37 protein-coding genes, 12 tRNA genes and 3 pseudogenes are annotated in these 42,348 nt (G+C 41.9%); 16 read left to right on the plus strand and 36 right to left on the minus strand.

What is annotated here, in order from left to right; all coding sequences use genetic code 11:
- Positions 1-244: 244 nt before the first annotated feature.
- Complete coding sequence (locus tag TOL9009_RS0136835) at positions 245-487, minus strand: hypothetical protein (RefSeq protein WP_029638706.1); 243 nt, start codon at positions 485-487, stop codon at positions 245-247.
- Between the two features lie 96 nt (positions 488-583).
- Here TOL9009_RS0136835 and TOL9009_RS46680 point away from each other — a divergent pair.
- Positions 584-745 (plus strand): annotated as a pseudogene (locus TOL9009_RS46680) (ROK family protein); the annotation flags it as partial.
- Positions 746-1,220: 475 nt separating this feature from the next.
- Here TOL9009_RS46680 and TOL9009_RS0136845 read toward each other — a convergent pair.
- The gene (locus tag TOL9009_RS0136845; protein WP_029638708.1) at positions 1,221-1,904 is read right to left on the minus strand and encodes an HAD family hydrolase; all 684 of its coding nucleotides are present in this window, start codon (positions 1,902-1,904) and stop codon (positions 1,221-1,223) included.
- Between the two features lie 179 nt (positions 1,905-2,083).
- Here TOL9009_RS0136845 and TOL9009_RS0136850 point away from each other — a divergent pair, with 179 nt between their 5' ends.
- Positions 2,084-2,863 (plus strand): glucosamine-6-phosphate deaminase, encoded by a 780-nt coding sequence (locus TOL9009_RS0136850; RefSeq protein WP_029638710.1) that lies wholly within the window; start codon positions 2,084-2,086, stop codon positions 2,861-2,863.
- Between the two features lie 69 nt (positions 2,864-2,932).
- Here TOL9009_RS0136850 and TOL9009_RS50270 read toward each other — a convergent pair whose 3' ends face one another.
- The 15 genes from TOL9009_RS50270 to TOL9009_RS0136925 all read right to left on the minus strand — a co-directional run bounded on the left by TOL9009_RS50270 (position 2,933) and on the right by TOL9009_RS0136925 (position 11,183).
- Entirely contained in the window at positions 2,933-3,778 is an 846-nt protein-coding gene (locus TOL9009_RS50270; RefSeq protein ID WP_029638712.1) for a WGxxGxxG-CTERM domain-containing protein, read from the minus strand.
- A gap of 357 nt (positions 3,779-4,135) precedes the next feature.
- A complete protein-coding gene (locus tag TOL9009_RS0136860) occupies positions 4,136-4,357 on the minus strand; it encodes a hypothetical protein (protein ID WP_313770090.1) in 222 nt (73 codons plus the stop codon).
- 382 nt (positions 4,358-4,739) lie between these two features.
- Entirely contained in the window at positions 4,740-5,183 is a 444-nt protein-coding gene (locus tag TOL9009_RS0136865; protein WP_029638716.1) for a hypothetical protein, read from the minus strand.
- Between the two features lie 736 nt (positions 5,184-5,919).
- Positions 5,920-8,973, minus strand: coding sequence for a valine--tRNA ligase (locus TOL9009_RS0136870; protein ID WP_029638718.1), 3,054 nt, complete (start codon positions 8,971-8,973; stop codon positions 5,920-5,922).
- 580 nt (positions 8,974-9,553) lie between these two features.
- A tRNA-Asn gene (locus TOL9009_RS0136880) sits at positions 9,554-9,628 on the minus strand.
- A 6-nt stretch (positions 9,629-9,634) separates the two neighbouring features.
- Positions 9,635-9,708, minus strand: a tRNA-Phe gene (locus tag TOL9009_RS0136885).
- An 84-nt stretch (positions 9,709-9,792) separates the two neighbouring features.
- Positions 9,793-9,866 (minus strand) — tRNA-Arg (locus TOL9009_RS0136890).
- Positions 9,867-10,291: 425 nt separating this feature from the next.
- A tRNA-Ser gene (locus tag TOL9009_RS0136895) sits at positions 10,292-10,381 on the minus strand.
- Positions 10,382-10,385: 4 nt separating this feature from the next.
- Positions 10,386-10,466, minus strand: a tRNA-Tyr gene (locus TOL9009_RS48250).
- 6 nt (positions 10,467-10,472) lie between these two features.
- Positions 10,473-10,545, minus strand: a tRNA-Glu gene (locus TOL9009_RS0136900).
- An 8-nt stretch (positions 10,546-10,553) separates the two neighbouring features.
- Positions 10,554-10,624 (minus strand) — tRNA-Trp (locus TOL9009_RS0136905).
- Positions 10,625-10,628: 4 nt separating this feature from the next.
- Positions 10,629-10,699, minus strand: a tRNA-Met gene (locus TOL9009_RS0136910).
- 7 nt (positions 10,700-10,706) lie between these two features.
- Positions 10,707-10,780 (minus strand) — tRNA-Cys (locus TOL9009_RS0136915).
- A gap of 26 nt (positions 10,781-10,806) precedes the next feature.
- A tRNA-Asp gene (locus tag TOL9009_RS0136920) sits at positions 10,807-10,879 on the minus strand.
- 109 nt (positions 10,880-10,988) lie between these two features.
- Positions 10,989-11,183 (minus strand): hypothetical protein, encoded by a 195-nt coding sequence (locus TOL9009_RS0136925; RefSeq protein WP_029638720.1) that lies wholly within the window; start codon positions 11,181-11,183, stop codon positions 10,989-10,991.
- 304 nt (positions 11,184-11,487) lie between these two features.
- Here TOL9009_RS0136925 and TOL9009_RS0136930 point away from each other — a divergent pair.
- Positions 11,488-11,742: pseudogene (locus tag TOL9009_RS0136930) on the plus strand (polysaccharide deacetylase family protein); the annotation flags it as partial.
- A gap of 87 nt (positions 11,743-11,829) precedes the next feature.
- Here TOL9009_RS0136930 and TOL9009_RS0136935 read toward each other — a convergent pair.
- The 3 genes from TOL9009_RS0136935 to TOL9009_RS0136945 all read right to left on the minus strand — a co-directional run bounded on the left by TOL9009_RS0136935 (position 11,830) and on the right by TOL9009_RS0136945 (position 13,075).
- On the minus strand, positions 11,830-12,219 hold the full coding sequence (locus tag TOL9009_RS0136935) for an alr0857 family protein (protein WP_029638723.1): 390 nt from the start codon (positions 12,217-12,219) through the stop codon (positions 11,830-11,832).
- A 16-nt stretch (positions 12,220-12,235) separates the two neighbouring features.
- Positions 12,236-12,757, minus strand: coding sequence for an HNH endonuclease (locus tag TOL9009_RS0136940; RefSeq protein ID WP_029638725.1), 522 nt, complete (start codon positions 12,755-12,757; stop codon positions 12,236-12,238).
- A gap of 102 nt (positions 12,758-12,859) precedes the next feature.
- Positions 12,860-13,075, minus strand: coding sequence for a hypothetical protein (locus TOL9009_RS0136945; protein WP_199341517.1), 216 nt, complete (start codon positions 13,073-13,075; stop codon positions 12,860-12,862).
- A gap of 83 nt (positions 13,076-13,158) precedes the next feature.
- On the opposite strand from TOL9009_RS0136945, the gene TOL9009_RS0136950 reads away from it, so the two are divergent.
- From TOL9009_RS0136950 to TOL9009_RS41785, 5 genes are all read left to right on the plus strand, one after another.
- On the plus strand, positions 13,159-13,494 hold the full coding sequence (locus TOL9009_RS0136950) for a ribbon-helix-helix domain-containing protein (RefSeq protein WP_029638729.1): 336 nt from the start codon (positions 13,159-13,161) through the stop codon (positions 13,492-13,494).
- Positions 13,495-14,492: 998 nt separating this feature from the next.
- Positions 14,493-16,475, plus strand: a complete 1,983-nt coding sequence (locus tag TOL9009_RS0136955) for a GAF domain-containing sensor histidine kinase (protein WP_038298642.1) — start codon at positions 14,493-14,495, stop codon at positions 16,473-16,475.
- A 19-nt stretch (positions 16,476-16,494) separates the two neighbouring features.
- On the plus strand, positions 16,495-17,067 hold the full coding sequence (locus TOL9009_RS0136960) for an SRPBCC family protein (protein WP_029638733.1): 573 nt from the start codon (positions 16,495-16,497) through the stop codon (positions 17,065-17,067).
- Between the two features lie 347 nt (positions 17,068-17,414).
- A complete protein-coding gene (locus tag TOL9009_RS0136965; protein ID WP_029638735.1) occupies positions 17,415-18,050 on the plus strand; it encodes a Uma2 family endonuclease in 636 nt (211 codons plus the stop codon).
- A 523-nt stretch (positions 18,051-18,573) separates the two neighbouring features.
- A complete protein-coding gene (locus TOL9009_RS41785; protein WP_038298352.1) occupies positions 18,574-18,822 on the plus strand; it encodes a hypothetical protein in 249 nt (82 codons plus the stop codon).
- A 140-nt stretch (positions 18,823-18,962) separates the two neighbouring features.
- On the opposite strand, the gene TOL9009_RS0136975 is transcribed toward TOL9009_RS41785, so the two are convergent.
- A tRNA-Glu gene (locus tag TOL9009_RS0136975) sits at positions 18,963-19,035 on the minus strand.
- Between the two features lie 512 nt (positions 19,036-19,547).
- Between TOL9009_RS0136975 and TOL9009_RS0136980 the strand changes: the two genes are divergently transcribed.
- The gene (locus TOL9009_RS0136980; protein ID WP_029638738.1) at positions 19,548-21,467 is read left to right on the plus strand and encodes a cation:proton antiporter; all 1,920 of its coding nucleotides are present in this window, start codon (positions 19,548-19,550) and stop codon (positions 21,465-21,467) included.
- 136 nt (positions 21,468-21,603) lie between these two features.
- Here the strand turns inward: TOL9009_RS0136980 and TOL9009_RS0136990 are convergent, their stop codons facing one another.
- Together TOL9009_RS0136990 and TOL9009_RS0136995 are read right to left on the minus strand one after the other, a co-directional pair.
- On the minus strand, positions 21,604-22,239 hold the full coding sequence (locus TOL9009_RS0136990; RefSeq protein WP_029638740.1) for a cytochrome b N-terminal domain-containing protein: 636 nt from the start codon (positions 22,237-22,239) through the stop codon (positions 21,604-21,606).
- 282 nt (positions 22,240-22,521) lie between these two features.
- The gene (locus tag TOL9009_RS0136995) at positions 22,522-23,217 is read right to left on the minus strand and encodes a PGAP1-like alpha/beta domain-containing protein (protein WP_029638742.1); all 696 of its coding nucleotides are present in this window, start codon (positions 23,215-23,217) and stop codon (positions 22,522-22,524) included.
- 666 nt (positions 23,218-23,883) lie between these two features.
- Here TOL9009_RS0136995 and TOL9009_RS41790 point away from each other — a divergent pair.
- Positions 23,884-25,608: a hypothetical protein gene (locus TOL9009_RS41790; protein ID WP_051503225.1), complete on the plus strand. Its 1,725-nt coding sequence runs from the start codon at positions 23,884-23,886 to the stop codon at positions 25,606-25,608.
- 63 nt (positions 25,609-25,671) lie between these two features.
- Here TOL9009_RS41790 and petJ read toward each other — a convergent pair whose 3' ends face one another.
- From petJ to TOL9009_RS0137030, 5 genes are all read right to left on the minus strand, one after another.
- The gene (gene petJ / locus TOL9009_RS0137005) at positions 25,672-26,025 is read right to left on the minus strand and encodes a cytochrome c6 PetJ (RefSeq protein WP_029638744.1); all 354 of its coding nucleotides are present in this window, start codon (positions 26,023-26,025) and stop codon (positions 25,672-25,674) included.
- Positions 26,026-26,390: 365 nt separating this feature from the next.
- Positions 26,391-26,810, minus strand: a complete 420-nt coding sequence (petE, locus tag TOL9009_RS0137010; protein WP_029638746.1) for a plastocyanin — start codon at positions 26,808-26,810, stop codon at positions 26,391-26,393.
- Between the two features lie 324 nt (positions 26,811-27,134).
- Positions 27,135-27,626: a photosystem II cytochrome c-550 gene (gene psbV, locus TOL9009_RS0137015; RefSeq protein ID WP_029638748.1), complete on the minus strand. Its 492-nt coding sequence runs from the start codon at positions 27,624-27,626 to the stop codon at positions 27,135-27,137.
- Between the two features lie 376 nt (positions 27,627-28,002).
- Positions 28,003-28,839: a carbohydrate ABC transporter permease gene (locus TOL9009_RS0137025; RefSeq protein ID WP_029638750.1), complete on the minus strand. Its 837-nt coding sequence runs from the start codon at positions 28,837-28,839 to the stop codon at positions 28,003-28,005.
- Positions 28,836-29,744 carry a carbohydrate ABC transporter permease gene (locus TOL9009_RS0137030; RefSeq protein WP_029638752.1) on the minus strand — a complete coding sequence of 303 codons (909 nt, stop codon included), beginning with the start codon at positions 29,742-29,744 and terminating at the stop codon, positions 28,836-28,838. The genes TOL9009_RS0137025 and TOL9009_RS0137030 overlap by 4 nt, the downstream gene beginning before the upstream one ends.
- A gap of 143 nt (positions 29,745-29,887) precedes the next feature.
- Here TOL9009_RS0137030 and TOL9009_RS0137035 point away from each other — a divergent pair, with 143 nt between their 5' ends.
- A complete protein-coding gene (locus TOL9009_RS0137035) occupies positions 29,888-30,520 on the plus strand; it encodes a glutathione S-transferase family protein (RefSeq protein ID WP_029638753.1) in 633 nt (210 codons plus the stop codon).
- Positions 30,521-30,537: 17 nt separating this feature from the next.
- Here TOL9009_RS0137035 and TOL9009_RS0137040 read toward each other — a convergent pair whose 3' ends face one another.
- Positions 30,538-31,818: an ABC transporter substrate-binding protein gene (locus TOL9009_RS0137040; protein ID WP_038298355.1), complete on the minus strand. Its 1,281-nt coding sequence runs from the start codon at positions 31,816-31,818 to the stop codon at positions 30,538-30,540.
- 329 nt (positions 31,819-32,147) lie between these two features.
- Here TOL9009_RS0137040 and TOL9009_RS0137045 point away from each other — a divergent pair, with 329 nt between their 5' ends.
- Both TOL9009_RS0137045 and TOL9009_RS48255 read left to right on the plus strand, forming a co-directional pair.
- Complete coding sequence (locus tag TOL9009_RS0137045; RefSeq protein ID WP_029638755.1) at positions 32,148-33,578, plus strand: MFS transporter; 1,431 nt, start codon at positions 32,148-32,150, stop codon at positions 33,576-33,578.
- Positions 33,579-33,593: 15 nt separating this feature from the next.
- Complete coding sequence (locus TOL9009_RS48255; protein WP_186227783.1) at positions 33,594-33,764, plus strand: hypothetical protein; 171 nt, start codon at positions 33,594-33,596, stop codon at positions 33,762-33,764.
- Here the strand turns inward: TOL9009_RS48255 and accD are convergent.
- The 5 genes from accD to TOL9009_RS0137070 form a co-directional block, all read right to left on the minus strand.
- Entirely contained in the window at positions 33,748-34,698 is a 951-nt protein-coding gene (accD, locus tag TOL9009_RS0137050) for an acetyl-CoA carboxylase, carboxyltransferase subunit beta (RefSeq protein WP_029638757.1), read from the minus strand. The genes TOL9009_RS48255 and accD overlap by 17 nt on opposite strands.
- A 625-nt stretch (positions 34,699-35,323) precedes the next feature.
- Entirely contained in the window at positions 35,324-36,145 is an 822-nt protein-coding gene (locus TOL9009_RS0137055; protein ID WP_029638758.1) for a prepilin peptidase, read from the minus strand.
- Between the two features lie 122 nt (positions 36,146-36,267).
- Positions 36,268-36,531, minus strand: a complete 264-nt coding sequence (locus TOL9009_RS49975; RefSeq protein WP_029638760.1) for a hypothetical protein — start codon at positions 36,529-36,531, stop codon at positions 36,268-36,270.
- A gap of 164 nt (positions 36,532-36,695) precedes the next feature.
- Positions 36,696-37,793 carry a 3-isopropylmalate dehydrogenase gene (gene leuB / locus TOL9009_RS0137065; protein ID WP_029638761.1) on the minus strand — a complete coding sequence of 366 codons (1,098 nt, stop codon included), beginning with the start codon at positions 37,791-37,793 and terminating at the stop codon, positions 36,696-36,698.
- Between the two features lie 158 nt (positions 37,794-37,951).
- Positions 37,952-38,023, minus strand: a tRNA-Thr gene (locus TOL9009_RS0137070).
- Between the two features lie 345 nt (positions 38,024-38,368).
- Between TOL9009_RS0137070 and argF the strand changes: the two genes are divergently transcribed.
- The 3 genes and pseudogenes from argF to TOL9009_RS41795 form a co-directional block, all read left to right on the plus strand.
- Positions 38,369-39,298 carry an ornithine carbamoyltransferase gene (argF, locus tag TOL9009_RS0137075; protein WP_029638762.1) on the plus strand — a complete coding sequence of 310 codons (930 nt, stop codon included), beginning with the start codon at positions 38,369-38,371 and terminating at the stop codon, positions 39,296-39,298.
- 115 nt (positions 39,299-39,413) lie between these two features.
- On the plus strand, positions 39,414-40,019 hold the full coding sequence (gene lexA / locus TOL9009_RS0137080) for a transcriptional repressor LexA (RefSeq protein ID WP_029638764.1): 606 nt from the start codon (positions 39,414-39,416) through the stop codon (positions 40,017-40,019).
- Positions 40,020-40,127: 108 nt separating this feature from the next.
- A pseudogene (locus TOL9009_RS41795) lies at positions 40,128-41,300 on the plus strand (DEAD/DEAH box helicase); the annotation flags it as partial.
- Between the two features lie 171 nt (positions 41,301-41,471).
- Here TOL9009_RS41795 and TOL9009_RS0137090 read toward each other — a convergent pair.
- Positions 41,472-41,828 carry a hypothetical protein gene (locus TOL9009_RS0137090; RefSeq protein ID WP_029638765.1) on the minus strand — a complete coding sequence of 119 codons (357 nt, stop codon included), beginning with the start codon at positions 41,826-41,828 and terminating at the stop codon, positions 41,472-41,474.
- Between the two features lie 53 nt (positions 41,829-41,881).
- Positions 41,882-42,334, minus strand: coding sequence for a hypothetical protein (locus tag TOL9009_RS0137095; RefSeq protein ID WP_029635969.1), 453 nt, complete (start codon positions 42,332-42,334; stop codon positions 41,882-41,884).
- Positions 42,335-42,348 lie beyond the last annotated feature (14 nt).

Genomic DNA, 42,348 nt, shown 5'->3' on the forward strand with positions numbered 1-42,348 from the left:
AGGTGAAACGCTGCTGCGGCGACGATAGTCTAGGGGTAGCCCTACGCCAAAATAGCTCTATGCCAGGTTTGATAATTAAACAAAAGCCTCCTCTAAATAATTAGAGGAGGCTTTTGTTTTTAGTACGATTGTATCCGGAAAATCTGGAGGTTTGACAAATAAACAATATTGATTCATACTCTATTTTTCAACAGTTTATTGGTCAAGTATTTGACTCAAAGACAGGTGATTGAATAAGTGAAGATTATTGATTTTCAGATGGAATAATACCCCCTCCCGGAATATGTGCTGTTATGATTTGATGCTCTCCAACATTTTCTAAGTTTTCTTGTTCATGAATGAAATCGTCAAGGCTTAGCTCTTTTTCGCTTTGTTCACTCACTTGTTTTGCTTCAATTGGATCTGCTTCTTTATCTAGATTGAGAGAGCGAGGAGGTTCTTTGGCACTAGACACATCGAAGAATGGTTTTGCTTTGTCAAAAGTCATAAGTTGCTAAAAAACGCTATTTATTTTAGTGTTTGTCATATCTAGATAACAAACATCTTTCTTGAGAGTGATGGTGTGGGAGGAGCATAAAAGACTGTGACATTAATTTTAGCGCTCGATTTTGGTGGAACTAAATTGGCAGCAGCAGTGGTAAATCTCGGTTCTCAACGATGGTTGCGTTATGAACGTCGCTTTTCACCAACCAATGCGAATGCTAGCAGCGATTTAGAAATGATGCGATCGCTTATCCATTCACTTTGCATATAACCCACATTCCGCACCTCAACTGTCACAAGAGAGAAATAATTAATGCTACTTCTTATCATTAAGCCTCTTCGTTTTTGAATACAACTTAGTTCTGATAACGTTCCTCTTCAACTTTTGTTTTAGTGATCGCTTGTTCGATTGAAGTTGTTGGGATAGCAACCTCTATCACTTTGAATATCTTCGTATTTTGTATCTTAGGAGACACTAACGAGAATTTTTTAAGATGCACCGAACTTGATTTCCGTTTTTGGAAACAATGCCTATTTTACAGCTATTCGAGCCTTAACTGAACCGTATTGGTTAATAACGGTGTGGGAATTGTAGGCGATCGCAATACCTTAGAAAAACTTAGCATCTTGAACTTACATATGGTGCGTTACTGCGTTAACGCACCCTACTGACTAACAGTATAAAAGTCACTCATCTAAAAGGCAAAAATAGTTTCATCTATTTTCACCTTTTATTTTTAAGCTTGCGCGATCGCATTCACATCTTCATCAATCAACGAATTAAGCAATGTCCACAGTTGCAAATCTGTGAAATCGGGAATTGCCATAAATGCGCCAATTTCTTGTAATACTAAGAGATTGTGGGTGGAAGCAATACCAATTGTACAAATTCCTGCACCAACAGCAGAACGAATACCTGAGGGAGAATCTTCCAGAGCGATCGCATCCGTTGCTTGTATCCCCAAATTATTCAAGGCAACTTGATAAGGTGCAGGATCTGGTTTACCTGCTATATCTTCTCCTGCAATCACCACTGTATGAAAAGCTTCTTTAATTCCTAAAACTTTTAGCATAAATTGTACATTTAATCTAGGGGCATTAGTTACTAAAGCTCGTTTTAATTGATGTGTCTTTGTCCATTCTAGAAGTTGACAAAATCCGGCTAGCGGTTGCAAATCTGGGGCAAATTCACGAAAAAGTGCTTCTTTCTCTTCGGCAAGTTTTACCCCATCTTGGGGTGATAATTGTGGCAGAATGTCTTTGATAATTGCAGGGTTAAGCCGCCCACTAATTCTTGATTTGTAGAAGTTTTCATCAATTTCTATACTGTAATTTTTAAGCATTTCCCGCCACGCTATGTAGTGGATAGGGTCAGTATTAACAATAGTTCCATCTAGGTCAAAGAGGATTGCACTCAGCATGGTGTTTTGCTTTAATGTAAAATATTGTAACGTTGATGTAGATAGTTTACATTGTTGTTAACTAAGAAAAATAAATATGATTAATATCATGTCCGATAAATCATATATATTGTATAGACGTTCCGGGGGAACGTCTCTAACGACGATAGGACAATTTTGAACAAATCCCTTGTAATCGAATGTTATCCGTCACAAAATTTTTTCGCATCAATGATCTAATGGTGCAGATTTACAACTCTGAAAGCGAAATGGCACAGGATGCAGCAGAAATCGCACAAAAGTATTTACAAGAGGTTCTGACGTCAAACGATTCTGCAACTATATTATTAGCGACAGGTAACTCTCAACTTAAATTTTTGGATGCTTTGATAAAGTTAGGTGGTGTAGATTGGTCACGAGTGACGATGTTTCATCTAGATGAATATTTAGGAATTGCTGCTAACCATGCTGCGAGTTTTCGGCACTATTTGCAAGAGCGTGTAGAGAAAAAAGTACAGCCTAAGCAATTTCATTATATAGAAGGTGATGCATTACAACCTTTGGCAGAGTGCGATCGCTACACCAATTTACTCAAAGCACAACCAATTGACTTGTGCTGTCTCGGAATTGGTGAAAACGGACACATAGCTTTTAACGATCCATCTGTAGCAAATTTTCACGATTCATATAGCGTGAAATTGGTCAAACTCGATACAGCAAACCGTCAGCAGCAAGTCAACACTGGTTATTTTCCTCATCTGGAAAACGTACCCCAGTACGCTTTTACCCTCACCATCCCAATGATTTGCTCTGCTAAAAAAATCATCTGCCTTGCACCTGAAAAACGTAAAGCTCAGGTAGTAAAGCAGATGTTACAAAGGTCAGTTAACATTAACTGTCCCGCTTCTATATTACGTCAACAACCGCAGGCAACGTTATTTTTAGATGTGAATTCTGGTTCAGCATTTTTAGAGTCATAATTTAATTTACAAGTTAGAAGTTATAACTTCGACTTCTAACTTGTGAGTTCTAATTAAATGCCGACTAAATTAATATCTACGAGAACTTGTGACTTCATTCGGATCGCGGTAAACCGTTTTGTCTTCTTTTTTGCGAGCTAAACCTGCTAAACCAGCAAGACCAAGCAACCCTAGCCAACCCAAGTTAGAATGGCGATCGCGTCTTACTTCAGTGGAAGTCGTGGTAGTAGTACTTATACCCGTTGTACCCGTTGTACCCGTTGTGCTCGTTGTACCACTTCCCGTGCCGTCGGTTGTACCAGTACCTGTTGTTGTTCCTACACCAGTATTATCTGTTCCCGTAGTACCGCTTGTGCCTGTACCTGTAGTGCCTGTTGTCCCTGAACCCGGAATGCCACCAGTACCAGTACCAGTTGTGCCTGTACCAGTACCAGTTATGCCTGTACCAGTTCCAGTACCCGTTGTGCCGGTGCCAGTTCCATAACTTCCAGTACCAGTTGTGCCGGTGCCAGTTCCATAACTTCCAGTACCAGTACCAGTTGTGTCAGTGCCAGTTCCATAACTTCCAGTACCAGTTGTGCCGGTGCCAGTTCCATAACTTCCAGTACCAGTACCAGTTGTGTCAGTGCCAGTTCCATAACTTCCAGTACCAGTACCTGTTGTGTCAGTGCCAGTACCTGTTGTACCAGTGCCAGTTCCATAACTTCCAGTACCAGTACCTGTTGTGTCAGTGCCAGTACCTGTTGTACCAGTGCCAGTACCTGTTGTGCCTGTACCTGTACCTGTTGTACCAGTGCCAGTGCCACTACCTGAACTGCCAGTTTGAGCAGAAACAGAAGCTGGTAAAGATATAGCGGCTAAACTGACGGCAAAGACACTAGCCAAAACGGTTTTAGATAAGTCAAAAGTCTTCATGTTTATTTTTCCTTAAAAGTTTTGGATTTCTTAAGATTATTGATTGGAGAAAACGGCGATATCAATTTAACCAGCTTTATTAAATAATATGAACTTAAGCTAAGTTGAACATCTTACTTAAGTTATGCAAAAAAAAGTTTTAAAATATTTGAATATATAAAAATAAACATTTGCGTAGATATTGTCTTGGCATTCAGACAATTACTTAGTGCATAAATATTAGCAAGCGATCGCGCTCTGGTTACTTGCTGCAACCATCTTTAGGTTGATATTTTATATTATTCATATGCGTGAAAAAGAATTTAGAGACGTAGCACTGCTACATCTCTAGGATTCTGAATAACGCATATTTATTTTCTAAAAGTGTTTAGTGTTTCGATAACTTCCTGCAATTTGAAAACCAGACAAGCAAGCTTCAAGCTCAGGGCACTCTTCACACTTAAGTTCTTTTCCTGGATTAGTACAGCCACAGGGAGGATTTATGAAACATTCAGAAGGATTTTTAGGGGTAGATGGTTTTTGGAAGATAAACTGCAAAGCGGCTTCTTGTAAACAAAAAATAATGTCTCGCGTCATCATAAAATTTCTCCAATTTAAACATAATCGTCTCCCCAGCCAAAGAGAATTTATTAGACTTCTCCGAACAAGATGTAGAGACGTTAAATTTAAGGTCTCTACAAGGGTTCTGGGTAACGCATAATAAGCATAGCGGTCGATGTTTATTGATATTTATACATTTTCTATGGTTTTGCAAATTACAACTTCATACTAAAAGTATGTCTTATATCAAACTTAAGGAGTATTTTTATATTTATTTTTATTAACAGTATTATGTAAATCCTAGAAAAATTCTATACTATTTTACCAAGAAATACCCATATCTGCCTATGGAAAGGTATTTCAAACACCAGAGAAATAGAAAACTGTTATCTTTGTTGTCTAAAATCTATTTCCACTGCGATTAAGAGCCACAATCTTCTTCACGGTGATTACCGTTTTTATCGCGTTTGAGACTTTCTTCTAGAGCCTGAATTTGCTCGCGACGCGCTTCTAACTCTAGGGAACGACGCGCTAGTTCTTGGTTTTGTAAAGTTAAAGATTGCCGCCACTGTTCTGCTCTTTCAGCTTCTTGATGCAAAAATTGCGGAGTGATGCCAGTGGTGAGGTAGGTTTGTACCAAATCCATTACCCAATTGGTGGCGTCTTCGAGTCTTTCGATGTCTCCTGTGGAGGAAAGCTCAACTAAAACGAGCAATTTCTCACTTATGGAGATGCCTTTTCCCAGGAGAATGAAAGCTTCTTCTGGGATTATCGCCCAGAAACTGTCAGCTTCCTGACGTGCCAATAAACGCAACTGATACTGATCGAGAAATTTGTTTTTATGCACCTGAGCTAGATAGAGCATGACCGAAAAAAGGATGAAGGATAAAAGATAAAGGATGAATTTGAGAAAAAGAGAATCATAGTACTGCACCATTATTTATCTAATCATGAAAAAAGATATATGAATAAGACGCATAGCGCTATCTTTATACGGCATCATTTTTTCTGCACCATTATTTATGGGGTCTTACCCTCTGTCTTTCATCAGTTTGCGCTAGAAAGGAAACCGTTAGATAGACAACTGATTCACTTTATCAGGAAAGGCAGTTATGCTGGAGGCAGCTATGCTGAAGGGAATTCTGATTCCTGCCCACAGAAAGTGACAATCATGGAACAGGGGGTTTAAAACCCCGCCGTCTACACGGCGTCTTCGTTCAGTTGGGGTCGCTATTCCCCATCTGAACATACCTTCTGCCCTCTGCATAAGTGCCTTCGTTCATCCTTCTCCTAGAGGGAGACGCTTCTCTACGAGAGGCTTCGCCAACGCGAACATACTTTACACTTCATACTTTAGCTGACTTTTGGTAAAAGTTAAGAGGAGCCAGTTGCGTGCTTTGGTTGCCAAAGTTTAGCAACTGGGCGTTTAGAAGTGAGGAGCAGATAACGCCCTCAGGCGATGAAAGCCTGGGGTATTGCGCGTTCTGAGCTTACCTAGGTGAGCTAATTTTATGCATCTTCATATGAAATCGGTATTAGCTTCGTTTGTTGAGTTTTGAATTAAAAAAATCAACTCATGACTCCTAACTCTGAATGAGTGGTTATGCTAAACCACGCAGGCGATGTCTTGCGACAAGCCGCTCTGCGTCTACGCGCAAAATTTCTGCTTGTTTTTCAGCTTCTGCTAAAGCATCCCGCGTTGCTTGCACTACCTCAGGAGCGGCTTTATCCACAAATTTGGGATTATTTAACCGGGTAGTGAGTGAGTTAATTTCCCCTTCTATTTTGCTGAGGCGTTTTTGTATTTTGCCATTTAATGCCTCTATATCTACGACACCATCCAGAGAAAGTAGCACTTGTACTGTACCAACAACACCAGCGATCGCTTCAGTAGTATCTTGTGGTTGTAGTGATTCTATCACCCGCATGTTAGTTTCAGTAGTGGTTTTGAACCACGTATCCCATAACTTTTGTCTAGCTTTAGCCGGCACTAAATTTTCAGCGACAAACCAACTTGTATAACCTAGACCAAGCATTTGAAAGAAAGTTCCTAAAATAGGAATGTTGTTAATTTGATCTGCAACAACGAAACCCAGTCGAATAAAAACAAACACCACAATGATCAAACCAATTGTCTTCAAGCCTCTGAGAGGGTTTTTTGCAACTACGGTTTGTTGATGAAGTTCGCCAGTTATAGTTAAAGTCTCAACCTTTGCCAAATCTTTAATATAAGACTGTCCAGAGGTAAGAATTTCCCGTTCTTTGGCACTGTCGCTTTGCAAATTCACCGTTACCTTTACCGCTGGTTTAACATCCGCTTCCGCTCGCAAATTCCGAATTGTGCGGATAGTACCAATCAACAATTCAAACTGTTCTTCTAAAGCTGGATCAATTAAACTTGTCTCCACCTGTGGATAACTTTGTAAAGATATCGTTTGCGGTGATTCTTCTGGTTGTTGGGTCAGAGTCTGCCAAATTTCCTCAGTGATGTGAGGCATTAAAGGATGAAGTAGTTTTAAAATGCCTTCGAGAACATACGCTAAGGTTTGCTGTGCGACTTTGCGCGATGCGGGATCGGCAGATGATTGCAAGCGAGATTTCACCAATTCAATATATTGATCGCAGAAATCACCCCAGATAAATTCATAAAGTCCTTTTGCAGCTTCACCTAGTCCGTAGTTTTCGATGCGATCGCGGGTTTGGCTAATAACTTGGTTGTAACGAGAGAGAATCCAGCGATCGCTCAGTTCCAGGGATGGCAAAGACTCTTTCCCAGTCCCTAGTCCCCAGTCCCTAGTCCCCAGCCCATCCAAATTCATCATCACAAACCGTGCTGCATTCCACAACTTGTTAGCAAAGTTGCGAGACGCTTCCACCGATGCTGATTCATCTTTTTGGCGATCGTACTCCAAGCGGATATCTTGACCTGCACCCGCTACTTCCTTAATCATTGCGTAGCGTAGGGCATCAGTGCCATATTTGTCAATCAGTAGCAGGGGATCGATGCCATTACCTTTACTCTTAGACTGCTTCTGCCCATTTTCATCTAATACTAACCCGTGAATGTAAACATCTTTAAACGGTATTTCCCCGGTTAAATGCTTACCCATCATTGTCATTCTAGCTACCCAGAAAAAGATAATATCAAAGCCAGTTACCAAGGTGCTGGTGGGGTAATAAGTCGCTAAATCCTGAGTTTGTTCGGGCCATCCCAAAGTTGAAAAGGGCCACAATCCCGCAGAAAACCAAGTATCCAACACATCTGGATCTTGTTGAAGCTTGACATTTCCCCCAAATTGTGTTCTTGCTTTATCTAATGCTTCAGCTTCTGATTTAGCCACTATAAACGGCGTATTATCCTTAATTTCGCCATCGGTTTCACTGACAGCATACCAAGCGGGGATTTGATGTCCCCACCATAATTGGCGAGAGATACACCAATCTTTCAGCTTCACCAACCAATCACGATAAACCTTAGTCCAGCGTTGGGGGACAAACTCCGGGGAGTCCTTATCGTCGAGAAATTCCAGCGCTTGATCAGCGAGGGGACGAATTTTGACAAACCACTGAGTAGAGAGGAGAGGTTCAACGGGGACTTTTCCGCGATCGCTATAAGGAACCGTATGCTTATAATCCTCAATCTTCACCAAAAAGCCGTCTGTTTGCAAGCGAGAAACCACATTTTTTCTCGCGATAAAACGGTCTTGTCCTTGGAACTCCCCAGCATTTTCGTTGAGAGTGCCGTTTTTATTCATAATATTGATCAACGGCAGATTGTGACGCTTACCCATTTCAAAATCATTTGGGTCATGTGCCGGAGTCACCTTGACGCAACCCGTCCCGAAAGTCGGGTCAACAAACTCATCGCCAACAATGGGAATTTCCCGATTCATAATTGGCAGAGTCACCGTTTTGCCAATTAAATGCTTATATCTGTCATCATTAGGATTAACCGCCACAGCCGTATCACCCAGCATCGTTTCTGGTCGCGTCGTTGCCACCTCCACATCACCAGAACCGTCAGTTAGCGGATAGCGGAAGTGCCAAAGATGACCATTAACCTCTTGATTTTCCACCTCCACATCAGACACCGCCGACTGGGAAGCCGGACACCAGTTTACCAAATACTCACCCCGATAAATCAGCCCTTCTTCGTAAAGGCGGACAAAAGCTTCCAAAACAGCTTTCGATAAACCCTCATCTAAAGTAAACCGTTCCCGCGACCAGTCAACGGAAACACCCAAGCGTCGCAACTGATTAACAATCGCTCCCCCAGATTCCCCCTTCCACTGCCAAGCGCGTTCTAGAAACTTCTCACGTCCTAAATCGTAACGAGTTTTACCTTCAGCCTTAAGTTGATTTTCCAGAATTGCTTGGACGGCAATACTTGCGTGGTCGGTTCCGGGGAGCCATAGGGTGTTGCATCCTTTCATGCGGTGGTAGCGCACCAGGGTATCAATCAGCGCACTTTCAAAGGCGTGACCCATATGTAAACTGCCGGTGACATTCGGCGGAGGAATCATGATGCAGTAGGGTTCACCACCTTTGCTGGGGTCAGCTTTGTAGATTTGGTTTTCTTCCCAAAACTTCTGCCATTTGGCTTCCGTGGAGAATGGATCGTAGAGACTGGGGAGATTTGAATTTGTTGCCGTCATGCTGGGAAAACTAAGGAAGATGGACTTTAATAAATTTTGCCACATGGAAACGAACCGCCAAGATGCCAAAGACGCCAAGAGAAGAGAACCAAGTGAGGAAGTGGATGGGTTAGCGTATGCTGTGATTGGTGCAGCGATCGCACTTGTGATGATGGGGTGATGTGGGCGATCGCACTGGGAAAGATTATGAAAGACTGCTGAGAAATTCATCTAAAGAACTAACAGCGATCGCTCAGGGCTGTTTCATTCCCTAAAAGGCTTTAAAAATCAAGGGTTCAGGAGATGAAAAATAAGCAAGGCATTCAATATTAGGCTTCAATTTGGTCAACAATTCATGACTAAAGCCCAAATATTTATCGCCAATGGTCTTGACAAAATACATACCTTGTCGAATGAAACAGCCCTGCCCCTTTAAGGGGGCTGGTCACAGTTATTACAGTCATATTACACTCCTCAATCGACTATACAAATTTGGCATAGCCGCAGGCAGATGGCGAAATTCTGGGGCTGGTGACAGGAATTGAACCTGCAACCAATCGCAAACATCTTTGCCAATTCGTCCACCCGGCAATTAAATAAATGGCTGCCCCAGTAGGACTCGAACCTACAACCTCGCGGTTAACAGCCGCTTGCTCTACCATTGAGCTATGGGGCAACGAAGCCCCCCAGGTCGGAATCGAACCGACGACCTTCTGTTCTTCAGACAGACGCTACTACCAACTGAGCTACCGGGGGATAAAGAAGGAGAGATAAGTTTTATCTAGTGGACTGGTTTAATTCAACACTAATCAGCCACTACTTCATCTGTCCCATGTAAGGCGATCGCGGAAGGATTTGAACCTTCACTCTTCAGTTTCGTAGACTGAGATGTTATCCAGTTACACCACGCGATCAAGGCGGAGATAGATTAAATCGTCAAATTATTGGAAGACAGTTATTCATGGTTACTCAAAGTGAGAAAGTTGACAGCGTTATAAATTGCTGGTAGTCTTGAATCAGTGCCGAAAACCAAGGCTTAATTATTCGGTTTGTAAACCGCAGTTCTGTCAAAACTGACCAGCCTGTTACAAGGTCGAACGGAAAGTCCACGTTTCGTTAAATTGGTTGAAAATAGTGGGTGACTCATAGCTAAAAGCTTCAACCAATATTTTTGTGTGGTTCAGCAACCATATTTAATCTCGATTAGGCTCGGCTAGAGCCGAATTTACGCCTGTGGACAAGAACTCGCCGACGACCTTGGTTGAAGCAGGAAGCAGACCCTTGAGGAGCAATCTTGATTGAATGGTAAGACTTAGATAAGTTTAACCAAGTTTTGTGTAGCAGAAGACAGGATTTGAACCTGCGACGGGTATTAAACACCCGTTTCTTCTTAGCAGGAAGACGCTTTTAGCCACTCAGCCACTTCTCCACAGTGGGTCGGGCAGGAATTGAACCTGCAATCAATAAAGGGCGCTTTTACAGAGCGCTGCCTACACCAATAGGCGAGCCGACCCAAATCATACCCCCGACGAGATTTGAACTCGCAATCTCCGCTTTGAAAGAGCAGCGACTTAACCATTCGTCTACGAGGGCAGAAGTAACGCAGGGACTAGGATTTGAACCTAGAACAACGCTTTTGGAGAGCGTGATGTTGCCGTTACACTATCCCTGCTTAGTAGCAGTGGCGGGATTTGCACCCGCATCAACCAAGGTATGAGCTTGGGGCTTTGCATTAAGCTACACTGCGACACCAGAGGCTGAGGTGAGATTTGAACTCACGATATTCGCTTTTGCAGAGCGACGCCTTCAACCACTTAGCTACTCAGCCATTTGGGAGTCCCTACAGGACTTCAATCAGGGTGACGGGATTTGAACCCGCAACATTTCCGCAGACAACGGAACGCTCTAGCCATTGAGCTACACCCCGATATTTTTGAAATCTGTGCCTAAAATTTTAGACTTTTAGGCACAGGTTTTTGGTGAATTTGCCCATTTCATATTTAGTTTTCAAGGTTCAGAAAAATTACTTTTAACTGTTAGCAAAACAACCGACGCTCTAAGTAATAAACCTGTTGTGTATTACGTATGTATTCGGTGGTTTTGATGCGTGCAAACTGAGAACTTTTGTGATTTCTTCCTTCTACTTCAGATAATTTGGAAGTAGGAGGAGCTTTGTTTACTGGGGACTTTGGTTTATCCCAGCTTTTTTGTGCTGCTTGTATGCAAAACATTGCTTTTAATCCTATATAAGCTTTGTTTCTCGCTTCATACATGTATACTACAATTATACTACAAAAAATGTCAAGGGGTTTAGGAAAGTTTTTTTTAGATTGTCTAAAAACACTTCTATATGTGACTTTGAACTAATAAACGCATCTAATAAAGTGTGACTACAGCTTATGATTGGGTGAGTTTTTGATAAACTGACGTGACAAACAACCACTCAAAGCGACAAAAGATATTCGGTGTTGTCGCGATCGCCTTTTCTGTAACAGTTTGTAGTATTGCCCCAACTAAGAAAGAGCAATTAACTAGCGGATGGATCAAGCCACGGCAAAGAGTGAAATTGAGCGCATTGCTGATGTCAAAACTTCTTTATTTCGTCCTCCTGGAGGCAATGTATTAAGAGATGCCAAACCAGGTGGAATTGTCTTAATGCACGATGGTGGAGGCGATCGCCAAAGAACTGTGCAAGCCTTACCACAAATCATCACCGGACTCAAACAGCAAGGCTACCGATTTGTCACAGTTCCCGAACTCCTTAAAGAGAGAGGGGGAGACGGGGGATGAGGGAGATGGGGGGAATGAGGGAGATGGGGAAGCAAATTCCTCTTTGTCCCCAAGGAGTCCCCAAGGAGTCCCCAAGGAGTCCCCTCTTCACTCGCTCACGATGGAAGCACTTTTTTGCGCTTCTTGCCAAAGTTTGTGTACAAAGAACTCAGTGCGATCGCTCATCGCTGTGACGAAGACACCCTCCGCATCCTCGGAACCATTTGATATCCAAGAACCCCGCAGAGTAACTTCTAAATACTCGGCATCACAAACTGACAACGCCATGATTTCTGAGACGTTGCGCTTTACCTCAGCTTTTAGCGCTTCTACTCCTGGTAAATCAACAGGAAGCAAAAAGGAAGCGGTACTCGGCTCTACGCACAGACATTGCCCGACTCGCAGTGCCAAAATAACTCGCCCTTGCACCCATTGCTCCAAAGACTGAGTTAGACACTCTAAGTGAAAGCTTTTTTCAGTGTAAATTAATTTCAACATTCCTTATGCTCTCCTGTTATTCCAGGTTTGCTTGTTCCGAGCGCCAGAACTGTTCGGCAAAAGATATAGCCGGATGAACTGGTGCTTTTGGCTTGGTACGCAGTTGCATACCAGTTTCAAACAGAGTGCGATCGCCTTTACGGGAGTTACATTTCTCACAAGCTGTGACTACGTTATCCCAAGTGTGCAAACCACCTTTAGATCGCGGAATCACATGATCCAGCGTTAGATGTTTGCTGCTACCGCAATATTGGCAACTGTGATGGTCTCTTCGCAACACTTCGCGCCGATTTACCGGCGGAATTTTCCATACACGCTCACTAGAAGTGATTTTCAAGCGAATGTGTTTTGGTACATAAAGTACCAAGCTAGGTGAGCGGACTTGCCATCCGCTTTCTGCAATAAAATCTAGCGGTTCAGCTTTATCCGCTACTAACAACACGATCGCCCGCTTGATATTTACTCGACACAGTGGCAAGTAATTTTGCGAAAAAACCACCACGGATTGCTCTAACACTTGCCTAAAAGCGCTCGTCACAGCTTGACTCCTTATTAAAAAACCCCCGCTTCTTCTTTTTGTGAAGCGGGGGTTGGAAATTGACCGGAAAGTGTTCTGGTCTTATATCGGTACAGCATCTTGCTATCTGTACCTCCCGCTTGCTTGGTTTTGTTTTAGTGCTGCATTCAGCCCACTAATTCTCTGAAATCTAAAATCATGATTACCCTCTGTGATTTGCCGTTGATTATGGCGAATTTCACCCATAAATAAATACTCCACTCCCATAGCGGCTGATTCCCAACTGAATCGGCAATTGGCAGCACGCGAAGAAGTAGAGTTTGGGTAAACGGATTTCACAGAAAATTTCACCTATTGAACATTCCTTTAAACATACTACACTTGTATTACTATCCTGTCCATACCTATAAGGAGAAAAAGTGATGCATACGATCGCTCGCACGCCAACCACCGATATGGAAGTTACCAGCATCCGTCTGGAACGCGAACTAAAAGATAAACTCAAAGAATTAGCCGGCAGCCAGGGATATCAGGCATTGATCCGAGATATACTCTGGAATTATGTCCAGCAAAAATCAGGTGAGTGGAAACCCCGATTTTCGCGATCTGATATTCGAGCCAGCATAGCCGCTACTGCTCAACAAGAAGAACGCTGTGTGCTCACAGGTCAATTAATTCAACCCCAACAGCCTATGTTGTTAGGACTGACGAGGAATGGCGATATGGTTCCTCTAAGTGTCGAAAGCTTGGTTGGATAACTCTCGTTTCATGTAAATACAGCTCAGTTACCCATGTATGTTTGGTGGTAACTGGGCTATATTAGAATTAATTTTTATTAATAAAATAAATAAATTTCATAAAATCCAAATGTTTGTGACCAATTTGGCAACAAAAAAATGGTGAGTGCACTCAGCGGTTGCCTGTACCGTCTATTCGTAGTCAGGACTTACGCACGGACTACGTATTTCCGTCCCTATCGACGCAAGGAAGCAATCTCAAAGTCTTGTTTTCTGGTAACGAGTGCGTAAGTCCTAGTAGTGACTCTTTTGTGGAGCAGAAACTAAGTTACCAGATGACAACATGATTGTAGCCAAAAAAATTTTTGCTCTTCAAAACTTTATAACTTCTTTACTATCTGCCTAAGCAATCCGTAAAAACTAGGACTTACGCACGCTCTCAAATTTATTATCTTGTGCAGTGACGTAAAGCTCGCTGGGGAAGCTTCCCCCCAGACTTTACGAAAATACCTCGTTTCAGGCTTTGAGCAATATTGAAACGAATATTACAAAATTACCGAAAAAGCTTCAGTGTTAACTCGTAATAAAATTATGTAGTTTCAGGCTTTGAGCAATATTGAAACAAATATTACAAAATTGCCGAAAAAGCTTCAGTGTTAACTCGTAATAAAATTATGTAGTTTTTGCCTAAATTATAGAGAAATTACTGTTTATGTATACTTGAAGACAGGATATTCTAAATCCAAGTTAGTAAGTTAACTCAATACATAAGAGCTAGAAATTAACTGGTTTCGGAGTTTCACTCTATAAGTGGTATTTTGGAAACTAAGTATAAAATTATTTAATATACCAGTAATTTGGTGATCTGAAATAAAAAGAGGCTATAACAGGTGAGAGAAAGTTTTCATCGCAAGGAAAGCGAATCATTAGGTGCAGCTAGCTACAAAACAAAAAGTAAAAGAAATGCCAGGAGGTTGGGTAAAAAGAGGATGGGGTTATTATCAAACAGTGTGCCAGCAATGAAAAAAACTTTATCATCGCCATCACTGCGCCAAGATGAAGTAGATCGACAACAATACCCAGTCAAGTTGATGCAGCATCCGGAAGACCTAGCCAACGAGTTGGCACGTCATATTCATCAAATCATTACCAAGAGCTTGGCTCCAGCAACGATGCTGCAAGAGATTGCCGAACTATTAGGAACCACGTTTCAAGTTGATTCTTGCTGCTTAGTTCCAGTAACTGGTGAAGGAGTTGATCAGGCAATTACTGCTAATTGGTGTGCGTCAAAATATTTAGGCTTGCCGCATCCAGATGAGATATTGTCAACCGAACAGGTGCAGTGTGCCTCAGAACCAACGATTGAGGACATTTCAACTATTAGAAATAGTCTGAAAATAGGATATCAATATTTACCGTTACCGATTAAAGCGGTTTTGGCAATTCCCACACGCTTTGGTGGCAAAAATAACGGGGTGATAAGTCTGATACAGTTTCATCCCCATGATTGGAGTGAGTCAGAAAAACAACTCCTAAAAGCGGTGGAATCGTCTTGCGCGATCGCTTTTTCCCAAGTAGCACAAGCACAGGTAATTGCTTCTCAAGAAAAATATATAGCTAAAAGCACCCAGCATGAAAGCTTGATCACGCAATTGACAATACTTAGTCGCAGCAACCTGGAGTTAAATCAAATGCTTCAGTTAGCGATCGCCTCCACAGCAGAATGTCTTCAAGCCGATCGCGGTATGCTCATACTGCTAAAATATACAGATCCGCTATTTAAGACTCAACCTAAAAAACAAATTCCCAAAGCAAGAGCAACTGTTGTTGCTGAATGGTCTAGAGACGAAAATTCCCGCACCGCTCAACTAGAAACTTTAGATAAGTCTTTCTCTGTTTCCGAGTGTGGTTTATGCCAGCGCGTCTTCACATCAGGAAAAGCAGTAGTTATAAATGAAAATATAGACCAAAGTGGTATTTCAATTGCTCCGGTGTTTGCTTTGGATCTACTGCCAGCGATCTTATTAGTACCATTGGAGAATCAAGGCAAAATCATCGGGTTTTTAGTGCTTCAGCAAGCAGTGCCTCGCAATTGGGACTTTGCAGAATTAAATATAATGGAAATGATTTGCGCTCAAATGAGCAATGCCATAATTCAATCACAGACACTGCGCCAAGTACAAATGTTGGTAGATGAGCGCACAGCAAAACTACAAAGTAGTCTGGAATTGCAGGGAAAATTGCACGATAAGATGCGCCGTTATGTTGATCAATTGCAAGAATTGAATGAACTCAAAGATGAATTTTTGAGTAATATGAGCGATCGCTTGCGTTATCCCTTGACGAATATGCTGATGTCAATCCGCAATTTACGTCTACCAGGAATAGCACCAGAGCGTCAAGCTAAGTATGTGGATATCTTAGAAAGCGAGTGTACTAAAGAAATTAACTTGATTAATGACTTGTTGACACTTCAAAAGTTAGATACTCATCATGAACGCCCACAATATGAAAATATCGATTTAAATACAAAAATTCAAGATGTAGCAGCATCTTTTGAGCAAAAACTCGCAACTAAAGGATTAAGTATTTCCCTCAATCTACCTATAGAATCACTAACTCTACAAACTGAAGTAGAAAGTTTTAACCGCATTCTGCAAGAGTTGTTCACGAATGCGAGTAAATACTCACAACGGGATTCTGTGGTTCAACTGCAAGTCTATCAACAAGTTGAGCAACAAATCGATCAAGTTATTATTAAAATAACTAACACCGGACTTAGTATCTCCGATGAAGATGCGACTTACATATTTGACAGGTTCCGTCGCGGCAAAGGAGGACGAGGAGGAGGATGGACTCCAGGTACAGGTTTGGGACTTGCTTTAGTCAAGTCTTTAGTAGAGCATTTAAATGGAGCGATCGCTGTTGAGAGCATTCCAATTGAGGACTCTAACTTGAGCAAAATTTGCTTCACCCTAACTCTGCCCCAATTTTCGGAATAAAGCAAACCATATTTTAACAGTGACTGAGCAACACAATACAACAGAAGACTTTGATTTGAACTCTACTAGTGACGACACCAACCTAGAAGAGAATTTAACAACCGATGTGGAAGTCAAAATTGAGAAAATAGCAGAGCGAAAGCGACAAATTACTGCTAAGATCCAAATTCCCCAATCAGTTGAACACGTTTGGAAAGTCCTGACAGATTATGAGGCTTTAGCTGAATTCATTCCTAATCTTGCCAAAAGTCGTCGATTAGCTCATCCTACCGGCGGTATTCGACTAGAGCAAGTTGGCTCTCAGCGCGTGCTAAATTTCAACTTTTGTGCGCGTGTTGTTTTAGATTTGGAAGAATGCTTTCAGCAAAAAATTAATTTCCAAATGGTAGAGGGAGATTTTAAAGACTACTCTGGTAGCTGGTGCTTAGAACCTTACTGCGTTGGTGAAGATATGGGAACTAATCTTTGCTACACAATCAATATTTGGACTAAAGTTATTATGCCAGTCACACTGATTGAGCGTCGGTTAAAAAATGACCTACAGTTAAATCTGCTAGCGATTCGTCAGCGTGTAGAGGAGTTAGCTACTTAGTACAGCGATCGCATTTTTAACGAGCGCGTTTTTTAACGCACTCGTAGCGCGGAGGTAAGCGCAAAGTGACGCAGAGTTTTTGTTATAAATTTTCGTCATGAACTTATGAAATGCTGTACTTAGTTACTATTTGCAAGGCTGGGGAAGATATCCAATTGTTTGTATATAACAAATTATTATATATTATATCTTACGCAATTAGCGCATAATTTCATGTTCGTAGTCAGCACAAAGCGTCCTTATATCATGTCCGGTTAATTAACACTAAGATAGTCAAAATACATTGAATTATCCCAACGGAAATTGTCAATATTTTGATAAAATAAAAGATATCTGGAGGTAAGATTATGACTCAAGCCTTGCCCAAATTACTCACCTTCAATGAATTTAGCGAATGGTATCCCAACGATGGTAAACGCTATGAATTGCACAGGGGAGTAATTGTTGAAATCCCACCCCCAACTGGAGCGCATGAGAAAGTTGTAGGATTTATAGCCCGTAAGCTAACTGTCGAGTTTGATCGCCTGAACCTTCCCTACACTATACCCAAAACCGCATTAGTCAAAACTCCTTCTGCCGAATCCGCTTATTCACCTGATGTGTTGCTGCTAAATCTTGATAATCTCGACAATGAACCGCTTTTTCAAAAACAGTCTACAGTAAGCCAAGCGGCATCAGTTCCAATAGTTATTGAAGTTGTTTCAACTAACTGGCGAGATGATTACTACAATAAATTTAGGGATTATGCTCGCGTAGCGTCTCGAAGAGAAGAAATGGGTATTCCTGAATATTGGATTGCCGATTATGCTGCGTTGGGTGCAAGAAAGTTCATCGGCAATCCCAAACAACCCACTATTTTTGTATGCGAATTAGTTGATGGTGAATATAAAATGACACCGTTTCAAGGCAACACCGCGATTTTATCACCTACTTTTCCCGAATTAAATTTAACCTCACAACAGATTTTTGATGCGGCTAACTAACCCACATCCTGCCATAATTGATTATTAATCTGCACCAAAATCTCTGATAACTTCCCATTAAAAGCTTTATTTAATCTGACAAAACCTCCTTGGGATTTAAATTAACCTTGGTCTAATGCCTCCTGAACCACAATAGTTTTTAGATTAAATATATAATTTTATTCTTAATTTAGATTTTTCCTTCAGTAATTACCGATTGTGACAGTGGGGGTGCGGAATGTGGGATATATCTAATAAGCCTGTCATGCTATTAGATAGCACAAAACATGCTGACTACGAAACGATACTATACAGCATATTTCAGGTAAATGAGGTACATGCATAAAACCCAAAACCCTGTAAAGACTTTCCGCCGGAACGTCTCTACGTGTATTCAATAAAAACGCAATCTGCTGTAGATATCTTTCCAGCTTGAAGGCTCCAAACAACTTTACGGTTTCTTTAAATTAAATGCCGAATATTGACGGATGATTAAAACCGCAACTATCCCGCAAATTGGATTGAGGAACTTTAACTCAATCTTATGGAACCAATACAGCAACCACTACCCGATTTGAAATCGCTGAAATGGACTGGCAACAAAATACCACAACAATCTAGCCAGATATCGATTGACCCTACCAAATTTAAGCAGCTACTAAGTTTAGTTTGCGGTGACAGCGCGATCGCCCTTCGTTTGCTTGACCAACAGCAAAAACTACACCCAGGTAAGACAAGCTGTTGGTATCTGGAGAAAACTATCCACGATGTCAATCGCGATCGCCACTGCTGATGGGTGTGGTTGTGCGATAACATTTCTCAGATGGTGGGAAAGAGCGATCGCATAACTATTTATCTCAATTTCTCAACTAAGCCTCAAAATACAAAGCATTAGATAACTTTTTACTTAGTATTTATTGGTTATACCAAAAATACCCCCAGGGGAATTCGAATCCCCGTTACCTCCGTGAAAGGGAGGTGTCCTAGGCCTCTAGACGATGGGGGCATCACTTGCCAGACTTTTATTAAGATAACGAATTTTTTATCTGATGTCAACAGGTTTGGCAAAAAAATTCTCTACTCACCCAACAATGCCTTGAACAAGAGATTTTTAGAAGAGCGGAAATCTTGTGTGCATAGTGGTTTTAGGGCAGTTATCAAGTCATGCGATCGCCATTAATTATAACAAGTCGTGCTTTTATCGGCTATGATTTGTTTTTAATTCTTTCATTATTTCCTCAACTTAGTCGTCATGGGTTTATCACAAGCTGAATGCTGCCGTACATTAGCCTTTTTCACTTCTAAACGCACAGTGGCAGAATGTTTTCTGTATTTTATGCCCAGATGAGCGATCGCCACTTTTTCATGAATAATTAAGAAATAGCGTATAAAAAAATACTATTCATGAAACCATTGGAGAATTTAGCAAGTCACAATGGATATGGTATTGCGCCTGACAAAGTTAAGATTAACTGTTCTTTACAAAGATTTTGACATATATTACTCAAAATCTAAAACATGGAAGCATCATTTGAAATCACCCAACAGATGGTGATTGCCGTCTTTGCAGGGATTAGCGCTCAAGTGCTGGCTGCATATCTGAAGCTACCCAGCATCGTTTTGTTGTTGGTATTTGGCATTCTCCTTGGTTCGGATGCACTTGGGTTATTGCACCCTCATTTACTAGGCACAGGATTGGAAGTTATTGTCGCCCTAGCAACGGCAATAATTTTGTTTGAAGGTGGACTTAACTTAGATTTGCGCGAGTTGGGCAAAGTTTCCGTTAGTCTGCAATTACTCGTCACTCTGGGAACGCTCATCACTCTGCTTGGTGGTAGCATGGCAGCTCACTGGTTGGGCGAATTTCCCTGGAATATTGCTTTTCTCTACGCTTCCATAGTTGTAGTCACAGGACCAACCGTTGTCGGTCCCCTGCTCAAACAAATCAATGTAGATCGACAAGTCGCAACACTGCTGGAAGGGGAAGGCGTTTTAATTGACCCTGTGGGAGCTATCCTCGCTTTCGTTGTTCTAGATACAATTTTGAACGGCGATGCTGACCCAATCAATGCAATTATCGGTTTGCTGTTGCGTCTGGGAGTCGGTGCAGCAATTGGGGTAGCAGGTGGTTATTTGATGAGTTTGATTTTCAAACGTGCTGATGTTCTCTCATTAGAACTAAAAAATTTAGTGGTGCTAGCGGTGCTCTGGAGTCTGTTTACTTTAGCGCAGATGATTCGCAATGAGTCGGGAGTAATGACAACCGTAATCGCCGGCGCAGTTTTTGCTAACTCCTCGGTGCCAGAAGAACGTTCGTTACGCCGCTTTAAAGGTCAATTGACGATTCTTAGCGTCTCGGTGCTGTTCATCTTGCTAGCGGCTGATTTGTCTATTGCCAGTGTATTTGCCTTGGGTTGGGGCAGTTTATTTACAGTTTTGGTACTAATGTTTATCGTTCGCCCGATTAACATTCTCTGTTGTACTTGGAATAGTGACCTCAACTGGCGGCAAAAATTGTTTTTAAGTTGGGTTGCACCTAGAGGTATTGTTTCTGCTTCAGTGGCTTCTTTATTTGCGATCGCACTCACAAAACGCGGTGTCAACGGTGGTGAAGCGATTAAAGCTTTAGTCTTCCTGACAATTTTGATGACAGTATTCTGTCAGGGGCTAACAGCAGGTACGATCGCTAAATGGTTACAAATCACCTCTAAAGAAGCAACCGGGTTGGTAATTGTTGGCTGTAATCCCCTAAGTCTTTTGGTTGCCCGATTCTTTCAAGAACGGGGAGAAGCGGTGGTCATGATTGATACTGACCCGAAATGTTTTGCAGAAGCGGAAGCACAAAATCTGCGGGTAATTGCTAGCAGCGCCCTAGATACAGGAGTTTTGGAAGAAGCGGGACTGGCTTCGATGGGAACTTTTTTAGCTATGACTAACAATGGTGAGGTAAATTTTGTTTTAGCTCAACGTGCAGCTGAAGAGTTTAACCCCCCCCGTGTTTTAGCGGTTTTTCCTCGCGACCCCCAAGCATCCACATCCGCAGATAATAAAGTTGACCAGGCTTTTGTCCCAGACTTAGGAATTAAGACTTGGAATGAGTATCTCAATAGTGGACGAGTGAAGTTAGGGACAACTACCCTTGATGAAGAGGAATTTTCCAGCCAACAAAATCGCATCCAAGATAAAATTCGGGCTGGCGATTTGGTGCCGTTGTTGGTAGAAAGAGATAAACGTCTACAGATAATCCCGGCTGCTATTGATTGGCAAGCAGGCGATCGCATAATCTATCTATTGCATGACCCCAGATCCAATCTTTTAAAACGCTTATCTGGTGCTAGTCAATCCACCCCCCTATATGCAGAAAAGTTACCAGAAGTCGAACTAGTCCCTGTGGCAAAGTTAGCTGAACTTTCCCCTAGCGATTCCCCCAGTGTTTGAGGGAATGGGGGGACAGGGAGCAGGGGAGGCAGGGGAGGCAGGGGAGGCAGGGGAGGCAGGGGAGGCAGGGGGACAAGGGGGACAAGTATTTCTTTTTTCTTACCCTTTCCCCTTTCCCCTTTCCCCTTTCCCCCTCTTAAATCGGTTGCTGTGGTAAATTACCTAATTCAGAGTTCAGCATTTCTTGATGCGTTTGTTTTTCTTGCCAAACTGTACTAGCTAAATGCACCACCGCAAGAAGTATCGCAGCAACGGAAACTATATAACTGTGTATGGTGTAAAGATGCTCAATAGTTACGGTGCTAATGGCTCCACCGCCTGTTAGGATATCTCGTAATTGATGCCCGATGAAAGGAATTGCTTTAATTGTTCCTAGTTCAAGACTAAAACGCCAGTATCCTAGTTGATCCCAGTTTAGGCTCATTGCTGTCCAATCCAGACCGATCGCACTCAAGGTAAACAAAATTCCACTAATCCAAGCAGTTAACCAACTCTTGCGAAATTGTCTGCTTAAAAACATCACCACAATTTGAATCAAGGCAACAATAATTACTGTGTTACCTGCAATATTATGCGCTTTGTGAAATAACCAGCCATAAGTCACTTGCCCATCAATCATTTTCAATGACTCGTAAGCGCCGCCTGCTGCTGGTTGATAATAAAAAGAGAGTAAAATTCCCGTAGTCGCACTAATCAAGGTCAGAGTCAGAATCGCGACCGATAATATCGTCGATATTCGTTGCCCAATTATATCAAACCGGGGGAAATGCATAGCGATCGCCTCTTTACTTAGTTTTATATGTATTTTTATTACAGTTTAACTAAGAATTATTAACAATCGATAAGTCTTAAGGCGTAGATGTAAATATTATCGAGGAGGGAGAAAGGGGAAAGGAAAAAAGGGGAAAGGGGGAAGAAGTCATTTAAAACACTAGGTGATTTTAAAATTCCTTTCTCATGCGGGTTTAAGAAATACGCTTCTAACGGTGGTCTCCGCAAGTTAAGTGAGGTCGCAATACCAATACATTTTCTTCCCCTTTCCCGTCTTCATGAATTAAGCTAAATATTGCATCCAAGCTTTTAACGGTTCTTCAGAGCCATACCAAATTCCTCGACTTCTGGGGGAATGGTTGACACCTTCAATGACAATATTTTCGGCTCCTTCTAGATGAGCAGCTTCAATCGGCGTGATACCATCACCCCAAGTATTACCTTTGCCGCAAGTTAATAGGTAGCTACTATAAGCTAACCAGCTACCTATTCGTCTGACCCCAAAGATTGTTTTTCCGGCTACACAAACATAACGAACGTTTTTGTAAAATGCTCCTGGATAGTTATTTTTGACGAAATCCAGATTCCAGCGTGTCCAACGTTCTTGGCTAATATGAGGTGTGCCTAAGGTAACAAGAGTATTAACTACATCGTGACCGCAATAAATAGACGGTTGCAACTCACCACGTCCTAAGTAAGGCTTTTCTCCCAAGTAAATGCGGGATATCCAACCTCCGGCTGAATGACCAATTAAGTTAATTTGAGAAGCCTTATATTGTTGCAATATCTGCTTTACGGTGCGATGGAGTTGCTGCAAAATAGGCGTTACAGGTCTGCCGCCGAGAGTCGGTATCCAGTCGCGCCGTCGCAGTGGTACTGTAACTGTGGGAAAACCTGACTGTTGCAAAGATTGTTCAAGTTGACGGTAAGCGATCGCACTTTCTAAATATCCTGGCAAAATAACTGTCGGTAATGGCATTTGAGAATTTAGATAAAAGTAAGGATTTTTGCACGAAAACCCAAATATCTAACTTATACGTAAGTAAGTGGGTATTTTAGTATTATTTATCGCCGAAATAGCGTTAATTAATTACTATGAAAGAATTTCGCAGACTGCAAATGTTGTCAGTAGCGGCTTTGACTACTTTTTGAATTAAAGCAAACCAGGAATGACACAACAAATTGTGAAATACTAGCTATCTGAAAAAAACTGTTTAAAAGTGTTAATGTCAAGTCAGTTTACTGTATAATGCACATAATGTTATTATTGTAGCTACCTGGGTGAGTGAAAAATAGTTCGGCAATGGGAAAATCGAATTGAGTAATACTGGTTGTATACCTAAAATGAAAGCGATCGCCAAAACTGACAGTCACACTATTTTTTAGCTTGAATTGTCGGCGTTCAGCAAAAATCAGTCATAAAAACTAACAAATTTTCCCCAAACTTTGTCAAAAAACGCAACTATAAACATATTTTCGCGTCGATGCTAAGGATAACTAACTGGTAAAAAATGGAAATGCTTCTGTTTTTAGTAACGCAATAGAAAGTTATTATTTTTAGTGAAACGCATCTACATCTATATGCAGTATCTGTAAAGATAAAATTACGAGTCAACGCAACTGAGTCGAGTGAACCAGAACAGCTATGTCTTACGTCTCCCTGCTGAAAAACATACCAGATATCTTAAGCCAGCCTGCTGGAATTGCAGCCATAGCCTCTGTGGGCATTCATGGTGCGATCGCTTTTATTTTGCCCTTGATGCCTGTAGATTCTAGCAAATCCACCAAACAAGTCTCATCAACTAAACCCGTCGGACTGGTTGAATTAAGCCAAGCCGATCAAAACCGTCTGCCACAAATTCCCGGCACATCTCAGGTTGCCATAAAACCACAAGTTCCCTTACCGAACTTTGCCACTCAGCCAACTCAATTAGCAACTTTGCCACCAGCTTTGTCCAGCTCTAGCCAAGCTATATTGCCCCCCATCCCGCAAACACCTAATAATTATCCCATCGCCTCTGTACCTAAAGGTCAATCGTTGCGGATAATTCCTCAGACAAAGGGAAATTTTCAAATCGACACCTCTGGCTTTAATGCAAGCAAAACAACCGCGCAATCATTTCCGCGTTTTGACAACAATGACATAAAAATTGCCCGTTCTTCTCAACCCCTCTCAGTAGAGAGGTTGCCACAATTACAAGCGGATAATAAAATCCCTGAGGGACAACCTAACACCCCTCCGGTGGTAAGTTATTCTGATGTGCCTTCTACACCAACTAATGATGTAAGCAGCACTCCACAAAGTATGTCGGTGGGAAATGATGTACCGAAAATTGCTACTCCAAATCAAGATTTAATAACTCCTGTGGGAGAAACTCCAAAACCTGGAGAGAATTTCACTTTAGCAGCGACAAACCTACCGCAATGGCAACAGTCAAGCTCCACCATACCTGAATTGCCACTAGCTACTCAGAAAGCCTATACGGTATCAGCAGCTACACAAGAGTTAACTAACAAAACTACTACCCTGGCAGAACAGTTTATTAAAGTCAAAGAGCAATACCCCAACATAGAAACGAAACAACCGATTTCCTTAGCGATTGAGAAAGCAGGGTTGTCGCGTCGAGTTGAGGTAGGTTTGGTAGTTAATCCAGATGGCAAAAAAGTTGAATCTATAGAATTTTTGGATAACTCAGTTTCACCTGCAAGCAAAACAGCTATTACAGAATATTTGCGAGACTATTTCCAAAAAAATCCGGGTCAGGCTAATGGTAAGCCCAAGTATTATACATTTAGTGTATCGCCTAATTTGTCGCCAAAAAATGATGCCGGTAATAGTTCTCAAACGACTCCACAAGTTTTGCCCGCATCCCCAATAAATCAAACATCATTAAAAGCACCCGACGAGGAAGCAACTGTAAAACCAGTTTCGGGATTAAGAATCACCAGCAAACAGCCTTCGACTATACCTCAAGTACCCCAAAAACCATTACCAGAATTGCAAGTTGGGGGTAAACAGCCTTTGCTGCTACCGCAATTTAATAAACCACAACCATCAGCACAAGTCAGAAAAAATCAGACTTTGCCTGTATTGCAACCGAATCAACAACAATTGTCACAGGTGCAAGTCCCTAACCAACCTTTACCCACAGCGCAAGTCAATAAACAAGAATTATTAGGAGCGCAAATTAGGAATAGTCAACCTTTGCCCACCACCACACCGGAAGCAAATGCCAAACCATCATTTGCTCCTAAAATCAGCAGCAATCAGACTTCCCCCACTGCCCCTACTGTTAAACCGAGTCAAAAACTCTTACAACAGTTGCGCGAATTGAGGGAAAAAAGAGAAATATCTAATCAAGAAAAATAAAATTTGCTTTCTTTGAGATTAGGGTTTGGGGATTAGGAAAAACGGAAGCACCCCAATCCCTATCTATTCTCGACTTAACCAGCCTTCTTCGGCTTGTTGGAAAACGTAAGTGGCTACTTCCATAATCTCTTGAGGAGTTAACTTATCCTTAAAAGCAGGCATGGCATTTTTACCATTTTGAAGCTGGTGAGTAATTGCGGCAATAGAGTCAACATCATAATTTTCCAGGTACTTTGACAAAGCTTCCTTTTTTAAAGTTTTCTCCTCAATGAGAATGTTACCACCACCAATGTGACAAGAGGCGCAGTTAGCATTGAAAATTTTGACCCCGTTGGATGTATCGACAGCTAGCGCTGGATGAATAAATGTAACTTCGAGAGCGATCGCTAATAGTAAAATTAATAAAAATATTCTCAAGTAATTCTCCTTGCAAACAGGTTTAGTGCAACTTAAAAAACCGTTTTTTGCATACCCTCCAGTCTATAAGCCTGTGGTTATACGAATTAAGCCCGCTTTCGCGGGCTAGAATATCATAGCCCGTGAAGGCGGGCTTAGTTTGTATAGCAACACCGTTCTAGGGTATTGACTTAACAATATCCTAAAGACTATCTATATATAATTGACGGTTCCGAAGCTTATCCCCGATTAGCGCTACGTCGCTTTTAGCATCTGGTGATGAGGATAGGACTCGGAACCGTGTTTAAAAAAATCTAGCCAAAAGATACATTTTCAGAACTTTGCCCAGGAGCAAGAAAAATCATCTTGCTCCCACAGCATTATTCTTAGCCTTCAACTGTCAGTTTACCAATCATGCCTGCGCCACGGTGAGGTTCGCAGTAGAATGTGTATTCACCAGCAGGAGCGTCTGCGGGGATAATGGTTGTTTGCTTCTGACCAGGACTCATCAGCAGTTTCTTGTGAGATAGTCCTTTAGCTAGATCAGCGCTTTTAGTAGGATTTTTTTTAGGATCAAAGACAACATTATGGGGAGGAACCTTATTGTTCACCCATTCAATTGTATCACCTGGTTTAACAGTCAACTTTTTCGGTTCAAACGCCAGCATTCCTTTATCGCTGCCTAGTTTAACTGTGTAGGTTGCAGCCGCAGCGCTGGGAGCGAAAACCGCAAAGCTGCTCACAACTAAACAAATTGTTAAAAAAGCTAAACCCAAGCGTCGCAAACTAGCTGCAATCAATTTCATGACTTTCTCCTAAACATTCACTTTTATCTTGCCTTTCTCATTTTAGATATAAATCAACGCTAAATATGACAATCTGTCATAGATAATTTTTTTTTTAATTTTGAGTAATAATACTGGTGGAAAAGCTGAGTTTATAGTCTCGTTGTATTAAGTCTAGGGATGAGGGATGAGGAATTAATAAGAAATATGAAGTAAGGTAAACTTCTGCCTTCATCTTTTAAATTGCCCCAGTCCCTCAACCCTTGACTTAACAACTTGTTGTTAAAGCGATCGCTATTTGACATTGATCGCCCAAAACCGATAAGTTAGCATCCAGAGAAGAGTTTAGTAATAAATTTTACCACCACCCCACTGCTGACCAACAACTTTCGGTTGCAGGAGAATATGACCAGCGATCGCCTTTAAATTATCGTCAGTCAAATTTCTCATTTGTGGGAAAACATCTGAACTCTTAGTGCTGGGATGTATTTCCGAAATCTCCACCTCACCGTCGTAAGTAGTGGGATTTTTCATGTAGTCTACCAAACCTTCAATGTTATTACGGTTTGGTAATGCTAATGCTAAATCTTCGGGTGTAAGTCCTACGTTTTGGTTGGTCTTGGTAACACCCCCAGCGTGACATTGAGCACAAGCGAAGTTAAATAAACGTTTGCCTTCTTTAACTTGTTTCAAGCTGAGGACAATGGTATCACCGTTTTCATTTAATGGCACCGTCCGCGTTTCTGCGGTTAGTTCTAACGCTGTTGCGCTACCGACAACAAACTGAAACGTCAGTAAAACAGTAACCAAAATAATGCCAATTAATCTTTTTAACATGTTTCCCCTTAAATGTTTTGACGCTCAACACAGGACTTGATAGCAATACTCAATCTCAAAAATGCTAATCGTCAATAGATAATTGCCAGCTTGCTCTTAGCCACTAACAAAGACAGCACCTTTTCTGGAGCAACGCTGTAATCTGTTGCTATCTAACAAATCGCACGATTGAGTTGCTGTTATACCAATATCATGTTCAGAGTCCCATTTGTTCCCCAAAATACTGAGTGGGGATCGAGAGGGGGAAGATGGAGGAGGGGAGAGAGAAAAGGGTAAAGGGTAAAGGGGAAAGGGGAAAGGGGAAAGGGGAAAGGGTAAGAAAAAAGAAATACCTGCCTCCCCTGCCTCCCCTGCCTCCCCTGCTCCCCCACTCTCCCTAACCCTTACCACCTGTAAAAGTGACGCTTTGAACGAAATACTTGTTGAAAAAAGCATAAATACTTAAAGCTGGCAGAGTGAAAACCATCGAGGCTGCCATAATGTAGTTCCAATAGCTGATATATTGCCCTTTAAAGGAGTTCAGTCCCAAGGGTAGGGTAAACATTTCTGGGTCAAACAAAATCACTACAGGCAACAAGAAATTATTCCAACTGCCCATGAAGACAAAAACTGCTTGTGCTGCTAGTGCGGGTTTTGCTAAAGGCAGAACTATATAACGGAAAATTCCAAAGGGTGTTAAACCATCTAATTGAGCAGCTTCTTCTAATTCTTTAGGAAAATTAATGAAAAACTGCCGCATCATGAAGATGAAAGTGGCATTAACCATGCTGGGGACAATCATGCCTTGGTAGGAATTCAACCAACCGATCGCTTTTAAAATCAAAAATGTGGGAATTAGCGTGACTTGTGCCGGCACTGCTAACACTGCCAAAATCAAAAAGAACCAGAACTGCTTCCCACCAAAGCTTAACCGCGCTAAAGCATAACCTGCCATCGAGTTAAACAGTAAGTTTAAAATGGTGACGCACAGGGCAATAAACACACTATTAAATAGCCACCGCAAAAATAACGGTTCTTGAAGAAAGATTTGTTTGTAGTTGTCAAGAGTGAAATTGTGTGGTACAAAATTAGACTCACCGCTGACGATTTCTGATAGGGACTTGAATGAAGCAGAAAGCGCCCACATAAAAGGAATTAAGGTGATGACAGCATACAGCGTCAGCACGAGGTATAGCAGTCCTTTTAACCAAGGAATGCGAGAAATATTAGTCAAAGTTTTTCACCTCCAAAGAAGCGCCGCTGTATTAAAGTAGTGGTGATGATGACAGCTGCTAACAAAAAGGCGATCGCTGCTGCATATCCCATCTGCAAGTTGCGAAAAACAGCTTGGTATATTAACAAAACTATCGTCAGAGTGGCGTTATTTGGTCCACCATTGCCATTAGAGAAGATATAAGATTGGTCAAACAGTTGAAATGTGCCAATCACCCCTACAGCCATCACAAAAAAGGTTACAGGCTTAAGCAAGGGTACAGTAATCCGGATAAACTTCTGCCATTCATTCGCTCCATCTAACTCTGCGGCTTCGTAAAGAGTTTGCGATATATCTTGCAATGCTGCCAGATAAATTACCATGTAAAACGGTGCGGTTGACCAAATATTCATCACCATAATACCTTTGAGCGCCACTGCTGGATCGCCCAACCAGTTATAAGTTGGCAGTCCCACAAAAGCGAGAAAATCATTCAGTAGCCCATCGGTATTATAAATCCACATAAAAATCAGTGTCAAAACTGCTGAAGATGTGACTGTGGGCAAAAAGTAAATAATTCGCCACCAATTTTTGCCGCGAATGCCAGAATTAAGTGTTACTGCCAAAATTAAAGCGAGGATTGTTTGAGATGGCACTACGATAACTACGTATTGCAATGTATTAGATAAAGCAATCCAAACTCGTTCATCATCAACTAGTTGGGAGAAGTTGCGAAAGGCAATGAATTGATACTTTATCCCCCCTAACAGTTGGACTTTTTGTAAAGAAAGAAACACAGCGTAAAGAATGGGTAAGACAACAAAAGTCCCCATTACCAAAATGGTTGGCGTGATAAATAGGTATCCAGCCAGATTTTCTGTGATATTTAACCTGGAGGGTTTTCGTCGTCTTCTAATTTGCAACATAGCTGAAACTCTGCTTCATTCAGCATCAAAAGAAGCTGTAGCGATGGGTGGACAATGATTCTTCATCGTACTCCTGCGCGAACGTAGTACGCACTGAAGTGCGTTAATATAAGCGCTGAAGCGCTTACTACAAGGAACCTTTTATGATCGTTGTCCATCATCTCAATAATTCGCGATCACAGCGTGTACTATGGTTGCTTGAAGAATTAGGTATCGAGTACGAAATCAAGTGCTACGAACGCGACACGGAAACGATGCTGGCACCAGAGTCGCTGCTGAATGTCCATCCCCTCGGTAAGTCACCAGTAATTACAGATGCAGACCTAACGATTGCTGAGTCGGGTGCTATTATCGAATATGTAGTGGAGCGCTACGGCAATGGTAGCCTAGTCCCGGCACAGGGTACACCGGAGCATCTGCTCTATAGGTATTGGCTGCACTACGCTGAAGGCTCTGCAATGCCACCATTGGTGATGAGGCTCATCTTCAACAATTTCGGAATAGGGGACAGCAAAGCGATGGATGGATTCATCGCACCCCAGATTAAGCTTCACTTTGACTACATCGAAGGCGAACTAAGTAAAAGTACGTGGTTTGCGGGTGAGGAATTTACCGCAGCCGATATCCAAATGAGCTTTCCCCTAGAAATCTTCGCTGGGGTTCCCGAACAGGTTGAGAATCGACCAAAGATTAAGGAATTTGTCGATCGCATTCATGGACGACCTGCTTACAAACGTACCCTTGATCGTGGTGGCAGATACGACGTATCGTTTTAATAACTAAGTGGGCAAACTCATTCCATTGCTTTAATTTGCTTGTTGGCTTCTGTTTGCGATCGCACTATTGCCTGTTTTAATGGTTGTTGTCCCAGCATTGCGCTGACAAATTGGTTGTCAAAGTTGTTCACAATCACTGCCGGATATTTACCTACTTGCCACGGTATGGCATAATTAACACCAGCAATAAAAGGCGATCGCATCAAGTCTTTTTCATAACCTAATTTCTCTGCTACTGATTTGCGCGTCGGTAGTGCAATCCCCATTGCTGACCACTTCTGCATTCCTTCAAAACCTGTCAAATAAGATATCAACTCCCAAGCTTCTGCTTTGTGCTTTGTTTGTTTATTCATCACATAGGCAACTGTAAATACCATTGTGACTTTTTTATTATTTATGCTCGGCATTTCTGCGGTAGCAAATTCCAGCTTGGGAAAGGTTTCTCTTAAATAAGGAATTGCCCAATTACCCTCAATCACCATCGCTGCCTTACCTTGACCGAACATTTCACTACCAGAGTTTGTCCCCACATCAGATTTTTGTGCGGAGGTACAGTCTTTTTGATACTGATCTACGGTTAACTGCAATCCTTGTAAACTTGCTTCACTTGCAAAAGCAGCATAACCATTTTCTGTCACAAGTTGTCCGCCAAAGGCTTTGATTTTATAAGCTTGACGCGCTAATTCGGGAGTTTCCCCAAAGCCATATTGATCGATTCTGCCGTCTTGATTGCGATCCACCGTCAACAGCTTCGAGTCGCTGCGGAGTTCATCCCAAGTTGTTGGAGGACTACTCAAATTAGCTGCCGCGAAAGCTTGTTTATTATAAAACAGTGCCAGTGTAGAATAATCTTTAGGCAAACCATAAATATGATTTTGGTATTTGAAGCTGTCGAGTAGCGTTTCTTGAAAGTCAGCTAAGTCAAATTCTGGTTTGATGTAACCCTCAAGAGGTTCTAAGACATCCTGACTCATGAAAAAAGGAGCCTCTAACGCATCCAGATAAAAGACATCCGGTGCAGCTTCGCCGATAAAGCGAGTTTTAATCACATCCATATATTGATCATTGATGACTTCATGCTTGACTTTTATGCCTGGATGCTGTACCTTGAAGTCGTTTAATACCTGTTTTAACAATTTTTGTTCAACCGGATTAGCTGCCCAACTGCTGAGTTTAACAATAACTGGTGCTGTTGCAGTGGGTGCGATCGCTCCAGGTAGTTCTTGGCAAGCGGTAAGAGTGAAGGCAATGGCGATCGCTACTACTACTTGCAAAAATTTCCACACGTTGCTTATCATTACTTCCGAAGAATGTTTTTTTTCACTTATCTTATACCTTCTCTGACTAAAGATTGATATATTTCTTGAGAAATGCAATTAATATAACGAATAATTATTAGCAGGGCTGAATAAAATAGATTAGTTCGTAGTCAGCGTTTAACCGCTCTATCTGTGGGTACTAAAATACTCAACTTGGCTCTGAGAATTAATACAGTTATACATTAGACATAAAAAGCGAAAAACAATGTAGAGACGTAGCAGTGCTACGTCTCTAAGATTTTTGGATAACGCATATTTAAATTCGGTCAAAGTCTATTAAAAAGCTACAATAACCAGCGAGATAGTAAATGGATTCTGTTGAGTTTAATATCGGTTCTCCTTTAGTTCCAAAAAATACTCAGGTTGCAGCACCAGAAACGGCAATTTCTCCTACCGCTAAACCCGGAACACCAGTTACTAAAGATGCTATTCGCACTTCCTTGCGAGCTTCAACTATAGATAGTGCTTTCGCTGCGTTTTACACAATTACTACCAGCGGCATTTTACTTAGTAATTTTCTGGTGGATTTACATGCTAGTCCTGTGGCTATTGGGATGCTTGCCTCAATCCCAATGTTGCTAAATCTGATTCAGCCAGTAGGTGCATATCTTTCAGAACGCATCACAAGCCGCTTTCACTACTCCCTTTGGACTAATATTCCGGGTCGCCTAGCGTGGATAATTCTATTGCTTGGTATCATAGCTTTTAGCTGGGGACTAGTTAATTCTCACCAGCTCGTTGTCTTGACCTTGGGGATTCTTTTAGTTAGCCATCTGTCTGCCGGGTTGGGATCTGCATCTTGGCTAAGTTGGATGGCTCAATTAGTTCCCCGCAAATTGCGCGGACGCTTTTTTGGCTTACGCAACAGTGTAGCTAGCCTGACTAATTTAATTTGTGTACCTTTAGCAGGTCTAGTTATATCAAAATGGTCTGGTGGCGCAATCCAAGGTTATGGTGTGGTTGTGTTTATTGGCATTTTATCGGGAATTCTCAGTTTGGGGTGTCAGTACTTCCAGCTTGATGTTAATCCGCAGCAGCAAAATACTTTACCTGATGGAATAAGTGAAAAAAAAGCTATTTTAATTGAAGCAATTGATAAGGACTTGCCGAATACCGAGAATACAGAAATAAAGAGTGATTCTAATAGTGGCAAAAGCATCTTCAAAGATTTTAACTTTTTGATGTTTATGTTGTATTTGGGCTTATGGACATTTGCCGTTAATCTCAGCGCTCCATTTTTTAATTATTACTTGTTGGACACGCTGGATATAGATGTCACTTGGGTAACGACTTACGGTAGCTTGCGGGCAGGAGCAACTTTAGTGATGCTTATTTTCTGGGGCAAGTTGGCAGACAAAATCGGCAATCGTCCAATCTTGTTTTTGGTCGGGATTGTCCTAGCAGTTTCACCGCTGCTGTGGCTGTTAATTGGCAACAGCCAGCTTGATATCTGGCTATGGTTGCCATTGTTACACATCCTTCTCGGCGTAACTTGGGCGGGTATTGATTTGTGTAATAACAACATCCAACTAGGAATAGCACCAGCTAGACATCAAGCAATTTATTTTGCAAATGCCGCTGCGGTGGCTGGAGTTAGTGGTGCTTTAGGTACAACTATAGGCGGTTTCGTCACCCAATTTTCTATTTATGGCGGCTTACTCGGATTATTCGCTATCTCTGTCATATTCCGGCTTGTAGCTTTGACTCCGCTCGTCTTTGTACGAGAAGCGAAACACTAATTAAGGGAAAGGGGCATGGGGCATGGGGCATGGGGAATGGGGCATGGGGCATGGGGCATGGAAAGAATTGTATTTATTCACGCACTTGCTTTATTGAACTTCTTTAATTCTCACTGCGAGCGTGCCCAATGCCCAATGCCCAATGCCCATTGCCCATTGCCCTATCTTCTTACTCAACTACGGTAGAACTTAACGGTCTATTTTCCCACAACAGCATATGAGGTGTGATTGGTGCTGGCTGGTGTAAAGCAATCAGCTGCGCTAAGATATTTTTTAACTGGGTACGGGGTACGATATCGTCTACAAAACCGTGTTTCAACAAGTCTTCAGCAGTTTGAAAATCATCGGGCAGTTTTTCGCGCAGGGTTTGCTCAATCACTCGTCGTCCTGCAAAACCGATCATTGCCTTTGGTTCTGCCAAAATCATATCACCCAACATGGCAAAACTAGCAGTAACGCCGCCTGTGGTGGGATTGGTTAGGACGGGAATGTACAATAGTCGTGCATCCCGATGGCGTTGTAGGGCTGCGGAGATTTTCGCCATCTGCATCAAAGAAAGCATTCCTTCTTGCATTCTTGCCCCACCAGAGGTGCAGATAATAACTACAGGATATCGCCGTTGAGTCGCCGTCTCTATTAAGCGGGTGAGTTTTTCGCCGACGACAGAACCCATGCTACCACCCATAAATCGGAAGTCCATGACTCCAAGAGCGATGGGTAATTTATTGATTTCGCCTAAACCAGTTTTGACAGCATCGATTAAGCCAAGTTTTTCTTGAGTTTCTCGCAGGCGATCGCTATAAGGTTTGCGATCGCGAAATTGCAGAGGATCGGCTGGACGCAAATTCTCATCCATCGGTTTCCACGTATTCGCATCTATCAATTGGCGGATGCGTTCATCGCTATCCACTCGATTATGATGTCCACATTCGGTGCAAACCATTTGATTCGCTCTCAGGTCTTTGGTATATGTCAATACACCACATTTAGGACATTTATTCCACAATCCATCAGCAATTTCCCGTTCTTGGCGTTCAATACTGATAGAGCCTGATTTACGTCGATTTGCAAACCAATCTAACAAAGACTTTAAACCGCGTGATTCTTCGTTGTTTGCCATTTTTATCTTATGCAAGTGTGTACTAAGTTCAAAACAGTAAGAGCAAGTTTTGCGTGGTCTTTTATATGATTGTCCTTTGTGAATAAATATACGACGAATCACGATTGACAAATAACTAATGACCACTTATTCCAATTTGTCTTCTAAACGCTAATCGACTTTCCCCATGTGCCTTTGGTGCCAGCTTAACGAAAATACATAAACCAATTCAAGTATGTTATTCCTTTTTTAGGGAATTTCTCACGAGTTTTGCATTTATTTGATAGACGCGATCGCTCTTGAAAAAGGAGTTGTAGTTCCAGCCTCCAAATTAATAATTTTTGTTGCTTTCTTTTTAAGAGTCAGTTATTCTAAGTAGATGAGCATAAATAAACTCTCCTTAACGTAGTAACCTGATTAGCCGTTAAAATCCAAGAGCGACGAGCGGTAAACCGCTCACTACGAAGAGCAGAGAGTATTTTACATTTAATTTCGCCCACTTACTTAATCACCACTTGATATTACCAAAAGCTAAAAGACTGATGGCGTAATGGTGGTTACAGTCGGGGAGATGGGGAAGTGGAGGAGTGGGGAGGCATTTTAGAATCCAATGCCCATTGCCCAATGCCCATTGCCCATTGCCCCATCAAGTAACGGGAAAAAATAACCTGATATAGCTAGATAAAATTGCTTCACCACCAAAAAGAGCGATCGCAGCTCCCAAAGCGAGAAAGGGACCAAAAGGTATCTTTTGTCCCCACTTCTTTTTTGATAATATAATTGCACTGCTACCTGCTAAGGCTCCAAGGGTACAGCCGATAAAACCAGCTAAAAGCAGAAGTTTCCAACCTAACCAAGCTCCCATCATTGCTGCTAGTTTAGCATCACCTCCACCCATCGCTGTTTTTCCAAAGGCGATAGAACCAAATGTAGCGATCGCATCAAATAACCATAACCCTAATACTGCTCCTACTATCCCCCGCATCAAATGATGAATTAATCCACTCCAGCTAGCTTCTGGTAAAAAACCAACAATCATTTGAAATACAATCCCCAACACTAACCCAGACTGTGTTAATTGATTGGGGAGAATCATAGTATCAAGGTCGATCAGCGATAGTGCTAATAACCAACTACAAAAAGCCCAATAGCCGATTGTTAATATTGAGACTTTAAATACAAATAAAACTAGTAAAAATATTATGCCCGTTATCCCTTCTACCACAGGATAACGGACGGAAATCTTACTTTTGCAATAACGGCAACGTCCTTTTAACCACAGCCAACCCAGCACAGGAACGTTATCGTGTGCTTTTAGCTGTCTTAAGCAACGGGGACAGCGAGAAGGAGGAAAAAGAATCGACAACTTAGCAGGTAGCCGATAAACTACAACATTGATAAAGCTACCGATAGATGTACCCAAAGCGAAGACAATTACACTCGTTGGTACGAGTATCAATAAGTCCATATAGTTAGTTGTTGGTTGTTGGTTGTTAGTGGGCATGGGGCATTGGGCATTGGGCATTGGTAATAATTCTTTCCCTTTTCCCTTTCTCCCTCTTCAAATTCCCACTATCCACTATCCACTAACTAATATATGTACGATTCAATCTGATTTAAAGGCACAAAACATTCTTGCGGTAAGAGGACTGGTTGATTAGTAAAAATTACCTTGCCGCGAAGAGTAACTCGATTAATTGCTACTCCTGAAGCTTGTCCAACTATTTCTGGGTGGACCTCGCAGTAGGTGTAATAAATTTGCCCAGCCGATCTGATCACCGAGGGATCGATTAAGGGTGGCTGGTTTTGTGAGTTACTGAAATTCGCTTGTTGCCCTTGTCGTAAAGCGTACACTAGTTGTTTTATTTGCTTTCTAAGTTTGTATCTAGTCTATATGAAAGTTAGAAAAAACAGTTGCCAAATTGTCCAACTTTCAAGGGGAGATGGGGGGACAGGGGGACAGAGGGACAAGGGGACAATTGTTTCTCCCCCTCTCCCTAATCCCTAATCCCTAGTCCCTAGTCCCTAATCCCTAATTCCAGAGCTTGAATAAGTGTCTTGCCCATAGAACGACAACCCAAAAGGTTCATTCCCGGAGACATTATATCTCCAGTGCGATCGCCTTTTTCTAAAACTTGGGATACTGCTTTTTCGATTTTGTCAGCCGCAGCACTTTGATTTAAGCCGTAGCGTAACATCATCGCTGCACTCAAAACTTGCGCTAGGGGATTTGCTTTATCTTGTCCTGCAATATCTGGGGCTGAACCGTGGACGGGTTCAAACACTCCAGGACCTGAAGCGCCTAAACTAGCAGATGGTAACATACCGATACTACCAGTCAGCATCGCCGCTGCATCCGAGAGAATATCGCCGAATAAGTTACCCGTAACGATAGTATCAAATTGCTTGGGAGCGCGAACTAATTGCATTGCTGCTGCATCTACATACATGTGAGATAGTTCGATGTCGGGATATTCTTGAGAAAGTGAAGTAATGCGATCGCGCCATAACTGCGATACTTCTAATACATTTGACTTATCCACCGAACATAGTTTACCCCCACGTTTTCGCGCTGCTTCAAAAGCGACTCTGCCGATGCGTTCAATTTCCGATTCGCTGTAAACCATCGTATTTACACCGCGCTTCTCACCTGTTTCTGTTTCAAAAATTCCCTTCGGTTTACCAAAGTAAATTCCGCCTGTGAGTTCGCGCACCACCATAATATCCACGCCTTCCACAACTTCTTTTTTCAACGTAGAGGCATCAATTAACTGCGGTATAATCTTCGCAGGGCGCAAATTGGCAAAAAGCCCCAAACCCGCACGCAATCCCAGTAAACCCGCTTCTGGGCGTAAATGAGAAGGCAAAGAATCCCACTTGTAACCACCAACAGCGGCGAGTAAGATAGCATCACTATTACGACACATTTCTAAGGTATCAGCGGGTAGAGGTTCGCCTGTAGCGTCAATTGCTGCACCACCCATGAGGGCTTGTTGAAATTCAAACTGTAAATCAAATTGCTTACCGACGACTTTAAGCACGTCTACCGCAACGTTGATGATTTCGGGTCCAATGCCATCGCCGGGAAGTAAGGTAATGCGGTAGTTTTGAGTCATAGTTGGTTTTTACTGGGTAGATGTGCAAAAAAGCAAGCGCAGATTAAATATCATACCTAGCAAAATGTCCCAATGGAGTTTTTAATTTATTTGTCCTTCCGATGACCAAACACAGAAACGCATTTGTTTAGAACCTGATAAGACGATTCCACTGAAAAAGCCAGCAGTCAGATTTGAACTGACGACCTTCCGATTACAAGTCGGATGCACTACCACTGTGCTATGCTGGCGAAGCGCTAACTCTAAGCGATCGCAAAACTTTTCTGGTTTTACGTATCATACCGATTTCATATCTTAGCATAAGCCAGTTAATTGCACAACGTCAAGTACAAAAAAAGAAAAAAATGCTTACTTTGTCCCATATTTATGATTTTTCCGCCTGTAGATGATTTATTGAAGGCTCCAAAAGCGTCCAAAAAATAGAGAAATTGTCAGTAAATCAAGATTAATACCAAAAGCGATCTGAAATCCCAGGCTGAACACCAAAATATCTGGTAATGTTTTAAAGTGGTATTTTTTGAATACGGCACGCTAAACAAACATAAATACATAATTGTTCTTTACAGCTCACAACAATGGCAGCGTTGATCGGACGAGATTTATTAAGTTTGGCAGACTTCAGTGCAACCGAAGTTCAAGAACTCTTGCAAATGGCAACTGAGTTGAAATCACAACGGCTAAAGTTGCATTGTTCTAAAGTGCTGGGGTTGTTATTTTCCAAAGCTTCAACTCGGACACGAGTCAGTTTTACAGTAGCGATGTATCAACTGGGTGGACAGGTAATTGATCTTAACCCCAATGTCACCCAAGTGAGTCGTGGGGAACCGATAGAAGATACAGCGCGGGTGTTGGATCGATATTTGGATATTTTGGCAATTCGCACCTTTGCACACCAAGATTTGGAAATTTTTGCCCATTATGCCAAAATTCCCGTAATTAATGCGCTTACCGATTTAGGACATCCTTGCCAGGTATTGGCAGATTTAATGACAATTCAAGAATGTTTTGGCACCCTGGCTGGCTTAACCTTGACTTATGTGGGCGATGGTAATAATGTCGCCAATTCCCTCATGCTAGGCTGTGCTTTGGTAGGGATGAATGTCAGAATTGCCACGCCAATTGGCTATGAGCCAAATGCAGCCATGACCGAAAAAGCACGCGCAATAGCCGACAACAAAACTGAAGTTATCTTAACTAATGACCCAGAAGCAGCAGTAAAGGGAGCTTCTGTACTTTATAGTGATGTTTGGGCAAGTATGGGGCAAGAAGCAGAAGCCGGCGCAAGGCTACCAATTTTTCAATCCTACCAAATCAACGAGCCGCTATTAAGTCTTGCCGATCGCGACGCAATTGTTTTACACTGTTTACCAGCTCATCGCGGTGAAGAAATTACTGAATCTGTAATTGAAGGCTCTCATTCACGAGTTTGGGATCAGGCAGAAAATCGGATGCACGCTCAAAAAGCTTTACTTGCAAGTATCTTAGGGGCAGAGGAAACAAAGTAAAAGTTACTATTTCTTCTCTTTTTCCTTTTAACTTTTAACTTTTACCCTACCATTGGGGGGTTTTTTGTAGTACTAATGTTCTAGAGACATTTGTACTTTGTCTCCCTACTAATTTATGGAAAGACTAACAGAAGCTCAACAAGAACTTTACGAATGGCTGGCGGAATACATCCGATCGCACCAGCATTCGCCGTCAATTAGGCAAATGATGCAGGCAATGAACCTGAAATCACCTGCACCGATTCAAAGCCGCTTGGAACATTTACGTGCCAAGGGACATATTGAATGGAGTGAAGGTAAGGCACGAACAATTCGGATTTTGCGTCCGCAAAAACCAGGTGTGCCAATTTTAGGTACAATCGCTGCCGGCGGCTTAATCGAACCGTTCACCGATACTGTGGAACATCTGGATTTGGCTAATTTGTCGTTGCCTCCGCACACATATGCTTTGCGAGTAGCTGGCGATAGTATGGTTGAAGATTCGATTGTCGATGGAGATGTGGTATTTCTGCGTCCAGTACCAGAACCAGATCATCTGAAAAATGGTATCATTGTCGCCGCCAGAGTCGAAGGACACGGTACGACATTGAAGCGATTTTACAGAAATGGCGATCGCGTCACCCTCAAACCTGCAAATCCCAAATACAACCCCATTGAAGTATCGGCGATAAAAGTGGAGGTACAAGGTACTCTCGTCGGCGTCTGGCGAGGTTACAACTGATATATGGGCATTGGGCATGGGGCATAGGGCATGGGGAAGATATATAATTCCTCATTATCCCTATTCCCTATTCCCTATTCCCCAGTCCCTATTCCCCAGTCCCTATCTATGTACCTGACGCCACGAGTTGAGAAATTGCCCACTTTCAAGCTGAAAAAACCATTTGCCGGCGAAAGTAAGGGCAATTATCAAACTCAACCATTACCAGGATGTCCCAGAATGCCGCAATCTCTGCAATTACGGCAATATCAACGACAAGCTATTGAGTCTTGGTTTGCCAACAACGGCAGAGGTACGCTGAAGATGGCTACTGGTAGTGGTAAGACGATTACAGCATTGGCGATCGCTTGCGAGTTATACAAACAAATTAACTTGCAAGTTTTGTTGGTGGTGTGTCCCTTTCGTCATCTTGTCACCCAATGGGCGCGAGAATGTGAAAAATTCAACTTGCAGCCCATTTTAGCTTTTGAAGATTTACGAACGTGGCAAAGTCAACTTTCTACCCAACTTTATAACGTGCGTTCTGGTTCGCAATCGTTTCTCACGATTGTGACTACCAATTCCACATTAATTGGTGATGGCTTTGGTTCTCAACTCAAGTACTTTCCCGAAAAGACTTTGATTATTGGCGACGAAGCACATAACTTAGGCGCACCTAAGTTGGAAGAAAGTTTACCACGCCGCGTGGGTTTACGACTCGCTCTTTCTGCTACTCCAGAAAGATATTTTGATGATGGTGGCACTCAATCTTTATTTAATTACTTTGGTGCGGTTCTTCAGCCAGAATTCACTTTAAAGGATGCAATTTCTCAAGGTGCGTTAGTACATTATTTGTATCATCCCATTTTGGTAGAGTTAACAGAAGCAGAAAGCATTGCTTACTTAAAACTAACTAAAAGAATTGGACGAGCATTACTGTATCAACAACGAGAAAATTTAGATTTAGGGGATTTTGAAGGCAACGAAGATTTAAAACCTTTGTTAATGCAACGTGCAAGATTAATTGGTGCAGCAGAAAATAAATTAAAGGCTTTGCGCGAATTAATGATGACTCGTCGCGAAACTACTCACACCCTTTTCTATTGTAGTGATGGCGCCCAAGAAGAGGGACGTTCATCGTTACACCAACTTAAAGCAGTTGCCAAAATATTAGGAGGAGAATTAGGGTATCGGGTAAGCACCTACACTGCAAAAACACCTTTACAAGAAAGGGAAATTTTGCGCCATCAATTTGAAAGCGGCGAATTGCAAGGTTTGGTAGCAATTCGCTGCTTAGATGAATCCCCAGTCCGTTTAGCCTCTGGCAGCATCTGACCCAAGTACCCACCGACACCGACTTTCGCCAAGTCCCCAAAGGTAGGGCGAAAATTATGGTCTACTATAGCCAGTACCAGCGCCCCAATTACCAAAATAATTACAACTACAGACCGAACACTAATTTTTGACAGCATCTTAGTATTCATCATCTCGAATAATAAACCCTGATTCTTTATTCAAAAATCCGGTAAGCTGCTTAATCAGCCCACTAAGTCGGTTGAATTTGTGTTCAAGTAGTTTGTCGGTGGCATTGTGCCTGTATTCCGAGAATAATTTTTTCTCTGCGTACTCAGTCAAATGTACTTCTAGCCTTTTCTCATTTAGGTATAACTTCTCAACAAAAATATCCCTGTGTAAATCAATTGCGGCTAACAAAGTAGTTTGTACATTGGTGATTCTGGTGTTGATTTGCGCTTCTATTTGCGCTAATCGATAGATACCACCAATACAATAAAAATGCCAAAGAAACAAGTGTAAAAAAATTGTTGACATCAACTTTCATGATTAATGCTTTTTGAAACTATAGACCAAAGAAAAAAGGCATATTAAATTCCGACCGCTTCTTTTATTGCCTGGATATCATCTTCAAGTGTTGTTGTATCCACACCTTCGTATTGATAGATAGAAATATTGGCGTTAATAAACCATTTGGGAACCTGGATAGAAACAAAATAATTAATGTTTAAATCGTCAAAAACTATTAAATTGAATTTCCCTAAAAACAATCCCTCGCGTTCTCCTGTGAAACTTGCCCCCAAGCCAGTTGTGAGGCTACGGCTCAAGTAACCTGCATACTTCCAAATCTTGCCTACAGGAATAGTGGTAGCGACAGACACGGCAATAATAGGTTTATCAAACACAGTTGGGACAATTATTTCAGTTATCTTTTCATAAATTGGTTTTCCTGCTGAATCATTCAAGTAAGTTACAGCAGGGAAAGAATCACTATATTGTAAAGCCCAATTACTTTCTATCCCTAACTGTAAATTCCTTGTCACTTATACCCCTCGGT

This window comes from [Scytonema hofmanni] UTEX 2349, from assembly GCF_000582685.1.
GTDB classification, from domain to species: domain Bacteria; phylum Cyanobacteriota; class Cyanobacteriia; order Cyanobacteriales; family Nostocaceae; genus Hassallia; species Hassallia hofmanni.

Bases quoted from the DNA above. Each gene is read 5' to 3' on its own strand.
- TOL9009_RS0136835 (WP_029638706.1), bottom strand. From the start codon at position 487: ATGACTTTTGACAAAGCAAAACCATTCTTCGATGTGTCTAGTGCCAAA.
- TOL9009_RS0136845 (WP_029638708.1), bottom strand. From the start codon at position 1,904: ATGCTGAGTGCAATCCTCTTTGACCTAGATGGAACTATTGTTAATACT.
- TOL9009_RS0136850 (WP_029638710.1), top strand. From the start codon at position 2,084: ATGTTATCCGTCACAAAATTTTTTCGCATCAATGATCTAATGGTGCAG.
- TOL9009_RS50270 (WP_029638712.1), bottom strand. From the start codon at position 3,778: ATGAAGACTTTTGACTTATCTAAAACCGTTTTGGCTAGTGTCTTTGCC.
- TOL9009_RS0136860 (WP_313770090.1), bottom strand. From the start codon at position 4,357: ATGATGACGCGAGACATTATTTTTTGTTTACAAGAAGCCGCTTTGCAG.
- TOL9009_RS0136865 (WP_029638716.1), bottom strand. From the start codon at position 5,183: ATGCTCTATCTAGCTCAGGTGCATAAAAACAAATTTCTCGATCAGTAT.
- TOL9009_RS0136870 (WP_029638718.1), bottom strand. From the start codon at position 8,973: ATGACGGCAACAAATTCAAATCTCCCCAGTCTCTACGATCCATTCTCC.
- TOL9009_RS0136925 (WP_029638720.1), bottom strand. From the start codon at position 11,183: ATGTTTTGCATACAAGCAGCACAAAAAAGCTGGGATAAACCAAAGTCC.
- TOL9009_RS0136935 (WP_029638723.1), bottom strand. From the start codon at position 12,219: ATGTTGAAATTAATTTACACTGAAAAAAGCTTTCACTTAGAGTGTCTA.
- TOL9009_RS0136950 (WP_029638729.1), top strand. From the start codon at position 13,159: ATGCATACGATCGCTCGCACGCCAACCACCGATATGGAAGTTACCAGC.
- TOL9009_RS0136955 (WP_038298642.1), top strand. From the start codon at position 14,493: ATGAAAAAAACTTTATCATCGCCATCACTGCGCCAAGATGAAGTAGAT.
- TOL9009_RS0136965 (WP_029638735.1), top strand. From the start codon at position 17,415: ATGACTCAAGCCTTGCCCAAATTACTCACCTTCAATGAATTTAGCGAA.
- TOL9009_RS41785 (WP_038298352.1), top strand. From the start codon at position 18,574: ATGGAACCAATACAGCAACCACTACCCGATTTGAAATCGCTGAAATGG.
- TOL9009_RS0136980 (WP_029638738.1), top strand. From the start codon at position 19,548: ATGGAAGCATCATTTGAAATCACCCAACAGATGGTGATTGCCGTCTTT.
- TOL9009_RS0136990 (WP_029638740.1), bottom strand. From the start codon at position 22,239: ATGCATTTCCCCCGGTTTGATATAATTGGGCAACGAATATCGACGATA.
- TOL9009_RS0136995 (WP_029638742.1), bottom strand. From the start codon at position 23,217: ATGCCATTACCGACAGTTATTTTGCCAGGATATTTAGAAAGTGCGATC.
- TOL9009_RS41790 (WP_051503225.1), top strand. From the start codon at position 23,884: ATGTCTTACGTCTCCCTGCTGAAAAACATACCAGATATCTTAAGCCAG.
- petE (WP_029638746.1), bottom strand. From the start codon at position 26,810: ATGAAATTGATTGCAGCTAGTTTGCGACGCTTGGGTTTAGCTTTTTTA.
- psbV (WP_029638748.1), bottom strand. From the start codon at position 27,626: ATGTTAAAAAGATTAATTGGCATTATTTTGGTTACTGTTTTACTGACG.
- TOL9009_RS0137030 (WP_029638752.1), bottom strand. From the start codon at position 29,744: ATGTTGCAAATTAGAAGACGACGAAAACCCTCCAGGTTAAATATCACA.
- TOL9009_RS0137035 (WP_029638753.1), top strand. From the start codon at position 29,888: ATGATCGTTGTCCATCATCTCAATAATTCGCGATCACAGCGTGTACTA.
- TOL9009_RS0137040 (WP_038298355.1), bottom strand. From the start codon at position 31,818: ATGATAAGCAACGTGTGGAAATTTTTGCAAGTAGTAGTAGCGATCGCC.
- TOL9009_RS0137045 (WP_029638755.1), top strand. From the start codon at position 32,148: ATGGATTCTGTTGAGTTTAATATCGGTTCTCCTTTAGTTCCAAAAAAT.
- TOL9009_RS48255 (WP_186227783.1), top strand. From the start codon at position 33,594: ATGGGGCATGGGGCATGGGGAATGGGGCATGGGGCATGGGGCATGGAA.
- accD (WP_029638757.1), bottom strand. From the start codon at position 34,698: ATGGCAAACAACGAAGAATCACGCGGTTTAAAGTCTTTGTTAGATTGG.
- TOL9009_RS0137055 (WP_029638758.1), bottom strand. From the start codon at position 36,145: ATGGACTTATTGATACTCGTACCAACGAGTGTAATTGTCTTCGCTTTG.
- leuB (WP_029638761.1), bottom strand. From the start codon at position 37,793: ATGACTCAAAACTACCGCATTACCTTACTTCCCGGCGATGGCATTGGA.
- argF (WP_029638762.1), top strand. From the start codon at position 38,369: ATGGCAGCGTTGATCGGACGAGATTTATTAAGTTTGGCAGACTTCAGT.
- lexA (WP_029638764.1), top strand. From the start codon at position 39,414: ATGGAAAGACTAACAGAAGCTCAACAAGAACTTTACGAATGGCTGGCG.
- TOL9009_RS0137090 (WP_029638765.1), bottom strand. From the start codon at position 41,828: ATGTCAACAATTTTTTTACACTTGTTTCTTTGGCATTTTTATTGTATT.